Genomic DNA, 42859 nt, shown 5'->3' on the forward strand with positions numbered 1-42859 from the left:
CGCATCAGCATCCGCGACCACGGCCCCGGCGCCAGCGAGGAACACCTGACGCAACTGGGCGAACCTTTCTTCCGCGCTCCCAACCAGAGCAGCGCAGGCCATGGCCTGGGCCTGGCCATCGCCCGGCGCGCCATCGAGCGCCACCATGGACGACTGCGCCTGGCCAACCATCCCGACGGCGGATTCGTCGCCAGCATCGACTTGCCACTACGCCGCCAGGTCGGCTGAACCCTGCGCACTTTCGGAGAGCAACCATGAGCCTGCCTGCCTTCGCTACCCCGATCCCCGCTCTGCAACAGCCACTGCCGCCGTCAGTCCTGCTGCGCAGCGAGCCCTGCGACGACCCGCAGTACCTGGTGCTGGCTGTAGAACTGGCACGTCACGCCGCGCGGTGGCGCACACGCTGGCCCGGCTTGCGCCTGAGCCTGCCGCAGAGTGGCACCTGGCCACTGGAAAGCTGGCCGGACGCGCTGGGCGAGGCCCTGGATTCGTTGCTGGAGGCGGCACTGGCGCGGCAACCGCACGCAGCGCTGAAACTCTTGCTCAGCTCCGCCCACGGAGAACTGCGCCTGGACCTGCACGGCCACGACCCGCAAGCACGGGCCTGGCTGCCGGAGGCCCTGCCCCCGGCGCGGCGCCTGGCCGGCTGGCAGGGTGGCCACCTGTTCTGGCGCGCGCGCGACGGCGGCTGGAAGGTTCGCCTGGAACTGCCGCTCAGCCCCGCCAGGCGCTGACGAAGCCGGCCGGGTCCAGCGGCGCCGGGCGGCGCAGTTCGCCGACCGGCGTGCCGAGGTAGATGAAGCCGACGATGCGCTCATTCTCGGTCAGGCCGAGGCCCTCGCGCACCAGCGGATCGAATGCCATGGCGCCCGTCCGCCACATCGCCCCCAATCCTTCGACATAGGCTGCCTGGACGATACCGTGGGCGGCACAGCCTGCCGCCAGCCACTGCTCGATTTCCGGCACCTTGGGGTGCTCCTGCAGGCGTGCCACGGCCACCACCAGCAAGGGCGCGCGCAGCGGCATGGCGCGAGCCTTGTCCAGCGCCTCGGGCTTGCCATCCGGCTCGCTCGCTGCCACGGCGCGGGCGAACAGCTCGCCCAGTTCCTTCCGCGCCTCGCCTTCCACGGTGATGAAACGCCAGGGGCGCAGTTGCCCATGATCCGGCGCGCGCAACGCCGAACGGAACAGGCGGTCCAGTTGCTCGGCGGACGGTGCCGGCTCGCTCAGGCGGGCGTGGGACACACGGTTGAGCAACGCGTCGAGAGCCTCCATGGGCTGCCTCCAGTCAAACTCGAAAACCGCCATTGTAGACGCAAGGGGTTCGCATTTGCTGAGGAAAGACAGCGCCTCAGGCCACCCGCTCCGGTGACAATGTCGGCAACACCGGTGGTGTCAGCGGCGGCAGCCCATAGGCGGCGCGGGCCGCGTCGCAGTTCGGGTTGTGAACGCCATCGGTCCAGGACGCTTCGAACTCCCGGCAGGTCGAGGAACGCTGCTCGTACAGGGTGCAGCGCACCCCGCAGCCGACATCGCCCAGCAGCGCCGTACAACGCGATGGACGCACCTCGGTGCCACGCATGGCAACCAGGTGCGGGCTGACCTGGACAACCTGGTCATCGGGGACGATACCGCCAGAAGAGCGGCACTCGCCAAAATAGAAGGACACACGAAAATGCGCGCAGCAGGCGCCGCAGCTCAAACACGGATTGTGAGTGGACATGGATTCGAATGCACTAGAGAAACCGGCGAGCGCCGGCGGGCGGAGACAGATTCTATCCATCCCGTTGCACTTGTGAAGAGGGGGATTTCACGCGGTTTACAGGCAGCAGGCGACAGGTAAAATGGCCGATTCCCATTGGTTTCAGACCTCAGCGCATGGCCCTGCCGACACTACGCACCCTCGGATTCATCATCGGCATCTTCGTGATCACGCTGGCGGTCGCCATGCTGGTTCCCATGGCCACGCTGCTCTACTACGGCCGCGCCCACGAACTGCACCCCTTCATCTGGTCGGCGATCATCACCTTCACCTGCGGGCTTGGCATGGTCATCCCCGGCCGCCCGGAGCAGGTGCACCTGCGTCCGCGGGACATGTACATGCTCACCGTGTCGAGCTGGGTGATCGTCTGTTTCTTCTCCTCCCTGCCCTTCATGTTCGCCCGGCACATCAGCTTCACCGACGCAATCTTCGAGAGCATGTCCGGCATTACCGCCACCGGCTCGACCGTCCTCAGCGGGCTGGACAAGATGTCGCCGGGTATCCTCATCTGGCGCTCGCTGCTGCACTGGCTGGGCGGTATCGGCTTCATCGCCATGGCGGTGGCGATCCTGCCGATGCTGCGCATCGGTGGCATGCGCCTGTTCCAGACCGAATCCTCGGACCGCTCCGACAAGGTCATGCCGCGCTCGCACATGGTGGCCAAGTACATAGTCGGGGTTTACGTGGCCATCACCATCGCCGGCACGCTGGCCTTCTGGTGGGCCGGCATGGGCCTGTTCGACTCGCTCAACCACGCCATGTCGGCGATCTCCACCGGCGGTTTCTCCACCTCCGACCAGTCGCTGGCCAAGTGGCACCAGCCGGCGGTGCACTGGGTCGCGGTGGTGGTCATGATCCTGGGCAGCATTCCCTTCGTGCTGTACGTCTCCATGCTGCGTGGCAACCGCAAGGCGCTGATCCGCGACCACCAGGTCCACGGCTTCCTCGGCCTGCTGCTGGTCACCTGGCTGGTGATGGGCACCTGGTACTCGGTGACCTCCAGCCTGCCCTGGCTGGACGCCTTCCGCATCGTCGCGGTGAACGTGACCTCGGTGGTCACCACCACCGGCTTCGCCCTGGGCGACTACAGCCTGTGGGGCCACTTCTCGATCATGCTGTTCTTCTACCTGGGCTTCATCGGCGGCTGCTCCGGCTCCACCGCCGGCGGCATCAAGATCTTCCGCTTCCAGGTGGCCTTCACCCTGCTGCGCGCCAGCCTCTACCAACTGATCCACCCGCGCGCGGTGATCAAGCAGAGCTACAACGGCCACCGCCTGGACGAGGAGATCGTGCGTTCGATCCTGACCTTCTCGTTCTTCTTCGGCGCCACCGTCGGTGCCCTGGCGCTGGGCCTGTCGTTCCTCGGCCTGGACTGGATGACCTCGCTGACCGGCGCGGCCAGCACCGTGGCCGGCGTCGGCCCGGGCATGGGGCCGATCATCGGCCCCTCGGGCAACTTCGCCTCGCTGCCGGATGCCGCCAAGTGGCTGCTCTGCGGCGGCATGCTGGCGGGCCGTCTGGAGATCATCACGGTGCTGGTGCTGTTCACCCCGGCGTTCTGGCGGCACTGATCGTCCCTGCCAGCAAATTTGCAGGATGAACACGCAGTAGGATGGCGTGGAGCGCAGCGATACCCATCAATCCCAGGCGCCGACTGCGCCAGGCTTCTGTAGGAGCGAGCTTGCTCGCGAACGCTTGGGCGCCGGTATCAAGCGGTTCGCGAGCAAGCTCGCTCCTACAACCAGCCGCTTGGCGCCGGAGGAATCACAACTCCTCGCGGTATTCCCCCGGCGTCTTGCCGAACCAGCGGCGGAAGGCACGGAAGAAGTTGCTCGGCTCCGAGAACCCCAGCAGGTAGGCAATCTCCAGCAGTGTCATGCGCGGCGTGGCGAGGTACTGCTGGGCCAGCTCGCGGCGGGTGTCGTCGAGCAGTTGCTGGTAGCTGGTGCCCTCTTCCTGAAGGCGGCGCTGCAGGGTGCGTTCGGACAGGTGCAGCGCCTGCGCCACGTTCTCGCGCTTGGGCTCGCCCTGGGGCAGCAGGCGGCACAGGACCTGGCGCGTCTGGTGGCTGAAGCGGCTGCTGACGAAGCGCGCCAGGTATTCCCCGGCAAAGCGGTCGTGCAGGCGCGCCAGTTCCTCGTTGGCAGTGGGTAGCGGCGCAGCCATGTCCTCGTGGGAAAACAGCATCGCGCAGTCGGCGTGGCCGAAGCTCAGCGGCGCCTGGAACAGTTCCCGGTAGGGCTCGATGTCCTGCGGCGGCTCGCCCGCCAGGCGTACCTCGAGCGGCTTGATTGCCCGCCCGGTAATCCAGCGCAGCATGGCGGTCAGGCTGGCCAGCGAGCATTCCGCGCTCTGCCGCGGCACCGGCAGGCGGTCGCCGTGGACCACGATGCGGTAGAGGCAGCCTTCGGGGAGGCGGCGGAAGCTCAGGTCGGCGCCCTCGGCAATGATCCGCTGGTAGCGCTCGAGCCGCTCGAAGCCCTCGCCCAGGTTGCGGCTGGACATCAGCGCGTAGCCCACCACCGGGAACGCCGGAGTGTGCACGCGGGCAATGTTCAGGCCGATGGCCGGATTGCCGGACAGCTCCACGGCGCGGTTCCACAGGCGGCTCATGGCGTCCTGCGGGAAGCGCGCATCGGGGTCGTCGAGGGCAGCGAAATCCAATCCCAGTTCGGCGAACAGCGCTCGGCTGTCCAGGCCTTCCAGTTCCAGGGACTGGACGATTCCCCGCACCCAACTGGACAGGGTCGTACGCTCAGGCATGCGTTTTCTTCTGGTTATGGTGGTCAACGGCGCCACCGCCAGTCAGCTGGCGGCGCAGGGGGATACTAAACTGGTCCCCTATGCCATCCGCAAGTCCGATAGCTCCAGCCTACACTGGGCCACCACAACAACAGGAGGTGCGCCATGAGCACCCAGACCGCCGATCGGTTCCGGAGCTTCGCCGAGTTCTACCCGTATTACCTGCAGGAGCACAGCAATGCCGTGTGCCGTCGCCTGCATTACGTGGGCAGCCTGCTGGTGCTGTCGATCCTCGCCTACGCCATCGTCAGCGGGCACTGGTTGTGGCTGCTGGCCATGCCATTGGCCGGCTACGGCTTCGCCTGGGTCGGCCACTTCGTGTTCGAGAAGAACCGCCCCGCCACCTTCAAGTACCCGTTGTGGTCGCTGATGGGCGACTGGGTGATGCTCAAGGACGCCTTTACCGGACGCATCCGCTTCTAAGGCTGCAACGCAACGGTTGCCCTCAGCGCGCCGCGTTACGTTGTGCCGTGCGCTCGAAGAGGATCGCCTGCACCTCCCCGCCGGCATGCTGCGCCACCCGTTTCCAGGTGGCCGGCACGTCGGGAATCTCCTGGTCGTTGTAGCGGCTCATCACCAGCCAGACGCGCCCCTGGTCCTGCGGCAGGTCCGCCAGGTGGTCGACGAAGGCATGCTGGCGGTCGTCGATCAGCGAACCAAAGCCATAACGCCCCGGCCGGCCCGAGCTGCCATCCGCCGCCGGGGCGGTGTAGAGCAATGGTTCGTGGCCGGTCTGGTTGTAATAGCGGAAGGTCAGGTACCAGAGGATGTCATCGACCACCACCCGGTCGCCGGCGCGGTAGTGGGCGTTGACGTAGGCCGCCATGCCGTCGAACTGCTCGTCCGGGTCGATGGCGATTGCGCGCCCCACCCCTAAGCCCTGCAACCCCAGCAGGGTCACCAGCAGCACCGTCCCCAGCGCACGGCGCTTATCCAGCAGGCGATCCAGCGCCAGCGCCAGCAGCAGCGGCAAGCCCAGGGCGAAAGCCGTGAGGTAGCGTTCGACGAAGACCGGGGAAATGAACGAGATGCCATACAGCAGCAGCAAGGGCATGCCGCAATAGAGCGCCAGCAGTACCCCGCCACGCTGGGGACTGCGGTCGGCGCGCAGCACCAGTGCAGCCGCCGCCACCAGCAGCAGCGGCACGCCGAGCAGCACGGGCCAGGGCAACTCGTTGCCATCGGATTGCGCCAGCCACTGCCAGAGCATCGAGGGTAGCGAGCGCGCATCCACCGGCGGCTGCCAGCCCACGTCGCCACCCGCTTCCAGCACCGCCATGTGGCGGATCAGGTCGAACAGCCCGGGCAACCAGGGCAGGAACAGCACGGCGATGGCCAGGTTGGCCAGCCACCAGTCGCGTCGGCGCAGCGGGTTGTTCGGCAGCGTTGCCAGCCACAGCCACTGCACGAGTGCGCCGAACAGGCTGAAGTAATGGGTGTAGAAGGCCGCGGTCATCAGCGCGACATACACCAGCAGATAGCGCCGCCGCTGCACCTGCCGCCAGTACAGCAACGCCAGCGTCGCCGCCAGCAACCAGCAGCCGAGCAGCGAATACATGCGCACTTCCTGGCTGTAACGTACCGCCGTGGGCAGCATTGCCAACAACAGCACGGCGATGAAAGTGGCCCGCGGCGAAGCCAGCCGCCACACCAGCCAGCCGCCGAGAAACACCGCAAAGGTGCCGAACACGGCGCTGAACGATCGCAGCGAAAGAACGCCCTCGCCCGCCACTGCGACCCAGGCATGCAGCAGGAAGAAGTACAGCGGCGGATGCACGTCGTGGGCGGCGTGCTGCCAGAGCTGGACGGGCGAATAGCGGGCGAGGAACAGGCTGGAGGTCTCGTCCCCCCACAGTGCCGAATCCGACAGACCATAAAGGCGCAGGCACAGGGCGAGCACCAGCAGCGGCAGGAACCACCACTGGCGCAACAGGACAGGCAGAGTCGGCGGCTCGCGGGACAGCATCACACCCTCGGAGGAAAGACGTGCGTGCCGCTGAGTGTAAGCCAGGCAAGGCCGAAATCAGCGACGGATCAGCAGCTCCCGCGCACGGGCCTGGTCCGCGGGCGGCAGTTCAGCCAGCAGTTCCACCTCACCGGCGATCAGCGCACCCACCGGCACGCCATCGCGATAGAGCACGCGGTTGCCGCTCACTGCCGGCACCTTGCGTCCCGGCAGCAGCGTGCCGGCGAGGTTCAGCGGATCCACCGCGGAGACCACCACCCATTCGCCGTTCGCCTCCCGGCGCCGGACTTCGCGCAGCAGGCCGACCGCTTCAGGGAGGGCGAACTGCTCGCCGGTCAGCCCGGCGACGAAGCGCCCGCCGCGGATTTCCCCGCGCGCCTCCAGGCGATGGTAGACCCGCAACAGGTCGCGCCACGGCGGCAGCCAGTCGGCCTCGCGGTCAAGCAGGCGCCAGCAGACCACGCCATAGCGGCGCAGCAGGGTCATGGCGACGTGTTCCAGGGTTTCCGCCGGCAACCGTGCTCCGGGCTCCAGCGCGGAGCGCCGCAGCAACGCCCAGCGCCCGGCATCGGCCATACCGAACAGCGGCGTGCGCGAACGGCGCCGCGGATGGCGACGCGCCGCCGGCATCAGCAGGGCGCGCAGGCCGGCGAAGCTGTCGGCATTCACCCGCCCAGCCGCCACCAGCTCGCCCAGCACGCTTTCCAGTTCGGTGCGCAGCAGGTGGCTGTCGCTGGCCAGTTCCTCGAAGAACGACGCGCCGTGCTCCTTGAGCACGTCAAGCACCTTGCCGGCCTTGGCCGACAGCTCGGCATCCGCTTGCCCCGCACTCAGCTCGCTCCACTGCGCCATCTGCGTGCGCGGAAGCAGCACGATGGGCGTGCTCTTCAGTGGCCCGCCGCGGGCCTTACCGGCGCTGTGACCGGGCAAGCGCGCCCAGACGATGCGACCGGCGCGGCAGAGGTCGTCCAGCCAATTGATCCCGTAGTCGGCCACGCGGCTGGGCAGGATGTCGCTCTCCCAGGCCGAGGCTGCGGCCTGGAAGCCTTCCAGCTGACTGAGCACGCCGGCCAGGGACTCGGCCCCGCGCACCCGCGTGCCGCTGGCGACGCGCTGCCAGTCGAAGAGGAAGCGCATGAAATCGGCACGTTGCACCGGTTCGATTTCCCGGCGCAGGCGCTTCACCGTGTAACGATGGATACGCGCCAGCAAGTGGCGCTCGCACCACTCCTCTTCCTGCGCGCCCGGCGTGAAGCGGCCGCGCAGTACGTAACCCTCGCGCTCCAGGCTGGCCAGGGCGAAACCGGCATCGCCGGTGGATATCCCCAGGTCGTCGGCCAGCTCGCGCAACAGCCGCGGGCCGAAACCGGTCAGGCGCGCCCGTACCAGTTCGACCTGCGCCTCATCGGTCGTGCAGGGTTGAAGCAGTGACGGTGGCAGGTCCAGCAGTGGCGTCCGTGTGACCTGCGGATGCAGCGCCAGCCACTGGCTGAGCCGCTCCGCCGCCACCCAGACATCGCCCACCGGCAGCGCCAGGCGCGTCGCCCGGCCCGCCCTGGCCAGCGACTTGAGCAGGAAGGGCCAGCCCTCGTTGGCCTGTGCCTCGCTCTCGCGAATACCGCCCAGGCCCGTCAGCGCCTCGTGCATCTCGTCGGCGTCGCGAGCCTCCGGCCAGGCCTCGGCGCGCACCGCGTCGATGGCGTCGGCATCCAGCGCACCGAGGTCGTCGGCGCTTTCCGGATCGGTCCAGCGACGGCTCTGCACCGCCTGGGTACGCCGCTCCTCCAGTGGCGCATCGTCGAGGAAGGCATAGGGGCTGGCCGACAATACTTCCGCCGCCAATGGCGAAGGTGCTGGCAGATCGCGCGCCAGCAAGGTCACCTCGCCGCGCTCCATGCGCCGCAGCAATGCCAGCCAGCCCTCGCAGTCCATGGCTTCGTGCAGGCAGTCGTCGAGGGTCTGCGCCACCAGCGGGTGATCGGGAATCTCTCGCTCGCCAACGATGTTCTCCAGGCACGCCACCTGGTCGGGGAACACCGAGGCCAACAGGTCTTCGCTGCGCATGCGCTGCAACTGCGGGGCGACCTTGCGGCCGCCGCTGTAGCGCGGCAACGCCAGCGCCGTGGTGGCGTTCCAGCGCCAGCGCACGCCGAACAGCGGCGCGTCGAGCAGCGCCTGGATCAGCACGTGCTCGGCGCTGTTGGAATGCAGGTAGCGCCAGACCTCGTCCAGCGGGAAGCTGTGGCTGGTGGACAGCGACAGGATGATCGCGTCTTCGGTGGCGGCGGCCTGCAGTTCGAAGTTGAAGGTGCGACAGAAGCGCTTGCGCAGCGCCAGGCCCCAGGCGCGGTTGAGGCGGCTGCCGTAGGGCGAATGGATGACCAGCTGCATGCCGCCGGATTCATCGAAAAAACGTTCGAGTATCAGGGTCTTCTGCGTCGGCAGTGCACCGAGGGCATGGCGCGCACGGGCCAGGTATTCCACCAGTTGCCGCGCTGCCGCATCGTTCAGGCCGAGCTGTTCCCGCAGCCAGTCGATGGCCCGTGCCAGCGGTTCGCGATCGTTCTCGCCCTGGGCCAGCAACTCGTCCAGCTGGCCGCGCAGACGAGCGACACTGGTGGACAGCTCGTCGCTGCGCCCCGGCGCCTCGCCGAGCCAGAAGGGAATGTTCGGCGGTTGGCCCTGGGCGTCCTCGACGCGCACGCGGCCCGGTTCGACGCGCAGGATGCGGTAGGAAATGTTGCCGAGCTGGAACACGTCGCCCGCCAGGCTTTCCACGGCGAAGTCCTCATTCACCGTGCCCACGGTCAGGCCTTGCGGCTCCAGCAGTACGGCGTAGTCGCCGGTATCGGGGATGGTGCCGCCGGAGGTCACGGCGGTCAGCTTGGCACCGCGCCGGCCGCGCAGGCGCTGGTGGACCGCATCGCGGTGCAGGTAGGCGCCGCGCTGGCCATTACGGCTGGTGTAGCCCTCGGCGAGGGTGCGCAACATGCCGTCGAAGTGCTCGCGGCTCAGTTCGGCGTAGGGCTGCGCGCCGGTGAACAGGTCGAACAGCGCGTCCTCGCGCCATTCCTGGCAAGCCACTTCAGCGACGATCTGCTGGGCCAGGACGTCCAGCGGTGCGCGGGGAATTGCCAGCGCGTCCAGCTCCCCCAGGCGCACGCTGTCGAGCAGCGCTACGCATTCGATCAGGTCGTCACGCGAGGTCGGGAACAGCCGCCCCTTGGGCGTGCCGCCAACACTGTGCCCGGAACGCCCCACACGCTGCAGGAAGGCTGCGATGGAGCGCGGCGAGCCGAGCTGGCAGACCAGCTCCACGTCGCCGATATCGATACCCAGCTCCAGCGAGGCCGTGGCTACCAGCACCTTCAGCTGCCCGGCCTTGAGCCGCTGCTCGGCGCCCAGGCGCAGTTCCTTCGACAGGCTGCCATGGTGCGCCGCCACCCAGCCGGCGCCGATGCGCTCGGCGAGATGCCGGGTCACGCGCTCAGCCAACCGCCGGGTGTTGACGAACACCAGCGTGGTGCGGTGTTCGCCGGCCAGTTCGGCGAGGCGGTCGTAGACCTTGTCCCAGACGTCGTGGGACATCACCGCTTCCAGCGGCGCGGACGGCACCTCCAGGTTCAGGTCGCGCTGGCGGCTGTAGCCGATGTCGACGATACGGCAGGCCGGGTGGCGGCCGACCAGGAAACGCGCCACCGCTTCGATGGGTTTCTGCGTGGCAGACAAGCCGATGCGCACCAGCGGCGCCTCGCACAACGCCTGCAAACGCTCCAGCGACAGCGCCAGGTGGCTGCCGCGCTTGCTCGCCGCCAGTGCATGGATTTCATCGACGATCACGCTACGCGCCCCGGCCAGCATGGCGCGGCCGGAGTCCGAGCCGAGCAGCACGTAGAGCGATTCGGGCGTGGTCACCAGGATATGCGGCACCTGCTTGCGCATGGCCTCACGTTCCTTGGTCGTGGTGTCGCCGGTGCGCACGGCAGTGCGGATCTCCACTTCCGGCAGGCCCATCTCGCCCAGCGCGGCACGGATACCGGCCAGCGGTTCCTCGAGGTTGATGCGAATGTCGTTGGACAGCGCCTTGAGCGGCGAGACGTAGACCACCGTGGTGCGGTCCGGCAGCACGCCGCCGTTATCCAGCCCCTCGCGGACCAATGCATCGATGGCCGAGAGGAAAGCCGTGAGCGTCTTGCCCGAACCGGTGGGTGCGGCGACCAGTGTCGATTCCCCCGCCTGGATCGCCGGCCAGGCCTGTACCTGCGCCTGGGTCGGCGCCTTGAAATGCGCACGGAACCAGCGGGCCACCGCCGGGTGGAAGGCGGACAGCACATCGGCGCGCTTGCCGCGGGTGGAGGTTCGAGGGGCAGTCATGCAGACCAATATGGTGGTGCGCGAAGCCCGTCACAAGGACCACTGATCGCGCCTCGCCGCACGCTGCGCCAGCCGTTACGCTGCACCCATCCAGCCGGCGGAATGACACTCGATGAGCGAGCGTGATCGCGACTACTACTGGGAACAGGTCAAACAACAGAACCGGCAGAAGCCGCCCGATGTGCCGAAGCGCAAGTGGCGGATGCTGGTGAAGGCGTTGCTGTGCTTCCTCATCCCCTTGCTGATCGTGGCGGCAGGCGCAGCCCTGTGGCGCAACCCCGCCAGCCAGTTCTGGCTCCAGGAACGCTGGGGGCTGCTGCAGACACGCCTGGGCATTTCCCCGAGCGGCCTGCCGGCCACTCCGCCAGCGTCGCCCTACAGCGACAGTCCGCGCAGGCTGTCGGACTGCATCAAGCCGGGCAACGTGATCGACGACGAAGTGCGAGCCTGCGTCAAAGGCTACCGGCCGAAGACCTGGTGACGGGCAGCCTGCGGATCATGGCCATGGCCGCACAGCGCGATGAGAACCCCGCCCGCTCGGGCGGGGTATCGGCCGATCACTTGGCCTTGTAGATGATGCCCGGGCTGCACTGGACCATCTGGTAATGATCCGGCAGTGCGTTGAGCGCCTCGGAAGCGCCGAGGAACAGGTAGCCGCCGGGCTTGAGGGTGGCATGGATGCGCAGCAGGATGTCGCGCTTCACCTCGGCCGAGAAATAGATCAGTACGTTGCGGCAGAACACCATGTCGAACTTGCCCAGCGTCGCGTAGCTGTCCAGCAGGTTCAGCGCGCGGAACTCCACGCGGCTCTTGATCGCCGGCTTCACCGTCCAGCGCCCCGGGGTCTTCTGGTCGAAGTAGCGCGCCAGGCGCTCCTGCGACAGGCCGCGGCCAATCGCCAGGCTGTCGTACTCACCGGCCTTGCAGGCGCTGAGCATCGAGCCGGAGAGATCCGTGGCGACGATCTGCACGCCCGCCTTGAGCTGGCCGAGGTTGGTGCGCTCGAACTCGTCGATGGCCATCGACAGCGAATAAGGCTCCTGCCCCGAGGAGCAGGCCGCCGACCAGATGCGCAGGCGCTGGCCGGGCGCAGCCTTGATCATCTCCGGCAGCACGCGGTTCTTCAGTACTTCGAAGGGGTAGGTATCGCGAAACCACAGGGTCTCGTTGGTGGTCATCGCGTCGACCACCTGCTCGCGCAGCTGGCTGCGCATCTGGATCTTCTGCACCAGCTCGCCCAGGGACTTGATGCCCTGCTGTTCCATCAACTTGTTCAAGCGGCTGGAGACCAGGTACTGCTTGTTGGCGCCCAGGAGGATGCCGCAGGTCTTCTCCAGGAAATCCCGGAACAGCTCGAATTCAGAATTGGTGGATGTCACAGATAAACCTCTTTGCTCGTGGACGGCTGCCGACGGTGCGGCGGCAACTGCCTGACCGGTGCTCAAAAAAACATAGACGATGCGGGCGGCACCGGCGCCACCCGCACCTCGTCACTGCCCGTCAGGCCGACGCGCCATCCACGGCCTTGATCCGGTCCGACACGCGGGCCGCCAGGTCATCGGGACGGAACTTGGCAAGGAAGTCGTCAGCGCCGACCTTCTTCACCATGGCCTGGTTGAACACCCCGGACAACGAAGTATGCAGGAGAATGTGCAGATCCTGCATGCGCGGGTCGTGACGGATTTCCGCCGTGAGCGTGTAGCCGTCCATCTCCGGCATCTCGATATCCGAGATCACCATCAACAGGTCGCTGCCCGGATGCCCGCCGGCCTCCACCATCTGGTGCAGGTAATCCAGCGCCTGGCGGCCATCGTTGAGTGCCAGCACCTCGACGCCGACGGTTTCCAGGCAACGCACCAGTTGCTTGCGCGCCACCGAGGAGTCATCCACCACCAGCACGCGCTTGCTCACCGCGCGGGCCTGGGTGTCGGCATCCAGCACGCCTTCGGAGATATCCTCAGAGGTCGGCGCCACTTCGGCGAGGATCTTCTCCACGTCGATGATTTCCACCAGCTGGTTGTCCACCCGAGTCACTGCCGTCAGGTAGTGGTCGCGACCGGTGCCCTTGGGTGGCGGATGGATCGACTCCCAGTTCATGTTGACGATGCGCTCCACCGAGTGCACCAGGAAGCCCTGCACCTTGGTGTTGTACTCGGTGATGATCACGAAACTGTTGGCGACATCCCGCAGGGCGTGACGCCCCGTGGCCAGCGCCAGATCGAGGATCGGGATGGTACCGCCGCGGATGTTCGCCACCCCGCGCACCACCTGGCTGGACTTGGGCATCACGGTCAGGCGGGGGCACTGCAGCACCTCCTTCACCTTGAACACGTTGATCCCGTACAGCTGGCTGCCGTTCAAACGGAACAGCAGCAGTTCGAGACGATTCTGGCCAACCAGCTGCGTACGCTGGTTGACCGAATCCATGACTCCGGCCATTGAGCCTCCTGTGCACGCAACGCCGCCCTGCTGGCAGAGACGGCATGACCATTGCTTAAACCGTTGCATGAAACAGGCAACGACATTTTTCCGACATCCGAGACCCGCGCGCGCCCTGGTGGCTGCGCTACTCGGCATGGCGGGTGCGCTGACCCTCTCCCCGGCTGGGGCGGAAGGCTTCACCGCGCCTGAGATCCTTATCGGCTCCACCCAGGGCTTTCTTGAGTTCAAGGTGGAAGATTATCTGCAGACTTCCGGCATAGACGCACGCTACGAGATCGAAGTCGCCCGCATCGACCCCCGGCTGCGCCTGGCGCAGTGCGACAAGGACCTGACGCAGAAGCTGGAAAGCCCGGCACAGCCCGTTGGTCGGGTCACCGTGCGGGTCATCTGCGAAGGCAGCTCTCCCTGGACGGTATTCGTTCCGGCGACGGTCAGGCTGTACCGTCAAGTTGTCGTCACCACCCTGCCCCTGCAGCGCAACCGGGTCATCGAGCCTGGCGATATCAGCGTCGTCGAGCGCGACGTCGGGCAACTGAACCAGGGCTACCTCACCGATCCGCAGCAGGTGGTCGGCATGAAGCTCAAGCGCCCGACGGTCAACGACCAGGTACTGGCGCCGGTGTTCCTCGAACAGGCAGCGGCCGTGCGCAAGGGCGACCAGGTGGTGATTCGCGCCAAGACCAATGCGATCAACGTATTCATGCCCGGCGAAGCGCTCTCGGACGGGGTGCCCGGCGAGCAGATCCGCGTGCGCAACCTGCGCTCCCAGCGTATCGTCAGGGCTCGCGTGGTCGAGCCGGGGACCGTGGAAGTCAGCCTGTAGCGCTCGGCCCTGGCGATTTTCTGGCATGATGAACGCAGCCCTCTGCAAAATGTGCTCGGGCGCACGAAAATTCGGCCTAAAGTTTCTCTCAGGACGGCCGAAAAGCTTGGCAAGCGTCCAATACCTCCAGAGGTTTCCACCATGGTCATCGACTTCAACCGGCTGAACCCAGCCTCTACGACAGCCAGCACTGGCCGTAGCAGTGCTGCCCAGAGCGGTCGCAGCGAAGCCGCCGCAGAGAATGCCTCCGTCAACGCCCCGGTCAAGAGCGGCGAGTCGGTACAGCTGAGCGATACCGCGCAGCAACTACAGAAAGTAAGCGATCAACTGAAGGACCAGCCCGTGGTCGACAACGAGAAAGTGGCTCGCATCAAAGCGGCCATCGCTGACGGCAGCTACCAGGTCGACAGCCAGAAAGTCGCCAGCAAGCTGCTCGATTTCGAATCCCAGCGCTGAGTTCACTCAGCGCCTGGTCAACCGCTAGTACGCCGAGCCCAAGATGTCCGACGCCCTGCTTTCCCTGATCAACGGCGACATCGAAGCAGCCAGCACCCTGCTGCAACTGATCGACGACGAGTACCAGGCGCTGCAAGCGCGGGATCTCGATCAGCTGCAGAAGCTGCTCGACGGCAAGCTGCCGCTTCTGCAGCAGCTTGAGCAGAATGGCCGCATCCGCGCCCAGGCACTGCTGCAGGCCGGCGTCAGCGTGGATCGCGAAGGGCTCGCGCAGATCGCCCAGGCCACCGGCAATTCCCTGCTCCCCGCACGCGCGGAAGAACTGGGTGCGCTGCTGGAACGCTGCCAGGAAGCCAACCAGCGCAACGGCCGAATCATCCGCTCCGGCCAGGCCAGCACCGAGCGCACGCTCGACATCCTGCGCGGCCAGGACACCCCACGCCTCTATGACCGCTACGGCGGTTCGACCCAGGGCAACCGCCAGCGTCCGCTGAGCCAGGCCTGAGCGTTCGTCGGAAAGCTGGCCTGGCAGCCAGCCTTTGGGCAAAATGCCACTATCGATCCTGCCTCGTGCCTTACTCATAACAAACACAATGGAGATTCGCGGACCGTGTCCAATCCGTTCGTCGAGGAAAATGGCCCTCAACCACCGAAGGTCCTGAAAGCTCCGGTGGAGATCCACGCCAGCCTGAAATTACTGATGGACAGTCACGATCCCCTGGTCATCACCTTCGAAGGGCGCGGCCAGCGCTTCCAGAGCTTTGTCGTCGAGGTCAACCGCGAACGCAACATCGTCGCCCTGGACGAACTGATCCCCAACGATGGCGAGCGCTTCCTGCAGAACGGCGAGCAGTTCCGTATCGAAGCCTTCCATGAAGGCGTGCGCATTGCCTGGGAGAACACCCAGAACGCCTACTTCTCCGAGATCGACGGTGCCCGCTGCTACTGGCTGCCGGTGCCGACCGAGATGCTCTATCACCAGCGCCGCAACGCCTTCCGCGCCCCCGTGGGCCAGGGCCAGCCGGTGGCCGTGGAAATTGCCGGCAGCAAGCTCAAGGCCCCGCTCAAGGGCAACCTGATCGATATCTCCGCCACCGGCTGCAAGATCCGCCTGGAAGGCAACGCTGCCGAGCGCCTGCAGCCCGGCCAGATCTACGAGGAATTCACCGCGCGCCTGCCCTTTGGCGCCCTGACCATGGAAGTCGAACTGCGCCACGTGCATTTCGAGGAAAAGGTCGGCTACAGCTTCGCTGGCGTACGCTTCCACCAGATGAGCGGCCTGGCCCAGCGCAACATCGAGCGCTTCGTCTACCAGCTGCAGCGCGAAGCCCGACGCTTCGAGAAGGACGAACTGTTCTAGTCCCTGCGGGGCGGCAAGCACCTGCCGCCCTTCCCTCTCGGCCTCACGCGGGCCGGCTTTCTTCCTCTGCTTCCGTGCCCTTCTCGGGTACCGGCGCGCTGTTGTCGTTGCCCTTCATCTGCTCTTCCACGGCGGCCTCGTCGACCCGCGGGTCGAGCGCGGCGGACAATGGCGAGGATGCCAGGCTGTCCGGCGTGGCGACGTGCTTGACCGGCGCCTCGTCGACCCGGTGTACGCCGCTGACCCTCTCCGGGCGCACGCGCCAGATCAGGATCAGCGAACAGGCGCAGACGAACGCATAGAGCATGTTCGCACCGAAGACTTTCATCAGCGCACCGGCCGCCAGCGGGCCGATACAGGCACCGACACCGAAGGTCACCAGCAGCATGGCGGTCAGCGAAACGCGCCGCTCGCCTTCGACGTGGTCATTGGAGAACGCCACCGCCAGCGGGTAGAGGGTGAACTGCACCAGGCAGACCACGAAGCCCAGCGGCAACAGCCAGGCCAGCGTCATCGGCGGCAACGGCAGCACCGGCAGCAGGGCCAGCGGCAGGGCGACCACCAGCAGCAGTATCGCGGCATTGCGGATGAGCGCCGCGCGGTCATAGCGATCCGACAGCCAGCCCAGCGGCCACTGCACCACCAGCCCGGCGAAGATGCAGCCGCCCATGAACAGGCCGATTTCCTCGGTGCTCAAGCCCTGGCGCACCGCGTAGAGCGGCGCCAGGCCGTAGAACGAACCGATCACCAGCCCCGACACCAGCACCGTGGTCAGCGACTGCGGCACCCGCTGGATGAAGAAGCGCGGCTCCAGTGGCGCCGGGCGCAGCGGCGCGGGGTGGACCTTGTGGGTGATCGCCACCGGGATCAGCGACAGCGCAAAGCACAGCGCAATCAGCATCGGCAGCTCCGGGCCCAGGCCCGGATGCACCACCAGCACCAGTTGGCCAAGTACCAGGCCCAGGTATGACGCGACCATGTAGCCGGCGAACACCAGCCCGCGCTGGCGCGCCTCGGCCTGCTCGTTGAGCCAGCTCTCGATGACCATGTACTGGCACATCATGCCCAGGCCGATGGCGACCCGCAGCACCAGCCAGAAGCCCACCCACGGCAGCAGACCAATGCCCAGCACGGCGGCGGTCACCAAGCCGCCACAGGCGACGTAGGCGCGGATATGGCCGACGCGGGCGATCAGCCGGTGGCCGATCTTGCCGCCCAGCACCAGGCCAAGGTAGTAGGCGGCCATCATGGCGCCGATCCATAACCCATCGACCTTCTCCGCGCCCAGGCGCAGGGCGAGGTAGGTACTGAGCAGACCGGAACCGGTCAGGAGCATGACGGCGGCGAAGTACAGAGCGCGGAAGGCAGTGACGATCCGAAGCATTGGACCTCCTGGTCCAGAACAACCCCGGCACAGTGTCCGGGCAGCGGAAAGCGGGACTTGCCGTGACACATTAGAGGCTGCCAATCGACGCGTCGAGAGCCCTGCCGGGCCCGGAATAGCGAGTGTCGCCCCCGGTGATGCGGGCCAGTTCGAAGGATACCGGCGGGATGAGCGAGGATGGCTTGAAGATCGCCTGGAGATAGGCGCCGATCACAGCTGCATCAGACTTTCGCCGCAGCTGTGTCGGCGGGCACGCGGCTCACGACCTTGACATCAGGCTTTCGACTTCAGGCCTGGGCTGCGAGTACGCGGCGCTCCCAGGGGCTGATCTCGTCGAAGAAGCTGGTCAGCTCCATGGACTTGGTCGCGCAGTAGCCGTCGATGAACTCGTTGCCGAATACCTCGCGGGCCAGCTCGCTGCGCTTGAGGCGCTGCATCGCGTCGTACATCGTGCACGGCAGCAGCAGCTCGTCCGGCACCTCGAACTCACCCTGGATCGGCGCGGTGGGCTCCAGCGCCTGCTCGATGCCGTGCAGGCCGGCCGCCAGGCTCGCGGCGATGGCCAGGTAGGGGTTGGCGTCGGCGCCGGCCAGGCGGTTTTCCACTCGCCGGGCGACCGGTGCGCTGGCCGGAATGCGCAGGCCGGCAGCGCGGTTGTCGTGCGACCAGCAGGCGTTGTTCGGCGACGCGTAGGGGTGGCACAGGCGCTGGAAGGAGTTGACGTTCGGCGCGAACAGCAGGGTGAAGTCCGCCAGGCACGCCTGCTGGCCACCGATGAAATGCCGGAACGCCGGCGTGGCCTCGCCATGGGCATCAGTGAAGATGTTGCGGCCCTCGCCATCGACCACGCTCTGGTGGATGTGCATCGAACTGCCCGGCGTGTGCGCCAGCGGCTTGGCCATGCACACCACGATCAGCCCGTGCTTGAGCGCGACTTCCTTGAGCAGGTGCTTGAAGAGGAAGGTCTGGTCGGCCAGCAGCACCGGGTCGCCGTGCAGGAAGTTGATCTCGAACTGGGTGGTGCCCATCTCGTGCATGAAGGTGTCGCGTTCCAGCCCCACCGCTGCCATGCAGCGGTAGACGTCCTGGAAGAACGGCCGCAGGCCGTTGTTGGAGGACACGCTGAAGGCCGAGTGGCCGATCTCGCGGCGACCGTCGAGGCCGACCGGCGCCTGGAAGGCTTCGTTGGCGTCGGGGTTGGGCGCGAACACGAAGAACTCCAGCTCGGTCGCCACCACCGGGCTCCAGCCGCGCTCGGCGTAGCGCGCGACGACTTGCTTGAGCAGGCCGCGGGTGGACAGGCCGGACGGCTTGCCGTCGAGTTCCACCGCATCGCAGATGGCGAAGGCGCGGGGTTCGTCGCTCCAGGGCAGGCGGTGGATCTGGGTGGGCTCGGCGATCAGCGCGAGGTCGCCGTCGTCGCTGCCGTAGTACTTGGCCGGCGGGTAGCCGCCCATGATGCATTGCAGCAGGACGCCACGCGCCAGTTGCAACCGGCGCCCGGTGAGGAAGCCCTCGCCGGTCATCACCTTGCCACGCGGCACCCCGTTGAGGTCGGGGGTGACGCACTCGATCTCTTCCACTCCAGCCAGGCGTTCGGCGAGCGGGATTCCTAGATCGTTACTCATGACTTCTTATCCTTGTTCTTCTTGTCCTTGTCACAGGACGCCGCGCGAGGTGCGCGAGCCCGTACAAAATACGCACCACGCGTTCGATATTTCAAGCGGGCCGAAGATCGGATTTTCCTCGCCGGATCGCAGGCAGGACACGTGTGGAATGAGTTCGCGCGAATGAAGACGCCGCTCCCTGGAGCGGCGTCTTCATTGAGTCACCCGCCCTCAGAACAGGTGGGTGAACAGCCAGTACAGCGAAGCGGAGAGCACGATGGCCGCCGGCAGGGTCAGCACCCAGGCCATCAGCAGGTTGCGGATGGTGCGCATCTGCAGGCCGGAGCCGTTGGCGGCCATGGTGCCGGCGACGCCGGAAGACAGCACGTGGGTCGTCGATACCGGCAACCCGTACATGTCCGCTGCGCCGATGGTCATCATCGCCACCAGCTCCGCCGAGGCGCCCTGGGCGTACGTCAGGTGGGTCTTGCCGATCTTCTCGCCGACGGTGACCACGATGCGCTTCCAGCCGACCATGGTGCCCAGGCCGAGGGCGATGGCCACGGCAACCTTCACCCACAGCGGGATGAAGCGGGTCGACTCGTCGATCTTGCCCTTGAACGCCGCCAGCTTGCTGGTGGTATCGGCGTCGAAGTTGCCGACCTTGTCCTTGTCCATCAGGCGGATCGCCTCGCTGGTCAGGTACATGTCGTTGCGCACGTTGCCCATGGCTTCGGCCGGCACGCGAGCAAGGCTGCCGTAGCCCTTCACTTCCGCGCCGATGGCGCCGGTCAGCGCCGCCAGCGACGGGATCAGTTCCGGGCTGGCTTCCTTGGTACGCACGTATTCCGACAGCACCGCGCGCGGGTCGGCCGGGGCCGGCTGCGGCGCGGCGCGGACCAGCGCCTGCTGGGTGACTTCGGCGATGGCGACGAACTGCACGGTCTGGTCCGCCGGCATGGTGCGGTTCAGCGCGTAGGCCATCGGCAGGGTGCCAACCAGGATCAGCATGATCAGGCCCATGCCCTTCTGCCCGTCGTTGGAACCGTGGGCGAAGGAGACGCCGGTGCAGGTGAGAATCAGCAGGCCACGAATCCACCACGGCGGCGGCGTCTTGCCCTTGGGCGCCTTGTACAGCGCGCGGTTCCTTACCAGCAGGCGCAGCGCCAGCAGCAGGAGCGCGGCGCAGACGAAGCCGATCAGCGGCGAGAGCAGCAGCGAGTAGCCGACCTTGGTCGCCTGCGCCCAGTCGACGCCGCTGGTGCCGTCGCGGCCATGCATCAGCGCATTGGCGATGCCCACGCCGATGATCGAGCCGATCAGCGTGTGCGAGGACGACGCCGGCAAGCCCAGCCACCAGGTGCCGAGGTTCCACAGGATGGCGGCGATCAGCAGGGCGAAGACCATGGCGAAACCGGCCGAGGAACCGACCTGCAGGATCAGCTCCACCGGCAGCAGGGCGATGATGCCGAAGGCCACCGCGCCGCTGGAGAGCAGCACGCCGAGGAAGTTGAAGCAGCCCGACCAGACCACCGCGAAGTGCGGCGGCAGCGAGTGCGTATAGATGACGGTGGCCACCGCGTTGGCGGTGTCGTGGAAACCGTTGACGAACTCGAATCCCAGGGCGATGAACAGGGCGACCCCGAGCAGCAGGAACGGCGTCCAGGTGGTGACCGCAGTGGTGACGTCGTCGACGTCACGCACCAGGCTCCAGGCCGAGAACAGCAGGCCGACGGCGAGCACGGCGAAGAAGACGAAGGCGGTCAGGCGGCCGGGTTTGTGCTCCAGATGGGGCCGTCCTTCGGCGATGGGAACGGCCAGGGTATCGGTGGTCATGCTGGGAGTCCGCGTGGGGGATGTCCCAGTCATGATCGGCGGGGAATGTTACAGGTTATGTCTCTGCCGGAGCTGTCCGCAGGTGGGCTTTACGTAGGAGCGGACTCCGTCCGCGATGTGCCGCCGGCCGGCTCGGAGCCGCTGGAAAACGATCGCGGACAGAGTCCGCTCCTACCCGACAGTCCTGTACTCGGATCAGCCCTCACCCCAGCCCTCTCCCTCTGGGAGAGGGCTGGGGTGAGGGAAGGCACTAGCACGGACTTACCTGAAGAAGACAGTTGCTCCTACGGGGTATGCAACGCCTCAGTAAACCTCTGGCACCACGATTTCCCGTGGGGTCGGCGTGCGCGAGTAATCCTCGTTGCGCTGCCGCGCGGGCAGGATCACCGACGGATGCTCCACGTCCTCATAGGGAATCAGGTTCAGCAGGTGGCTGATGCAGTTCAGCCGCGCGCGCTTCTTGTCGTCGGCCTGCACCACCCACCAGGGCGCCTCGGCAATGTGGGTGCGCTCCAGCATGATTTCCTTGGCCTTGGTGTAGGCCTCCCAGCGCCGGCGCGACTCCAGGTCCATGGGGCTGAGTTTCCACTGCTTGAGCGGGTCGTGGATGCGGCTGAGGAAGCGCAGGTGCTGTTCGTCGTCGGAGATGGAGAACCAGTACTTGATCAGCTGGATGCCCGAGCGCGCCAGCATGCGCTCGAACTCCGGCACGCTGCGGAAGAACTCCTCGTACTGCTCGTCGTTGCAGAACCCCATGACCCGCTCGACGCCAGCGCGGTTGTACCAGCTGCGGTCGAACAAGACGATCTCCCCCGCCGCCGGCAGGTGCGAGACGTAGCGCTGGAAGTACCACTGGGTCTGCTCGCGGTCGTTGGGCGCGGGCAGCGCGGCGACCCGGCACACGCGCGGATTGAGGCGCTGGGTGATGCGCTTGATCACGCCGCCCTTGCCGGCCGCGTCGCGGCCCTCGAAAAGGATGACCACCTTGTGGCCGGTCTTCACCACCCAGCTCTGCAGTTTCACCAGCTCGCCCTGCAGGCGGAACAGCTCGCTGAAGTAGCGACGGCGGGCGAGCTTCTCCTCGTCGACGTCGGCGTGCTCGTCGAACAGCTCATCGAGGTTGCGCACGTCTTCCAGCAGTTCCAGCTCCAGCTCTTCGTCGCTGTGGTCGAGCAGTTCGCGGTGGATGCGGCGGATCACGGATTCATGGGTCAGGGGCATGGCAGCGGCCTACGCGTCGGGGCTTTGCCGCCAGACTAGGGGCGCCCGGTGTCAGGCTGGTGACAGCCTTGCTCGGCCCTCTGTGCTGAGGCTTGCCCCTCTCCCCCGCCCTGGCTGCGCGCCCCGATCCGAAGGGAGAGGGAGCCGTTCGGCGCAAGCTGATAGATCGGAGAGTTCATGACGCTGCCTGCACTGAGGACAGTTCCCTCTCCCTTCAGGGAGAGGGAAACCGGCACACGCACCGACCTCGTATCCGCTCTCGCTGCTATCTCCCTACTTCTCGCGCAGTTCCATCACCTTCAGCTCCGGATCGGCCTTGATCTGCTCGTCGGTAAACGGCAGCTCCGGCCATTGCTGCCGGGCGAACAGCTCCGTCTGGTCGCGATGGTGCGGCGAGCCGGGTTCGCTGGACTGCGAGAACGCCAGCAGCCCGCGCGCCTTCGGCCCGTCGGCGGTGAAGTCGACCAGCTGGATATAGCTGCTGCCGCTGAGCACGCGATAATGGTCGCCCTGCCACTGCGAAGTGATGGCGTTGTACACGCCCTCGTTGCCGGTGCCGCCAGGGATGCCCAGGGGATTGGCCTGGTCGCCGGTCAGTTGCAGTTCGCCCCAGGTCTCATCTGCCTGGATCTTGCGGGCGCCGATCTCCTGCCCGGCTGCCACCAGGGCCTGCTGCGCCTGCTGGCGGACCTCCGGCTTGTCCAGGGCGATGCCCGAGGGCGTGGCCAGCGGCAGCTTGGGATCGAAGGGCAGGCGCCAGCCACCCTCGATCTTCAGGAAGCGCGCGACAAACGCCTGGAAGTAGGCGAAGCCGGGATTGCTGTCGAGGTTGACGTGGCGGTCCCACGAGCCCAGCGCGGCGCAGGCCGCCTCCGCGCCCGCCGGGGCTGGCTTGCACAGTTGCAGCAGGTCGTCGAGGAGCATGTCGGCCACGTAGACGCGGTTGTCGGTGACCAACTTCTGCAGGTCATCCGGGCCGATCTTGCCGTCGCCCTTCAGACGTTCCAGGGCGAAGCGAGCACGGGCACTGACCGGGATCGAATCGCGGCTCACCAGCGGCGAGAAGCCGGTCAGCGGCTGCGCCGGGTTGCTCAACCAGGCGCTGTCATTGGAGTTCTGCACGAAGTCCTGGCGTTCCAGCGCCGGCATCTGCTCCGGCGGCGTGAGGCCGGCATGACGCGCCCCCGGTGCGCTCGACCAGTTGCAGGCACGGCGTCCGCCCTGCAGCACCGGTAGGCCCTGCTTCTGGAGCGCGGGGATCGCGCAGTCGGCCAATTGTTGCTGGCTCAGGTAAGGCACCACCGATTGATTGAGGTAGAGCACCTTGCCTTCTGCGTCAGTGGCCAGGGTGTTGACCCACGGAATCCCCTGTATCCGCTCCACGCTGTCGCGCAGCTCATCCAGGCTGCGCGCGTGATCGATGGCGTACCACTGCTGCAGCACGCGGTCGTTGCCCAGGTTGGCGTCGCGCACGGCGAAGGCTTCATTGGCGTTCCAGGGGAATTTGCCGGGCACGCTGAGCAGCGGGCCGTACTCGGACTCGTACAGCGTATGGCTGCGCGTGCCCACGCGGCCGTCGGCCTCACGTACCCGCACGCGCAGGGTGACTTCCTTCAACGGCCGCGACTGGCCATCGACGCGGTAGCTGTGCGGGTCCTGCGGGTCGAGATCCAGTCGATACAAGGTGAAGTGGCTGGAGGTGTCCACCGTATGGCTCCAGGCCAGGTCCTTGCCGAAGCCGATGTTCACCAGCGGCATGCCCGGCAGCGAAGCGCCCATCACATCGAGCTGGCCGGGAATGGTCAGGTGCATCTGGTAGAAACGCAGCGCGCCGAACCAGGGGAAATGCGGGTTGGCCAGCAGCAGGCCGTTGCCGTCCACAGAACGCTCGCTGCCCACCGCGACGGCGTTGCTGCCGTGGTTCTGATGGAAGTTCTCGCGACGCTCCATCGCCGCCAGCACCTCGCCGGCGCTGACGATGGAGGACGTTGCCTGGCCCGGCGGCGTCGCTGCCATCATCGCCTCGGCGAACTGCCCGGCACCGGATTGCACCAGCAGCCGGCGGGTCAGGCGCAGCAGGTCGTCGCTCTCCAGCGGGCGCAGCCAGGCCTTGCCCGCGCACTGGGTGCCGGCCGCCTGGGTATCCCACAGCCAGCGGTTGTAGCCGGCCGCGTAGCCATCGAGCAGGTCGCGGATCGGCTGCGGCTGGGCGCTGCGCAGGCGACGCAGGGATTCGTTGTCGTTGAGCCAGGTGTAGAAGAAGTCCGAGGGCAGGTTGCCGATGCCGGCGGAGGACTTGCCGTCCACGCCGAAGTAGCGCGAGCGTTCGCCCCGCGCGGTGAGGACTTCCTCGGCCAGCAGGCAGGCGTTGTCGCGGGCATAGGCGTAGCCGATGCCGTAGCCCAGGCCCAGTTCGTCCCGAGCCTGGATGTGCGGAATGCCGTAACGGGTCCAGCGGATCTGCGCCTCGAGTTCGGCGCCATAGGCCAGCGCGGGTAGTCCGGAAGCCAGCAGGCTGCCGGCCACGGCGGCCAGTCGGAAGGTCTTGCTCATTGATTCCCTCAATGCTCGGATGACGGCCGGATGCCCGGCCAGGGGCACGCGGCCGCGCCGCTCGCGCGGTGCCGGTGCAAGGGTTGAGTGGCGGCTCACGCCGGCCAATGCAGTGCGCTGAAGGTCATCGCGCCGCGCCTTCCGAGGCACGCGCGCAGGCAGGTTGCTGAGGACATGGGTTCTCCTTTTTCTTGTCGGTCGCCTCGCGAAAAAAGCGACGCGCCTCTTCAGGGGAACGGATGGGCCGCACGCGAAATTAACCCGCGACCGATGGCAATCGGCCACACAGCAAGGCTCTATCTCGCGGCTTTCGCCCGTTCCAGAGGCGTCGCGGGCGGTTCGACTTCAGGGCGCCGGGAGGGTTCCGGACTGTCGCTTCCAACGACCGGGCGACTGCCCCGTCCAGCGCTGGAAAGCGCGGGAGAAACTCGCCGCCTCGGCGTAGCCCAGGCACTGCGCGATGCCATGCAGATCCATCCGCGATTCGCATAGCAGGCGCTCGGCCAGACGCCGTTTGATGCCGTCATTCAGCCCCTGCAGGCTCTGCCCCTCCTGCGCCAGGCGCCGTTGCAGCGTGCGCTCGGAAAGACCCAGTCGCTCGGCCACCGCGGCAGCGCCGAGCAGGCTGGCGGAATCACGCAACAGCAGTTGCTGGACCTGCCGAGCTGTCGGTGTGGCGGCCAGGGTCAGCGCCAACTCTCCACAAAGGCGCTCGCAGAGCTGCTCGCCGCTGTCGCGCGCGCTGATCTGCGCTTGCGGCAGCGGCGCCTGCAGGTCTTCCAGGGCAAAGAGCATGGCGTTGCGTGGCGCCTCGAACAGTGGCTCGATGCCGAAGATGTCGCGGAACACGCTGGCATCGGCTGGCGCCGGGCAGCGCAATTCGATGGCCAGGGGCTGCAGCGGCCGCTGCAGCAATTCGCCGGACAATTGCCAGCAACCGGCAATGCCGCGCTCCACCACGAAAGCTCGGGCATCCTCGGGCAGTACGCGATCGTCGTACACCAGCCACACCCCGCGCGCCTCCACCTCGCTGCTCACGGGGCAAAGGGTCAGGGCCAGGCTCTGGTAACGGCCGAAGGTTTCGAAGGCTTCCTGCAGGGTGCGGCTGGCGAGCATGGTGAAACCCAGCAGCCCCAGCGACGTCAGGTGATAGCGCCGCCCGGTGGCCAAACCCAGGCCCGGCCTGTTCCTACGCTGCAACAGGTTGCGGATCACCGCCAGTTCCTGCCACGCCTGGATGCGCCCGGCGCGCGCCTGCAGGTCGGCGGGCGAGATGGCGCTGCCCACCAGGCAATCGTCGGCGTCGATGCCTTCGTCGCGGGCGCTGTCGAGCAGGTACTGCACTCCGGTGATTTCGCGGGTCTGGCGCCAATCCATCACGAATTCCTCGTTGGCCGCTGCATGGCGGGAAAAGTCAATTTTTGGCGGCTTTGATCATGGAAGAAAGTGACGGCGCTGACCATGCTTGAGGTGCCAATAACACTCACAAGAGGCTTCCCCATGTTCGAGTTCTTCTACGCGTTGCCCAGCCAGAACCGCGCCGCCGAGTACAAGCACTTCCGCATCGTCCCGGCCACCGGCGCCATCGGTGCGGACGTCAGCGACCTTGACCTGACCACCCTGGGCGACGACGGCTTCGCCGAGCTGCGCCAGGCACTGCTGGCGCACAAGGTGCTGTTCATCCGCGGGCAGGACCTGAGCGTGGAAAACCTCGAAGCCGTGACCCTGCGCTTCGGCGAATTCGGCCGCGAACCCTATGTGGTCGGCATGGAGGACCACCCGCATGTGGTGCGGGTGGTGAAGGAAGCCAACGAGAAGACCCCGGTGGTGTTCGGCGGCGCCTGGCACAGCGACTGGTCGTTCCAGGAGCGTCCGCCGGCTTTCACCCTGCTCTACGGCCACGACATCCCGCCGTTCGGCGGCGACACCCTCTACGCCAACCTGGCGCTGGCCTACGAATGGCTGTCGCCGAAGCTGCGCGCACAGCTGGAAACCCTCGACGCCATCCACAGCCCGGAGCGCGCCTACGGCGCCGAGGCCAAGCACAACGACCTGATGGAGAACATGGCGGTGCGCTATGGCAGCCACGATGGCGAAGTGCGCTCCCATCCGCTGGTGACCCGGCACCCGGAAACCGGCAAGAAAGTCCTCTACATCAACCCGGCCTACACCAGCGGCATCAAGGGCATGCGCCCGGCAGAGTCGCAACCGCTGCTCGACTACCTGTTCGGCATCGCCACCCAGCCGGCCTTCACCTGCCGCATGCGCTGGACTGCCGGCACCCTGGCGATCTGGGATAACCGCAGCACCTGGCACTACCCGGTGTCGGACTACCACGGCATGCGCCGGGAGATGTACCGCACCACTGTGGTGGGCGAAGTGCCGAGCCGCTGAGGAGCCCCACGATGAACACGGACAAGTTCCACGCCGCCGCCCAGGCCCTGGCCGAGGCGCGGGCCAGCCGAACGCCCATCGCCACGCCAGCGGCACACTTTGGCCTCACCGGGCTGGACGACGCCTATCGCGTGCAGGCGCAGGGCATCGACCTCGCGCTGGCCGGCGGCGAGCGCCTGGCGGGCGCCAAGGCCGGGCTGATCTCGCCGGCAATGCAGGCGGCGCTCAAGGTCGACGAACCGGTTCACGGCCGCTTGCTCGCCAGCCTGCGCTGTCGATCCGGCGCGCTTATCGCCCGCAAACGCCTGCTGCAACCGCGAATCGAGGCAGAACTCGCCCTGCTCATCGGCCGCGACCTGCCGACGGGAGAGCTCGATCTGGCCACTTTTCGCGCCTGCATCGAAGGTGCGGTCCCGGCCATCGAGATCAACGACACCGCCGTGGCCAACTGGCAGATCGGCCTGCTCGACTCGGTGGCCGACAACCTCTGCGCAGGCCTCTACCTGACCGGCGACCAGCCGGTGGCGCTGGGAAGACTGGACGACGCCGCGCTGGCAGTGCAACTGCTGCGCAATGGCGCGCCGGCCTTTCCGCCGACCCGGACGACCCTCGGAGCGATGCTTGACATCGGCCTCTGGCTGGCGCGGCGCATGGCACGTCTGGACGCACCGTTGAAGGCCGGCGACGTCTTGCTGTGCGGGGCTCTGGCGCCGATGTCGCCGGTTGCGCCGGGAGATGCGTTCGAGCTGGAAATCGAGGGTGTGGGACACGTCGGCTGCAGCTTCGAGCGGTGAGTGACTGGACGGCCCGCTCGAGATTCGCGCGCGTGGTCTCCTACAACCCCGCCCCAAACCGCCCTGCATGCTCGCGCAGCATCCCCCGCAGCAACTGTGCGGCGGGCGACAGGTAGGCGCCCTCCCGCACCGTCAGCCCGATGGTCCGCGTCAGCGTGGTCTCGGCCAACTGCACCTCGCGCAACTGATCCATCCCGTGCCCGCCCGCCAGCGCCTCGCGGGCGATGAAACTGAGCAGGCGGGTGCGGGCGATCAGGTTGGGCAGCATGGGAATCGCGTTGGTCTCGATCTGCACCTGCGGCAGTGGCAGTTGGTAGGCCTGGAAGGTGGCGTCCATCCAGCGTCGCGACGACACCCCGGTAGCCGGCAGTACCCAGCGATAGCGGCACAGGTCGGCCATGGCTACGGGTGCGTCGAAGATCGGATGGTCGTGGCTGGCGACCACCACTACCTGGTCCTGCAGCAGCGGTTCGCTGCTCAGTTGCGGGTCGTCGACGATGCGCGAGCAGATCGCCATGTCCAGCCGCCCGCTGCGCAACGCTTCGCGCAGCACGTCGTCCTGGCCCAGCACCAGGCTCATGGTGACCTCCGGCGCACGGGCCAGCAGGTCCTCGGTGAGGCGCGGCAGCAGGTACTCGGCCATGGTCGCCGCGCAACCCAGGCGGATGTTACCTACGACACCACTGGCGAAGTCGCGCACCTCGCGGCGGGTTTCCTCGATGTCCTGACGCAATTGCCGGGCCCGCTGGAGCATCAGTTCACCGGCCGGTGTCAGGCGAATCCGTCGGCCGTCACGCTGGAACAACCGCGCACCGAGGGACTCCTCCAGGCGCTGGATGCTCTTGGTCAGCGCCGGCTGGCTGCGCCCCAGCCGCTCGGCGGCGCGCCCCAGGTGGCCGAGCTCGGCGATGGTTTCGAAGTAGGCGAGATCACGCAGGTCCATGGTGGCCAACCGATAAATTTCAGGAATGGATTCATGACTATTAGAAAATAGACTTGATCGATCCGGCTACCGATAATTCTTCCGTCTTCCCCGTCCGGAGCCGTCCGTGTCCAGTCGCCCCGCCCTCTTCGTCGCCCGTATCCCCGTCAGCCTGCAATGGTTGACCCTGGCGCTCGGGGCCGCAGGCGCCGGGCAACTGCTCACCTGGCTCGGCATTCCCGCCGCGCTGTTCCTCGGGCCCATGCTGGTGGCCATCGCCTTCGGCGTCAGCGGCGCGGAAATCCGCCTGCCGCGCAGCGCCTTCCGCCTCAGCCAGGGCTGCATCGGCCTGCTGGTCGCCCACGCCATGAGTTGGTCGGTACTGCAGGCGATGGTCGCCTCCTGGCCGCTGATGCTCAGCGCCACGGTGCTCACCGTGCTGCTGTCCGCTGCCGTCAGCTATGCCATGGTGCGCTTTGGCGGCATCCCCGGCAGCACCGCCGCCTGGGGCACCGCGCCGGGCGGCGCGGCGGCCATGGTGTCGATGGCCGAAGCCAACGGCGCCGACCCGCGCGTGGTCGCCACCATGCAGTACGTGCGGGTGGTCTGCGTGGTCATGGCCGGTGCGCTGGTGGGGCGCTTCCTCGGCATCGAGGGCGGCGGTTCAGTGGCGCACAGCACGCCGATTATCGACACCGCCACCCTGCCCGACCTGATCAATTGCCTGTTGCTGATCTTCGTCTGCACCACTGCCGGCGCGAAGCTGCCGGCCGGTCCGCTGCTGGTACCGCTGGTGGCCGGAGCGGTTCTTCAGCTCACCGGCGTGTTGCACATCACCCTGCCGCACTGGTTGCTGGCCAGCGCCTACGGCGTGATCGGCTGCTACATCGGCCTGCGCTTCGACCGCGAAAGCCTCGCCTACGTCGGCCGTCACCTGCCGGCCATGCTGGTCAGCGCACTGGCGCTGATCGCCAGCTGCGCGCTGTTCGCCTGGGCGCTGGCAGCCATCACCGGGATGGACTTCCTCTCCCTCTACCTCGCCACCAGCCCCGGCGGCCTGGATGCCATGGCGATCATCGCAGTGGACACCCATTCCGACGTCGGCCTGGTCCTGGCGATGCAGACGCTGCGGCTGTTCGTGGTGCTGTTCACCGGGGTTTCAGTCGCCCGCACGGTGATTCGCCTGAGCCGCGCCTGAGCCTGGCGCCGGGCCTGTAGGAGCGACTGTCTTCTTCGGTCAATTTGTGCCACTGAATTCCCCTCACCCCAGCCCTCTCCCACCGGGAGAGAGCTGGGGTGAGGGGGCTCTTGATTTTGCAGGAGCGAGCTTGCTCGCGAACCGCCCAACTCTGGAGACGCCGGCTGACTCCGTTCGCGAGCCAGCTCGCTCCTACACAATGCGCCCACCCGTGCCCTTGTGCCGGCGAACCCACCCCCGCTAAGGTCGTCGCTCCTTCACCGAGCGAGCCCGCCATGGATAGCCTTCGCTACCGCCCCACTGCCTTCCACGTCACCCACTGGAGCACTGACCCGTTCAGCCGCGGCGCCTACAGCACCCTGTTGCCCGGCGCTACGCCTGAGCATCGGCGTCGGCTCGGCGAAGTGCTGGGCGGCAAGCTGGTGCTGGCCGGCGAGGCCTGCAATCCCGTCGCCCCGGCCATGACCCATGGCGCCTGGAACGATGGCCTGCGCGCCGCCGAAGCCGCCATCGAAAGCGCCGCCCGCCGGGTGCTGGTGATCGGCGCAGGGTTCGCCGGGCTCGCCGCCGCGCGCCGTCTCAGGGAGGCGGGAATCGAGTGCGTCGTTATGGAGGCCCGTGGCCGCATCGGTGGCCGCGTCCACAGCATTTCCCTCGGTCCGGTGCGAGTGGACGAAGGCGCCGCCTGGCTGCAGCACTTCGACGATAACCCGCTGGCCGCTCACGCCCGGCAGCTCGGCCTGCCGCTGCGGGAAACCGATTTCGGCCAGCCTCTGGCCGCTGCGGTGGATGGCCCGGTGCCCGATATCGACGCGGCCTGGGAAGCCCTGCGCGCCGGAATCGACCGCAGCCTGCCGCTGGCGGAAGGTGTCGCGCGCTATCTCGAAGAGCGCGATGAGCCAACCCGCCGCGCCACCCGCTTCGCCCTGGATGCCAACCTGATCCTGGAAGCCTGCCTGCCCCTGGAATCACTGTCGGTGGATGCGCTGGACGAGGAAGGCGTCGGCGCCGGCGACCGCTTCCTGCCGCAAGGCTATTCACAGCTGGTCGCGCATCTCGCCCAAGGGCTGGATATCCGCCTGTACCAGCCAGTGGCAGACATCGACTGGTCGGGCGCAAAAGTGCGGGCAGGCGATGAAAGCTGGGACTTCTGCATCTGCACCGTGCCCATCGGCGTGCTGCGCGATATCCACTTCAATCCGCCTTTGCCGCCAGCGCAGCTGGATGCGCTGGAGCATCTGGGGATGGGTCTGCTGGAAAAGGTCGTGCTGCAATTCGAGGAACGCTGGTGGCCGGTGTCGCCGTCGGGATATCTGCGCTGGTACGACACGCCAGCCAGCTTCGGTGAATGGCTTGATCTCACCGACGCAGTGGGCACGCCCACGATCGCCGGGTTGATCGCCGCAGATGCACTGGAGCGCGTATTCGCGGGGCGCAGCGACGAAGAAATTGCCCTCGCGGCCTGCAAAACTCTGCAGGCGTGGGCGAGTGCCATTCGAAACGCCGGCGCTCCGAGTTGAAACGTAGGATGGGGTGGAGCCTAGGCGATACCCATGCTGCCGGTGCCAGGGTCGATAGGTATCGCTGCGCTCCGCGCCATCCTACGAATGCGCCAATGGCAGGCAGGAAGCCTGTCCACGAATCCGCTACACCCCGTCCAGCGTCAGATCGACCAACCGCTCGACATAGCCCGTATCCAGCTCCTCGGCGGAAAACAGGATGCGGTACACCAGCGGCGCCATCAGCCGGTCGACGATGCGGTCGACGTCCGGCAGCTTCTCGCCGCGCTCCCTGGCGCGCAGCAGAATGATGTCGAACTGGCCACAGGCGATGGCCATGCAGCGCCCTGAGCAGCCACCGCCGGCCGCGAGCAGATCGAGCACCACCGCGCGGCCGGGCACCGAAGCGGTTTCCTCCATGTACTGCTCGCCCCAGGCCAGCAGGTCGCCACGCAGGCTGCCGGTATCGGCAGGCTCGGCATCCGGGCGAATACGCTCCAGGGCAACGTCGCCCAGCAACTCGCTGAGATCGCCCCAGCGCCGGTAGATGGTCGAGGGCGTGACGCCGGCTCGACTGGCGATCAGCGGCACGGTCAGTTCCGCGCGGTCGCGCTCTTCCAGCAACGCCTGGACAGCCTTGTGCACCGATGCCTGCACCCGCGCGCTGCGGCCGCCTGGACGAACACCCTGATTAATTGCCATAAGCACCTTAACGCAAAGAATTTGCTTTTATCCGAAATCGGGTCCAGCATCTCGCAAAAGCAAAATCTTAGCCTTTGCGAGCTGAATCATGGCACAGACCTTACCCAAAAGCGCGCCCGGCTTTTTCCCGGCCCTGCTGCTGACCGCGATCCTCATGGCCTTCCTCGCCGCCGCTGCCGCGCCCACGCCGCTCTATGCGCTGTACCGCGAGTCCTGGCAATTCTCCCCCGCCCTGCTGACGCTGGCCTTCAGCATCTACGCCGGCGGGCTGATGCTGGCGCTACTGGTGTTCGGTTCGCTGTCGGACCACCTCGGCCGTCGCCCGCTGATCCGCGCGGCACTGATCATCGAACTGCTGGCGATGAGCGTGTTCCTCTACGCCAACTCGGTGGAACTGCTGATCGCCGCGCGCCTGCTGCAAGGCTTCGCCACCGGCATCGCGACCGCTGTACTGGGTGCCGCCATGCTCGACATCGACCGCGAGCGCGGCCCGTTGATCAACAGCGTCGCGCCCATGCTCGGCATGGCGCTGGGCGCACTGGGCAGCAGCGCACTGGTGCAGTTCGGCGGCGACCCGCTGCACCGCGTCTATGTCTGGTTGCTGGCGGTATTCGCGCTGGCCCTGGTGCTGTTGCGCTGGCTGCCGGAAAGCGTCAGCAGGCAGCCCGGCGCGCTGGCCTCGCTGAAGCCGCGCATCCGCATTCCCCCGCAGGCGCGCCGGGCGTTCTGGAGCGTGGCGCCGCTGAACGCCAGCCTCTGGGCGCTGGGCGGTTTCTACCTGTCGCTGGGCCCGACCCTGGCGCGCCAGGTGACCGGTCTGCCGGTTCCGATGATCGGCGGTGGGCTGGTCTCGCTGCTGTGCTTCTGCGGCGCCGTGGCGATCTTCGCGCTGCGCAACCGGCCGGCAGCGGTCATCCTGCGCCGCGGCGGGCTGGCCCTGATCATCGGCCTGCTGATTACCCTGCTCGGCGTGGATTCCTCCAACCTCTGGCTGTTCTTCCTCGGCACCGCGGTGGCGGGCCTTGGCTTTGGCGGCGCCTTCCTCGGCGCATTGCGCTCGGTGGTGCCGCTGGCCCACGCCCACGAACGTGGCGCGCTGATGGCAGGCTTCTACGTGCTCAGCTACCTGGCCTTCAGCGTACCGGCGATCCTCGCCGGGCTGGCGATCCAGCGTTATGGCCTGGTCGCCACCACCAACGGCTATGCCAGCCTGCAGATTCTCGCGGCGTCGCTGGTCCTGCTGCTGTCCTTGCGCGCACCCGCCGCGCAGAAGGCGCCGGCCTGAATCAGACCGCCTCGCGGGCGCGCAGGAAGTCGTAGAGCGCGCGCACGGCCGGCTGCTCCAGCGCCTGGGCGGCGTGGCAAAGGCCGATGCGGCGCACGGGTAGCGGCAGGTTCAAGGTTCCGCTGCGCACGGCCGGGGCGCCGCCGAGCAACGAGGCCGGAAGGATCGCCGCGCCCAGGCCGGCACTGACCAGCCGCAGGGCAAGATTCAGGGTGCTGGCCTGCGCGACCACCGGTGCGCTGCCGTAGGCAGTCATCAAACGCTGGTGCGACGGGTGCGACGGACAGGTGATCCACGCGTCGACTGGCACACTCTCGGCGCCGGGCGGCAGCGCCAATACGTACGGATCGTCCCACACCGGAACGAACAGTTCGTCTTCGCAACAGAACTCCTCCGCCGCCAGCCGCGCCTCCCCCACACAGCCTTCCTCCAGGTGCAGTTGCAGGTTGGGGATCGCTTGCCGGGCCAGGCCGACGAAGCGCTCGATCTGCTCGGCGCTGATGTCCCCTTCCACCCCCAGGTGCAGCGGCTGCCGCTCCGACGACTGGCGGAACAGCTTGCGCAAAACCTCCGCCTCGGCCAGCAGGGCACGGGCTCGCGGGTACAGGGTGCGCGCCGCTTCGCTGACATCCACACCGCGCGGTTGGCGCACGAACAGCTCGGTGCCCAGGCTCTCCTCCAACTGGCGAACGGTGGCGGACAGCGTGGGTTGGCTGACGAACAGGCGCTGCGCGGCGGCGGTGATGTTGCGCTCTTCGAAGACCGCGACGAACGCGGCGAGCTGTCGAATATCCATAGGAAATCCCGATACCAGGCACAGGAATAAGCCATTTTTCAGGCAGCAATGCGCTAAATATACTTCACTGCATCGTCCAGGCATCCAGATTTTCGATTGCAGGAGAACCACCATGAGCAAGCCCCTGATCATCGTCACCGGCGCCAGTTCCGGCATCGGCGAAGCCACCGCCCGCCTCTTTTCCCGGCAAGGTCACCCGCTGCTGCTGCTCGCCCGGCGCATCGAGCGCCTGGAAGCACTCAAGCTGCCGAACGCGCTGTGCCGTGCCGTCGATGTGACTGACCGCGAAGCCCTGCTGGCCGCCGTCGAGGAGGCCGAGAAGCGTTTCGGCCCGGCTGACGCGCTGGTGAACAACGCCGGCGTGATGCTGCTGGGCAATATGGTCGAGCAGGACCCGGCCGAGTGGGAGCGCATGCTCGACGTCAACGTGAAGGGCCTGCTCAATGGCGTGCACGCCGTGCTCAAGGGCATGGTCGAGCGCAACCAGGGCAGCGTGATCAATGTCAGCTCGGTGGCCGGGCGCAAGACCTTCCCCAACCACGTCGCCTATGTCGGCACCAAGTTCGCCGTGCACGCGATCTCCGAGAACCTGCGCGAGGAAGTCGCGGCGCATAACGTCCGCGTGGTGACCATCGCTCCCGGCGCGGTGGAAACCGAGCTGCTCAGCCACACCACCGACGAGGCGATCAAGAGCGGCTACCAGGACTGGAAACGCGAGATGGGCGGCAAGGTGCTCAGTGCCGAGGACGTGGCCAACGCCATCGGCTACGCCTACAACCAGCCGCAGGGCGTGTGCATCCGCGAGATCGTGCTGGCGGCGACTCGGCAACAGGCTTGATCGGCCAGGCCCGAGGGTTCTCGCAAGAGCGCATGCGCGAACTCCCCGGAAGAACACCACCGTAGGATGGGTGGAGCCTAGGCGATACCCATGCTGCCAATGCGGCAGGAGTCGAGGGGTATCGCTTCGCTCCACGCCATCCTACGAAGGCGTCAGCCGGTGAAGATCATCCCGCCTGCCTAGCCGCCCAGCGGCGGTACTGCTTGGCCCGGCGCAGCGTGCGCCACTGCTCCATCACCAGCGTGCGCCACGGCGAAGCCTGCGGGTTGGGCGCACGGTGGGCGCCGATGCGGTGCAGCTGCAGCTTGACCAGCGCCATGTAGGCCAGCGCCGCCAGCGGCTTGGAGCGCCAGCGGATCGGCGGCAGTTGCGGCTGGGTCTGGCTGCCACGCTGCCAGTGCAGTACCAGTTGCGGCTCCAGGGCCAGGGCGGTGCCGATGCCGACCATGTCCAGCCCGCTGTCCAGCACCTGTTCCGCCACCGGCAGACGACGGATGCCGCCAGTGACCATCAGCGGCATGCGCGCCGCTTCGCGCATCTCGCGGGCGAATTCGAGGAAGTAGGCCTCCCGCGCCAGGGTACGGCCGTCACGGGCGTCGCCCTGCATCGCCGGCGCCTCGTAGCTGCCGCCGGACAGCTCGACCAGGTCGACCTTCTCGTCGTTCAGCCACTCGATCACCTGGCGCGCGTCGCTGGCGTCGAAGCCGCCGCGCTGGAAGTCCGCGGAATTGATCTTCACCCCCACGCAGAATTCCGGCGACACTGCGGCGCGCACCGCACGCACGACCTCGAGCAGCAGCCGCGCACGGTTTTCCAGCGAACCGCCCCAGCGATCCCGGCGCTTGTTCGCCAGCGGCGAAAGGAACTGGCTGAGCAGGTAGCCGTGGGCGGCGTGGATCTGCACGCCGGTGAAGCCGGCCAGTTCGGACAACTGCGCGGCGCGGACGAAGCGCCGGATCACCTCGGCGATATCGGCCTCGGTCATCTCGCGGGCGACGGCGAACAGCTTGGAGAACTTGCCCATCTCCAGCGGCACCACCGACGGCGCGATGGCGCCCTGGCCGAGGTTGGTCTGCACCTGGCGGCCAGGATGGTTCAACTGCAACCAGAACTGCGCACCCCGGGAACGGCCGATGCGCGCCCATTCGCGGAAGCGCTCCAGATGCCGGTCATTTTCCAGCACCACGCCGCCGGGGCCGGTCATGGCGCGGCCGTCGATCATCACGTTGCCACTGAGGATCAGGCCGACGCCGCCGTCCGCCCAGGCCTGGTAAAGGCGCAGCAAGGCAGCCGAAGGCGCCTGGTCGGCATCGGCCATGTTCTCTTCCATGGCGGCCTTGGCAATACGGTTGGGGACTTCGCCGCCGTTGGGCAGGCGCAGGGGCTGGAAGGGCGACATGGCTAGGCTCCGAGGTTGTCCTGATGGGTTGTGACGGCAGTGAGGTTAAGTTTAAAGTTCACTTCAAGGTCAAGCCCCTTCGGAGCCCTGCATGAAAATCGGTGAACTGGCCAGGCTCAGCGGCCTCGCCCCCTCGCGCATCCGCTTCTACGAAGCCAGCGGGCTGATCGCTCCGGCGCGCCGCCTGGCCAACGGCTACCGCGAGTACCCGGCAGAAACCCTCGACCTGCTGGAAATCATCCGCAGCGCCCAGCAGACCGGTTTCACCCTGGAGGAAATCCGCAGCCTGCTGCCGCACTCCAGCCCCATCGAGAACGGCCACGGCGAACTCGTCGCCGGCCTGCGCCGCAAGGTCGCGGAGATCGAGGCGATGGAGCGGCAACTGCGGCAGAACCGTTTACGCCTGCTGGAAGTGATCGAGGGTATCGAGAACAAACCCGAGGGCATGGGTTGCGCGGCGAATGCCGAACGCATGCTGGCGGAGATGCGCGAGCGCAAGGCGCGCAGTGAAACCGCCAAACCGGCATCGCGGGCAAAATCCGCCTCCACGGCAAAACGCCCGGCGCCGACGCAAGCCTGAAAGCCGGCGTTCCGCTCCCGCGTTATTTCCAGCCTTCCATGCGCAAGGTCGCGCGCACCAGCCGCTGTTCCTCCTGCTCGATCTCCCGCAGATTGTCGCGCACGCCGTGGATATGCTCGCGGGCGGCGCGCTGGGCCTGTTCCGGCTGGCGCTCGACGATGGCGCGATACAGCCGCGCATGCTGGCGATCGATCTGGCGCTTCTGCGGCGGGCGGTTGTAGAGGTTGTTCACCGAGGCGAACACGGTGCTGAGCATCAGCTCGTTGAGCGACTGCAGCGTATGCACCAGCACCGGGTTGTGCGAGGCCTCGCTGACCGCCTGGTGGAAGGCGTGGTCGCGCCGCGCGTGTTCGCGTGGGTCCAGCGGTTGCGGCTCGTCGAAAGCCGCATGCATCTCCTCGAAGCGCCGGCCGATCAGCAACAGGTCGACCTCGGTGGCGCGCAGGGCGGCCAGCCGGGCAGACTCGCCCTCCAGCAGCGCGCGCACTTCCAGCAGGTCGTAGAGCGTGCGCGGCTGCGAGCGGAACAGGTGCATCAGCGGCGAGATATCCTCGGCGCCGGTCAGGTCGGCAACGAACGATCCCCGCCCCTGCTCGGTATCGACGATGCCGCGTCCGCGCAACGCGCGCAGCCCTTCACGCAACGCCGAGCGCGAGCAGCCGAGCTTCTCCACCAGGCGCCGTTCCGACGGCAACGCCTGGCCGACCTTGAGTACGCCATCGACGATCAGGCGCTCGATCTTTTCCGCCACCTGGTCGGCGACGCGCTGCTTGCGCTGCTGGATGCTGGTCATCGAATGGCTCCACAACTGGTAGGACCAGCAGGTAACCACCTGCCTCATGCCCAACAACCATAGCCGCCATGACGGGGCGTTTCCAGCGCAGCAGCACGCAACAACTGGTCCGACCAGTGTGAAAGCCGATGGACGCCCGCGAAGCGGCGGCCGCATGTTCACGGCGCTGTGGCTCATGAAGCCCGCCTGACGGGCTCGTCCAATAACAAGATCAGAGCACCGTGGCCCATGAATATCCTCTACGACGAGCGCGTCGACGGCGCGCTGCCTGCCGTCGACAAGTCCGCCCTGCTCGCCGAGCTGCGCGCGACACTGCCCGACCTCGAACTGCTGCACCGCGCCGAAGACTTGAAGCCCTATGAGTGCGACGGCCTCTCCGCCTACCGCAGCGTGCCGATGCTGGTGGCGCTGCCCGAGCGTATCGAGCAGGTGCAGGCGCTGCTCAAGCTCTGCCATGCGCGCCAGGTACCGGTGGTGGCGCGTGGCGCGGGTACGGGCCTGTCCGGCGGTGCGCTGCCGCTGGAGAAAGGCATACTGCTGGTGATGGCGCGCTTCAACCGTATCCTCGAAGTGAACACCGCCGGCCGCTTCGCCCGCGTGCAACCCGGCGTGCGCAACCTGGCGATCTCCCAGGCCGCCGCGCCGCACGGGCTTTACTACGCACCCGATCCGTCGTCGCAGATCGCCTGTTCCATCGGCGGCAACGTCGCCGAGAACGCCGGCGGCGTGCATTGCCTCAAGTACGGCCTGACCGTGCACAACCTGCTGAAGGTGGACATCCTCACCGTCGAAGGCGAGCACCTGACGTTGGGCAGCGACGCCCTCGACAGCCCCGGCTTCGACCTGCTGGCGCTGTTCACCGGCTCCGAAGGCATGCTTGGCATCGTCACCGAGGTCACCGTCAAGCTGCTGCCCCGGCCGCAGGTGGCGCGGGTGCTGCTGGCCAGTTTCGATTCGGTGGAAAAGGCCGGCCGCGCGGTGGCCGATATCATCGCCGCCGGCATCATCCCCGGCGGGCTGGAGATGATGGACAACCTGTCGATCCGTGCCGCCGAGGACTTCATCCACGCCGGCTACCCGGTGGACGCCGCGGCCATCCTGCTGTGCGAACTGGATGGCGTGGAAGCCGACGTACAGGACGACTGCCAGCGCGTCGACGGCGTGCTGCGCACGGCCGGCGCCACCGATGTGCGGCTGGCCTGCGACGAGGCCGAGCGCGTGCGCTTCTGGGCCGGGCGCAAGAACGCCTTCCCCGCGGTGGGACGCATCTCCCCGGACTACTACTGCATGGACGGCACCATCCCGCGCCGCGAACTGCCGCGCGTGCTGCACGGCATCGCCGAGTTGTCGAAGGAATTCGGCCTGCGCGTGGCCAACGTATTCCATGCCGGCGACGGCAACATGCACCCGCTGATCCTCTTCGACGCCAACCTGCCCGGCGAGCTGGAGCGCGCCGAAGCCATCGGCGGCAGGATCCTCGAACTCTGCGTGGCGGTGGGCGGCAGCATCACCGGCGAACACGGCGTGGGGCGCGAGAAGATCAACCAGATGTGCGCGCAGTTCAACAGCGACGAACTGACCCTGTTCCATGCGGTGAAAGCGGCCTTCGACCCGGACCGCCTGCTCAACCCCGGCAAGAACATCCCGACCCTGCACCGCTGCGCCGAATTCGGCGCCATGCACGTGCACCACGGCCAGTTGCCCTTCCCCGACCTGGAGCGTTTCTGATGGCCGATGCCAGTGCCGACCTGCTCGAACAGGTGAACCAAGCGCTCCACGCTCGAACGCCGCTGCGCCTTCGCGGCGGTGACAGCAAGGCCTTCCTCGGCCGCCCGGTGAACGGCGTGGAGCTGGATACCCGCGCCCATTGCGGCATCGTCAGCTACGACCCGACCGAGCTGGTGCTCACCGCCCGCGCCGGCACGCCGCTGGCGGAGATCGAAGCGGCGCTGGAGGGCGCCGGGCAGATGCTGCCCTGCGAGCCACCAGACTTTTCCACGGCGACCTTCGGCGGCATGGTCGCGGCCGGGATATCCGGCCCGCGCCGGCCCTGGTCGGGCTCGGTGCGCGACTACGTGCTGGGCACACGGGTGATCACCGGCCATGGCAAGCTGCTGCGCTTCGGCGGCGAGGTGATGAAGAACGTCGCCGGCTATGACCTCTCCCGCTTGCTTGCCGGCAGTTTCGGCTGCCTGGGGCTGATCACCGAAGTGTCGATGAAGGTGCTGCCCAAACCCCGGATGTGCGCCAGCCTGCGCCTGCAAATGGACGTTCACCAGGCGCTGGGAGAACTGGCGGAATGGGGTGCGCAACCGATCCCGATCTCCGCCGCCTGCCACGACGGAGCGGCGCTGCATCTGCGTCTGGAAGGCGGCGAAGGCTCCGTGTGCTCCGCCCGCCTGCGCCTGGGTGGCGAGGAGATCGACAGTACCTACTGGCAGGACTTGCGCGAGCAGCGCCTCGGCTTCTTCACCGGCCCCGGCACGCTGTGGCGGCTGTCACTGCCCAATGCAACCCCGGCGATAGCCCTGCCGGGTGAACAACTGATCGACTGGGGCGGCGCGCAGCGCTGGCTGAAGTCCGACGCGGACGCCGAGCTGATCCGCCACAGCGTCGCCGAGTTCGGCGGCCACGCCACTCGCTACGCGCCGGGTGACGATGCGTTCCATCCACTGCCTGCCGCCCTGCTGCGCTACCACCGCAGCCTCAAGCAGCAGTTGGACCCGCAAGGCATCTTCAACCCCGGTCGCATGTACAGGGAGCTCTGATGCAAACCAACCTGAGCGAACAGGCCAGGCACCTGCCGCGCGCCGAGGAAGCCGAGCGCATCCTGCGCTCCTGCGTGCACTGCGGCTTCTGCACCGCCACCTGCCCGACCTACCAGTTGCTGGGCGACGAACTGGACGGCCCGCGCGGGCGCATCTACCTGATCAAGCAGGTGCTCGAAGGCGTTGATCCCAGCGCCAGCACCCGCGAGCACCTGGACCGCTGCCTGAGCTGCCGCAATTGCGAAAGCACCTGCCCTTCCGGGGTGGACTACCACAACCTGCTGGACATCGGCCGCGCGGTGGTCGAGGAGCAGGTGCCGCGAACCTTCGGCGAGCGCGCGATGCGTCGCGGCCTGCGCGCCGTGGTGCCGAATGCCGCTTTGTTCGGCGCGCTGGCCAAGGCCGGGCGGACCTTCTACCCACTGCTGCCGGAGAGCCTGCAGAGCAAACTGCCGCGCCATCCGCACCCGCCCGTGGCACGCCCGAAACCACACCACACCCGGCGCATGCTGATGCTCGAAGGCTGCGTGCAACCGGCGCTGTCGCCCAACACCAATGCCGCTGCAGCGCGGGTGCTGGATCGCCTGGGCATCAGCGTGATCCCGGCGGCGGACGCCGGTTGCTGCGGCGCCGTGGACTATCACCTGAATGCCCAGGCGCAAGGCCTTGAGCGCGCACGCCGGAACATCGACGCCTGGTGGCCGTCCATCGAAGCCGGCGCCGAGGCCATCGTGCAGACGGCCAGCGGCTGCGGCGCCTTCGTCCGCGACTACGGCCATCTGCTGGAACGCGACACCGCTTACGCCGCCAAGGCGAAGCGGATCAGCGAGCTGTCCCGCGACCTCTCCGAAGTGCTGCGCGACGAGCCGCTGGAAGAACTCCACCTGCAGGGCGACCGCCGCCTGGCCTTCCACTGCCCCTGCACGCTGCAGCACGCGCTGAAGCTTGGCGGCGCGGTGGAAAGCGTGCTCACACGCCTGGGCTTCAGCCTCACCGGCGTGCCGGACAGCCACCTGTGCTGCGGCTCCGCCGGCACCTATTCGCTGACCCAGCCGGCGCTGTCCAGGCGGCTGCGCGACAACCGGATGCAGGCACTGGAAAGCGGCAACCCCGAGGTCATCGTCACCGCCAATATCGGCTGCCAGACACACCTGGGCGGCGCGGGACGCACGCCGGTGCGGCACTGGATCGAACTGGTGGAGGAAGCGCTGGCCGACGCGCCGCAACCCCACTCTCAAGGCGAGGTGCAAGCATGCTCAACAAAGCCGTTCTGACCCAGCAGGAGGTCGGCCGCATCCTCGCCGCCGCCCGCGATGAGGCGCAGCGCAATCACTGGGCGGTGTCCATCGTGGTAGTGGACGACGGCGGCCACCCGCTGGCCCTGGAGCGCCTCGACGGCTGCGCGCCGGCCAGTGCCTATATCGCCACCGAAAAGGCCCGCAGCGCGGCGCTAGGCCGGCGTGAAACCAAGGGTTACGAGGACATGGTCAACAACGGCCGCGTGGCCTTCGTCAGCGCGCCGCTGATCACTTCGCTCGAAGGCGGCGTGCCGGTCGTCGTCGAAGGCCAGGTGATCGGCGCGGTCGGCGTCTCCGGCGTGAAAGCCGGGGAAGATGCGCAGGTCGCCAGCGCAGGCGTGGCGGCGCTGTGAAGTCGTCCACGCGGCTCTGGCGTCAGGTGCCCAGCGTCCGGGCTGCAGTCGCCGTCGGCTTCAAGCGGGCCGGCGGCGACCCCCGCGAAAGCTTGCCCGCCTCGTTGTTCAGAAGCCCCGCTACGCGCCGCGTGCCGGGGCTTTTTCCATGGGCGCCGGCACATCGCCGACCGCCGTCCAACGCACCACCGACAAAAGTTATCCACCGCTGACGCTTTGCCGTGTGCATCCACAACAACAAGGGACAATCCCCATGCAAACCTGGCAACAGCTCTACACCCCACTCGGCAGCCTCGGGCTGTCGGCACTGGCGGCCCTCGTGCCGATCATCTTCTTCTTCCTCGCCCTGGCGGTGTTCCGCTTGAAGGGCCACATCGCGGGGGCGATCACCCTGCTGCTGTCGCTGCTGATCGCCGTCACCGTCTACCACATGCCGGTGGACAAGGCGCTGGCCTCGGCGATCTACGGTTTCTTCTACGGGCTCTGGCCGATCGCCTGGATCATCGTGGCCGCAGTGTTCCTCTACAAGCTGACGGTGAAGAGCGGGCAGTTCGAGATCATCCGCAGCTCGGTGTTGGCGATCACCACTGACCAGCGTTTGCAGGTGGTGCTGATCGGCTTCTCCTTCGGCGCGTTTCTCGAAGGCGCGGCGGG

At 67.2% G+C, this 42859-nt stretch carries 39 protein-coding genes; 21 read left to right on the plus strand and 18 right to left on the minus strand.

What is annotated here, in order from left to right:
• A partial coding sequence (locus PNI01S_RS27455; protein ID WP_256576758.1) for a sensor histidine kinase occupies positions 1-228 on the plus strand: 228 nt, incomplete at its 5' end.
• 26 nt (positions 229-254) lie between these two features.
• Positions 255-734 carry a hypothetical protein gene (locus PNI01S_RS27460; RefSeq protein WP_084359809.1) on the plus strand — a complete coding sequence of 160 codons (480 nt, stop codon included), beginning with the start codon at positions 255-257 and terminating at the stop codon, positions 732-734.
• Here PNI01S_RS27460 and PNI01S_RS27465 read toward each other — a convergent pair.
• Together PNI01S_RS27465 and PNI01S_RS27470 are read right to left on the minus strand one after the other, a co-directional pair.
• Positions 715-1275 (minus strand): NAD(P)H nitroreductase, encoded by a 561-nt coding sequence (locus PNI01S_RS27465; protein WP_024767432.1) that lies wholly within the window; start codon positions 1273-1275, stop codon positions 715-717. The two genes, PNI01S_RS27460 and PNI01S_RS27465, sit on opposite strands and share 20 nt — an antisense overlap.
• A gap of 76 nt (positions 1276-1351) precedes the next feature.
• Positions 1352-1723, minus strand: a complete 372-nt coding sequence (locus tag PNI01S_RS27470; protein WP_024767433.1) for a YkgJ family cysteine cluster protein — start codon at positions 1721-1723, stop codon at positions 1352-1354.
• 155 nt (positions 1724-1878) lie between these two features.
• Here PNI01S_RS27470 and PNI01S_RS27475 point away from each other — a divergent pair, with 155 nt between their 5' ends.
• On the plus strand, positions 1879-3333 hold the full coding sequence (locus tag PNI01S_RS27475; RefSeq protein ID WP_024767434.1) for a TrkH family potassium uptake protein: 1455 nt from the start codon (positions 1879-1881) through the stop codon (positions 3331-3333).
• A 193-nt stretch (positions 3334-3526) separates the two neighbouring features.
• On the opposite strand, the gene PNI01S_RS27480 is transcribed toward PNI01S_RS27475, so the two are convergent.
• Complete coding sequence (locus PNI01S_RS27480) at positions 3527-4525, minus strand: AraC family transcriptional regulator (RefSeq protein ID WP_065086467.1); 999 nt, start codon at positions 4523-4525, stop codon at positions 3527-3529.
• Positions 4526-4669: 144 nt separating this feature from the next.
• On the opposite strand from PNI01S_RS27480, the gene PNI01S_RS27485 reads away from it, so the two are divergent.
• On the plus strand, positions 4670-4987 hold the full coding sequence (locus tag PNI01S_RS27485) for an Mpo1-like protein (RefSeq protein WP_024767436.1): 318 nt from the start codon (positions 4670-4672) through the stop codon (positions 4985-4987).
• 22 nt (positions 4988-5009) lie between these two features.
• Here PNI01S_RS27485 and PNI01S_RS27490 read toward each other — a convergent pair whose 3' ends face one another.
• Both PNI01S_RS27490 and PNI01S_RS27495 read right to left on the minus strand, forming a co-directional pair.
• Entirely contained in the window at positions 5010-6530 is a 1521-nt protein-coding gene (locus PNI01S_RS27490) for a glycosyltransferase family 39 protein (protein WP_084359810.1), read from the minus strand.
• Between the two features lie 57 nt (positions 6531-6587).
• Positions 6588-10904: a DEAD/DEAH box helicase gene (locus PNI01S_RS27495; RefSeq protein ID WP_084359811.1), complete on the minus strand. Its 4317-nt coding sequence runs from the start codon at positions 10902-10904 to the stop codon at positions 6588-6590.
• A 112-nt stretch (positions 10905-11016) separates the two neighbouring features.
• Here PNI01S_RS27495 and PNI01S_RS27500 point away from each other — a divergent pair, with 112 nt between their 5' ends.
• Positions 11017-11385, plus strand: a complete 369-nt coding sequence (locus PNI01S_RS27500) for a hypothetical protein (protein WP_084359812.1) — start codon at positions 11017-11019, stop codon at positions 11383-11385.
• A gap of 76 nt (positions 11386-11461) precedes the next feature.
• Here the strand turns inward: PNI01S_RS27500 and cheR are convergent, their stop codons facing one another.
• Entirely contained in the window at positions 11462-12283 is an 822-nt protein-coding gene (gene cheR / locus PNI01S_RS27505; RefSeq protein ID WP_024764333.1) for a protein-glutamate O-methyltransferase CheR, read from the minus strand.
• 121 nt (positions 12284-12404) lie between these two features.
• On the minus strand, positions 12405-13343 hold the full coding sequence (locus PNI01S_RS27510; RefSeq protein WP_037011045.1) for a chemotaxis protein CheV: 939 nt from the start codon (positions 13341-13343) through the stop codon (positions 12405-12407).
• 67 nt (positions 13344-13410) lie between these two features.
• Between PNI01S_RS27510 and flgA the strand changes: the two genes are divergently transcribed.
• The 4 genes from flgA (at position 13411) to PNI01S_RS27530 (ending at position 15985) form a co-directional block, all read left to right on the plus strand.
• On the plus strand, positions 13411-14169 hold the full coding sequence (gene flgA, locus PNI01S_RS27515; RefSeq protein WP_052239092.1) for a flagellar basal body P-ring formation chaperone FlgA: 759 nt from the start codon (positions 13411-13413) through the stop codon (positions 14167-14169).
• A 141-nt stretch (positions 14170-14310) separates the two neighbouring features.
• Positions 14311-14625 carry a flagellar biosynthesis anti-sigma factor FlgM gene (gene flgM, locus PNI01S_RS27520; RefSeq protein WP_024764336.1) on the plus strand — a complete coding sequence of 105 codons (315 nt, stop codon included), beginning with the start codon at positions 14311-14313 and terminating at the stop codon, positions 14623-14625.
• Between the two features lie 43 nt (positions 14626-14668).
• On the plus strand, positions 14669-15130 hold the full coding sequence (locus PNI01S_RS27525) for a flagella synthesis protein FlgN (RefSeq protein WP_084359813.1): 462 nt from the start codon (positions 14669-14671) through the stop codon (positions 15128-15130).
• Positions 15131-15235: 105 nt separating this feature from the next.
• A complete protein-coding gene (locus PNI01S_RS27530) occupies positions 15236-15985 on the plus strand; it encodes a flagellar brake protein (protein WP_038803415.1) in 750 nt (249 codons plus the stop codon).
• Between the two features lie 43 nt (positions 15986-16028).
• Here PNI01S_RS27530 and PNI01S_RS27535 read toward each other — a convergent pair whose 3' ends face one another.
• The 6 genes from PNI01S_RS27535 to PNI01S_RS27560 form a co-directional block, all read right to left on the minus strand.
• Positions 16029-17369, minus strand: coding sequence for an MFS transporter (locus tag PNI01S_RS27535; protein ID WP_024764338.1), 1341 nt, complete (start codon positions 17367-17369; stop codon positions 16029-16031).
• 287 nt (positions 17370-17656) lie between these two features.
• Entirely contained in the window at positions 17657-18895 is a 1239-nt protein-coding gene (locus PNI01S_RS27540) for a glutamine synthetase family protein (protein ID WP_162484004.1), read from the minus strand.
• A gap of 312 nt (positions 18896-19207) precedes the next feature.
• Positions 19208-20812: an inorganic phosphate transporter gene (locus PNI01S_RS27545; RefSeq protein WP_084359814.1), complete on the minus strand. Its 1605-nt coding sequence runs from the start codon at positions 20810-20812 to the stop codon at positions 19208-19210.
• 303 nt (positions 20813-21115) lie between these two features.
• Positions 21116-22033: a polyphosphate kinase 2 gene (gene ppk2 / locus PNI01S_RS27550; protein ID WP_024764340.1), complete on the minus strand. Its 918-nt coding sequence runs from the start codon at positions 22031-22033 to the stop codon at positions 21116-21118.
• Between the two features lie 273 nt (positions 22034-22306).
• Positions 22307-24586, minus strand: coding sequence for a bifunctional acylase PvdQ (pvdQ, locus tag PNI01S_RS27555; protein ID WP_024764341.1), 2280 nt, complete (start codon positions 24584-24586; stop codon positions 22307-22309).
• Positions 24587-24931: 345 nt separating this feature from the next.
• Positions 24932-25963: an AraC family transcriptional regulator gene (locus tag PNI01S_RS27560; protein ID WP_038803413.1), complete on the minus strand. Its 1032-nt coding sequence runs from the start codon at positions 25961-25963 to the stop codon at positions 24932-24934.
• 123 nt (positions 25964-26086) lie between these two features.
• On the opposite strand from PNI01S_RS27560, the gene PNI01S_RS27565 reads away from it, so the two are divergent.
• Positions 26087-26980, plus strand: a complete 894-nt coding sequence (locus PNI01S_RS27565) for a TauD/TfdA dioxygenase family protein (protein ID WP_024764342.1) — start codon at positions 26087-26089, stop codon at positions 26978-26980.
• Between the two features lie 11 nt (positions 26981-26991).
• Complete coding sequence (locus tag PNI01S_RS27570) at positions 26992-27774, plus strand: 2-keto-4-pentenoate hydratase (RefSeq protein WP_024764343.1); 783 nt, start codon at positions 26992-26994, stop codon at positions 27772-27774.
• A gap of 40 nt (positions 27775-27814) precedes the next feature.
• Here the strand turns inward: PNI01S_RS27570 and PNI01S_RS27575 are convergent, their stop codons facing one another.
• The gene (locus PNI01S_RS27575) at positions 27815-28717 is read right to left on the minus strand and encodes a LysR family transcriptional regulator (RefSeq protein ID WP_037012587.1); all 903 of its coding nucleotides are present in this window, start codon (positions 28715-28717) and stop codon (positions 27815-27817) included.
• A 106-nt stretch (positions 28718-28823) separates the two neighbouring features.
• On the opposite strand from PNI01S_RS27575, the gene PNI01S_RS27580 reads away from it, so the two are divergent.
• Complete coding sequence (locus PNI01S_RS27580; protein ID WP_024764345.1) at positions 28824-29894, plus strand: AbrB family transcriptional regulator; 1071 nt, start codon at positions 28824-28826, stop codon at positions 29892-29894.
• Positions 29895-30169: 275 nt separating this feature from the next.
• On the plus strand, positions 30170-31414 hold the full coding sequence (locus PNI01S_RS27585; protein ID WP_024764346.1) for a flavin monoamine oxidase family protein: 1245 nt from the start codon (positions 30170-30172) through the stop codon (positions 31412-31414).
• 126 nt (positions 31415-31540) lie between these two features.
• On the opposite strand, the gene PNI01S_RS27590 is transcribed toward PNI01S_RS27585, so the two are convergent.
• Positions 31541-32095, minus strand: a complete 555-nt coding sequence (locus PNI01S_RS27590; RefSeq protein ID WP_084359815.1) for a TetR/AcrR family transcriptional regulator — start codon at positions 32093-32095, stop codon at positions 31541-31543.
• Between the two features lie 88 nt (positions 32096-32183).
• Here PNI01S_RS27590 and PNI01S_RS27595 point away from each other — a divergent pair, with 88 nt between their 5' ends.
• The gene (locus PNI01S_RS27595; protein WP_084359816.1) at positions 32184-33380 is read left to right on the plus strand and encodes an MFS transporter; all 1197 of its coding nucleotides are present in this window, start codon (positions 32184-32186) and stop codon (positions 33378-33380) included.
• Between the two features lies 1 nt (position 33381).
• Here PNI01S_RS27595 and PNI01S_RS27600 read toward each other — a convergent pair whose 3' ends face one another.
• Positions 33382-34176 (minus strand): LysR family transcriptional regulator, encoded by a 795-nt coding sequence (locus PNI01S_RS27600; protein ID WP_084359817.1) that lies wholly within the window; start codon positions 34174-34176, stop codon positions 33382-33384.
• 112 nt (positions 34177-34288) lie between these two features.
• Between PNI01S_RS27600 and PNI01S_RS27605 the strand changes: the two genes are divergently transcribed.
• The gene (locus tag PNI01S_RS27605; RefSeq protein WP_037012993.1) at positions 34289-35014 is read left to right on the plus strand and encodes an SDR family oxidoreductase; all 726 of its coding nucleotides are present in this window, start codon (positions 34289-34291) and stop codon (positions 35012-35014) included.
• A 166-nt stretch (positions 35015-35180) separates the two neighbouring features.
• Here the strand turns inward: PNI01S_RS27605 and PNI01S_RS27610 are convergent, their stop codons facing one another.
• Complete coding sequence (locus tag PNI01S_RS27610; RefSeq protein ID WP_037016832.1) at positions 35181-36413, minus strand: NADH:flavin oxidoreductase/NADH oxidase family protein; 1233 nt, start codon at positions 36411-36413, stop codon at positions 35181-35183.
• Positions 36414-36504: 91 nt separating this feature from the next.
• Here PNI01S_RS27610 and PNI01S_RS27615 point away from each other — a divergent pair, with 91 nt between their 5' ends.
• The gene (locus tag PNI01S_RS27615; RefSeq protein ID WP_024764352.1) at positions 36505-36993 is read left to right on the plus strand and encodes a MerR family transcriptional regulator; all 489 of its coding nucleotides are present in this window, start codon (positions 36505-36507) and stop codon (positions 36991-36993) included.
• Positions 36994-37015: 22 nt separating this feature from the next.
• On the opposite strand, the gene glcC is transcribed toward PNI01S_RS27615, so the two are convergent.
• Entirely contained in the window at positions 37016-37786 is a 771-nt protein-coding gene (glcC, locus tag PNI01S_RS27620) for a transcriptional regulator GlcC (RefSeq protein WP_024764353.1), read from the minus strand.
• Positions 37787-38014: 228 nt separating this feature from the next.
• Here glcC and glcD point away from each other — a divergent pair, with 228 nt between their 5' ends.
• The 5 genes from glcD to PNI01S_RS27645 form a co-directional block, all read left to right on the plus strand.
• Positions 38015-39514, plus strand: coding sequence for a glycolate oxidase subunit GlcD (glcD, locus tag PNI01S_RS27625; protein ID WP_084359818.1), 1500 nt, complete (start codon positions 38015-38017; stop codon positions 39512-39514).
• Positions 39514-40554: a glycolate oxidase subunit GlcE gene (gene glcE, locus PNI01S_RS27630; protein WP_084359819.1), complete on the plus strand. Its 1041-nt coding sequence runs from the start codon at positions 39514-39516 to the stop codon at positions 40552-40554. The genes glcD and glcE overlap by 1 nt, the downstream gene beginning before the upstream one ends.
• The gene (gene glcF / locus PNI01S_RS27635) at positions 40554-41828 is read left to right on the plus strand and encodes a glycolate oxidase subunit GlcF (protein ID WP_084359820.1); all 1275 of its coding nucleotides are present in this window, start codon (positions 40554-40556) and stop codon (positions 41826-41828) included. Before glcE ends, glcF begins: the two co-directional genes overlap by 1 nt.
• Complete coding sequence (locus tag PNI01S_RS27640) at positions 41807-42205, plus strand: heme-binding protein (RefSeq protein ID WP_024764357.1); 399 nt, start codon at positions 41807-41809, stop codon at positions 42203-42205. The genes glcF and PNI01S_RS27640 overlap by 22 nt, the downstream gene beginning before the upstream one ends.
• A 253-nt stretch (positions 42206-42458) precedes the next feature.
• Positions 42459-42859: L-lactate permease (locus PNI01S_RS27645; RefSeq protein WP_174602962.1), on the plus strand; the 401-nt coding region annotated here is incomplete at its 3' end.

Origin of the sequence: Pseudomonas nitroreducens NBRC 12694 (assembly GCF_002091755.1) — a bacterium.
GTDB classification, from domain to species: domain Bacteria; phylum Pseudomonadota; class Gammaproteobacteria; order Pseudomonadales; family Pseudomonadaceae; genus Pseudomonas; species Pseudomonas nitroreducens.

Excerpts from the sequence above, each read along its gene's own strand:
- PNI01S_RS27460 (WP_084359809.1), top strand. The coding sequence starts at position 255 with ATGAGCCTGCCTGCCTTCGCTACCCCGATCCCCGCTCTGCAACAGCCA.
- PNI01S_RS27465 (WP_024767432.1), bottom strand. The coding sequence starts at position 1,275 with ATGGAGGCTCTCGACGCGTTGCTCAACCGTGTGTCCCACGCCCGCCTG.
- PNI01S_RS27470 (WP_024767433.1), bottom strand. The coding sequence starts at position 1,723 with ATGTCCACTCACAATCCGTGTTTGAGCTGCGGCGCCTGCTGCGCGCAT.
- PNI01S_RS27475 (WP_024767434.1), top strand. The coding sequence starts at position 1,879 with ATGGCCCTGCCGACACTACGCACCCTCGGATTCATCATCGGCATCTTC.
- PNI01S_RS27480 (WP_065086467.1), bottom strand. The coding sequence starts at position 4,525 with ATGCCTGAGCGTACGACCCTGTCCAGTTGGGTGCGGGGAATCGTCCAG.
- PNI01S_RS27485 (WP_024767436.1), top strand. The coding sequence starts at position 4,670 with ATGAGCACCCAGACCGCCGATCGGTTCCGGAGCTTCGCCGAGTTCTAC.
- PNI01S_RS27490 (WP_084359810.1), bottom strand. The coding sequence starts at position 6,530 with ATGCTGTCCCGCGAGCCGCCGACTCTGCCTGTCCTGTTGCGCCAGTGG.
- PNI01S_RS27495 (WP_084359811.1), bottom strand. The coding sequence starts at position 10,904 with ATGACTGCCCCTCGAACCTCCACCCGCGGCAAGCGCGCCGATGTGCTG.
- PNI01S_RS27500 (WP_084359812.1), top strand. The coding sequence starts at position 11,017 with ATGAGCGAGCGTGATCGCGACTACTACTGGGAACAGGTCAAACAACAG.
- PNI01S_RS27510 (WP_037011045.1), bottom strand. The coding sequence starts at position 13,343 with ATGGCCGGAGTCATGGATTCGGTCAACCAGCGTACGCAGCTGGTTGGC.
- flgA (WP_052239092.1), top strand. The coding sequence starts at position 13,411 with ATGAAACAGGCAACGACATTTTTCCGACATCCGAGACCCGCGCGCGCC.
- flgM (WP_024764336.1), top strand. The coding sequence starts at position 14,311 with ATGGTCATCGACTTCAACCGGCTGAACCCAGCCTCTACGACAGCCAGC.
- PNI01S_RS27525 (WP_084359813.1), top strand. The coding sequence starts at position 14,669 with ATGTCCGACGCCCTGCTTTCCCTGATCAACGGCGACATCGAAGCAGCC.
- PNI01S_RS27535 (WP_024764338.1), bottom strand. The coding sequence starts at position 17,369 with ATGCTTCGGATCGTCACTGCCTTCCGCGCTCTGTACTTCGCCGCCGTC.
- PNI01S_RS27540 (WP_162484004.1), bottom strand. The coding sequence starts at position 18,895 with ATGACCGGCGAGGGCTTCCTCACCGGGCGCCGGTTGCAACTGGCGCGT.
- PNI01S_RS27545 (WP_084359814.1), bottom strand. The coding sequence starts at position 20,812 with ATGACCACCGATACCCTGGCCGTTCCCATCGCCGAAGGACGGCCCCAT.
- ppk2 (WP_024764340.1), bottom strand. The coding sequence starts at position 22,033 with ATGCCCCTGACCCATGAATCCGTGATCCGCCGCATCCACCGCGAACTG.
- pvdQ (WP_024764341.1), bottom strand. The coding sequence starts at position 24,586 with ATGAGCAAGACCTTCCGACTGGCCGCCGTGGCCGGCAGCCTGCTGGCT.
- PNI01S_RS27560 (WP_038803413.1), bottom strand. The coding sequence starts at position 25,963 with ATGGATTGGCGCCAGACCCGCGAAATCACCGGAGTGCAGTACCTGCTC.
- PNI01S_RS27565 (WP_024764342.1), top strand. The coding sequence starts at position 26,087 with ATGTTCGAGTTCTTCTACGCGTTGCCCAGCCAGAACCGCGCCGCCGAG.
- PNI01S_RS27570 (WP_024764343.1), top strand. The coding sequence starts at position 26,992 with ATGAACACGGACAAGTTCCACGCCGCCGCCCAGGCCCTGGCCGAGGCG.
- PNI01S_RS27575 (WP_037012587.1), bottom strand. The coding sequence starts at position 28,717 with ATGGACCTGCGTGATCTCGCCTACTTCGAAACCATCGCCGAGCTCGGC.
- PNI01S_RS27585 (WP_024764346.1), top strand. The coding sequence starts at position 30,170 with ATGGATAGCCTTCGCTACCGCCCCACTGCCTTCCACGTCACCCACTGG.
- PNI01S_RS27590 (WP_084359815.1), bottom strand. The coding sequence starts at position 32,095 with ATGGCAATTAATCAGGGTGTTCGTCCAGGCGGCCGCAGCGCGCGGGTG.
- PNI01S_RS27595 (WP_084359816.1), top strand. The coding sequence starts at position 32,184 with ATGGCACAGACCTTACCCAAAAGCGCGCCCGGCTTTTTCCCGGCCCTG.
- PNI01S_RS27600 (WP_084359817.1), bottom strand. The coding sequence starts at position 34,176 with ATGGATATTCGACAGCTCGCCGCGTTCGTCGCGGTCTTCGAAGAGCGC.
- PNI01S_RS27605 (WP_037012993.1), top strand. The coding sequence starts at position 34,289 with ATGAGCAAGCCCCTGATCATCGTCACCGGCGCCAGTTCCGGCATCGGC.
- PNI01S_RS27610 (WP_037016832.1), bottom strand. The coding sequence starts at position 36,413 with ATGTCGCCCTTCCAGCCCCTGCGCCTGCCCAACGGCGGCGAAGTCCCC.
- PNI01S_RS27615 (WP_024764352.1), top strand. The coding sequence starts at position 36,505 with ATGAAAATCGGTGAACTGGCCAGGCTCAGCGGCCTCGCCCCCTCGCGC.
- glcC (WP_024764353.1), bottom strand. The coding sequence starts at position 37,786 with ATGACCAGCATCCAGCAGCGCAAGCAGCGCGTCGCCGACCAGGTGGCG.
- glcD (WP_084359818.1), top strand. The coding sequence starts at position 38,015 with ATGAATATCCTCTACGACGAGCGCGTCGACGGCGCGCTGCCTGCCGTC.
- glcE (WP_084359819.1), top strand. The coding sequence starts at position 39,514 with ATGGCCGATGCCAGTGCCGACCTGCTCGAACAGGTGAACCAAGCGCTC.
- glcF (WP_084359820.1), top strand. The coding sequence starts at position 40,554 with ATGCAAACCAACCTGAGCGAACAGGCCAGGCACCTGCCGCGCGCCGAG.
- PNI01S_RS27640 (WP_024764357.1), top strand. The coding sequence starts at position 41,807 with ATGCTCAACAAAGCCGTTCTGACCCAGCAGGAGGTCGGCCGCATCCTC.